Origin of the sequence: Dysosmobacter segnis, assembly GCF_014297285.1 — a bacterium.
Classification (GTDB): domain Bacteria; phylum Bacillota; class Clostridia; order Oscillospirales; family Oscillospiraceae; genus Oscillibacter; species Oscillibacter segnis.
The window spans coordinates 167289-223820 of sequence record NZ_JACOQI010000002.1; the positions used below are offsets into that span (position 1 = coordinate 167289).

The window sequence follows — 56532 nt, forward strand, 5'->3', positions numbered from 1 at the left end:
CAACCGCAGCAGAGGGCGAACCATCCCACCAGCAGAAAAAAGCCGCCGGAGACGGTACACTCAGGCGGTTTCCACATAATAGATCGGGTTCAGGTAGACCCCGTCCTTTTGCAGCTCGAAATGCAAATGCGGTCCTGTGGCCATGCCGGTCTCTCCTACCTCCCCCAGCTTCTCTCCCTTTTTTACCGCCGCGCCGGAGGACACGGAGATCCGTCCGCAGTGAGCATACAGGGTGGCGCAGCCGTTAGCGTGGGTGACTGTGCAGTATTTTCCGTAGCTGCTGCTCTCCCCTACCGCCGTAACGGTGCCATCGGCAAAGCAGGCGATGGCCGTACCGGTATCCGCCGCCAGATCCACGCCGTAGTGAAACCGCTCCGTCCCCTCCAAGGGGTGATCCCGGTAGCCGAAATTTGAGGACAGCACGCCCTTTACCGGCGTCTCGTGGTCAAAACCCAAAATCGCCTGCCGCATACTGACGTTTTCCGGCAAATCCTCGTCGGAATAGAGCACAAGGTCCATCGTCTCCAGCTCCTCCGGAGCCGGGTCCTCTCCCGCAGGCGGGATCGTGTTCAACGGCTCTGCATCCCGCCAGTTCCGCAGCTCCGTCAGTGCCGCGCCGTCCGCTGTCCGGGCGGCGGTCTGCCGGGTCTCCGCGCCCTCTGGATGGAACACGGCCCGGTACACCTCGTCCGCCGCCTCCGCCGGGGTCCCATCCTTGGTAAACAGCCCGCCCACAGCGGAAAATACCGCCTGCACATCCACGCTCCGAGTCATGGCTTCCGACAGCTTTTGGCTGACGCCCGCCATCCTTCCCGGCAGCAGCAGCTTCGCCGCCACCAGCAGCACGAAAATGCCGCCGCAGGTCACCAGACGGATGAGCCGCAAACGCTCCGCCGCCGACAGGGCGTCCGTTTTTCCGGACTGACGGCGTCCCACCTGACGCGCCACCGTTCTTTTTCTGCCAACCGATGCGGCTGTCCGCCGCCCTGACCGCCTTGCCGTCATCCTTCCTGCCCCCCATCGTTGAATTCTTTCAACTCTATGCGGGGATTTTCCGCAATATGCCTTGACATCCCGAACCGGATACCGTATAATGGTAAAGCTGTATCCGGGTGTAGCGCAGTTGGTAGCGCGCATGGTTCGGGTCCATGAGGCCGTGGGTTCGACTCCCGCCACTCGGACCAAGTAATGATAATCCGAACTACATTATCCAAGTGGGTAGTGTGTTCGGATTTATCATTTCTATTGAAAGTGTTTTATAGTAAACAAGGGCAGGAGCTTATTCCTGCCCTTGCTCTATAATGTCTGCTGTGTTATAATTTAATATATAGACAGCATGGGTATGAGTATTATCCATCAAGCCGATTTGTAATAGTTTTTTGGGGAGAACTTGAATGAAAAAAAGGGCAATTTTTCTTATTGTACTGATTATTATTTTCGGTGTAGGGATTAGTTTCTTTATGTATTTTCCTAAAAGTATTGAAAATGCACTTAATAGAATAAAATATCCCTTTGAGGTAGGAGAGATTTTAGCGTCTCAACAGATTGACGAAAATCTCACCGCTGTTATATATACGAACAAAGAAGAAAAAAGCAATCTTCAAAACGCCATTGTACGAAAGCGAGGCATCTTTTACGATGTCATTGAAACAAACGGTTCCGTGCATATCGAAAAACCAAAGCAACTTGAATCGGGTCAACTTAGAACCCAAGTATTGATTTCTTGGTATGATAAAAGTGATAAATATGTTATTATGGCAGTTGCCTACGATGAAGATGTATCTACCATTACCTATTTAAACCAAGAGTTGATACAGCTAAATGTGAATGGTTATCGCTTATTTTGGGGATACGGAATTGGCGAATATGATGAAATGCACATGTTTGACAAAAACGGAAATTGCCTAGAACAGATTAAGGAATAAACTATATAATAGAGAATCCTACATAACAGCAGGCGGGAGCATCGTTACAGATGCTCCCGCCTTTGTTATACCTTGTTCTCTTGTCCGGCCTGCTGCTTTGCTTTCCACGCGGCGTATTCCCGCTGCCCGTCCCCGTTTACGGGCGACGGAGGGTTCTTTTAAATCGGGGTTGGAGTCTGGGCGAGGAGGAGGATCACCACAACGGCGGCCGCAAAGCCCGCGGCAGCGGCCAAAACCGCGATGCCGGTCCGAAGCCGCTTTCCGGTGGCTCTGCACACCAGCCAGACACACACCATACAGGCTGCGGCTGCCAGCAGGGAGATCCCCAGCCCCTTCCACAGCCACGCAAGCTCATAGAACCATCTCATATCAACTGTCCTCCCTCTCTCCGCACAGCCTGTTTCAATTCTTCAAGGTCATGGTCATCCGGATGGGTGAGGGCGCGGTCAAAATTCCGGATCAGTCCGTCCAGATTGGGAGCCGGGTTGGGCTGCTGCTTCATTTTTTCATACCGCTCCCGGACCGCCATGGGCATTTTGCCTTGGCACATATAAGTGCCGATGATCGAATTGCTCTCGTCGATGCTCTCCTTTACCCGATCCAGCACCTTTTGAAAATACGCCTCGCTTTCGCCGAAGCCCGCCGTGCCGAACAGGAAAATCTTCTTGTTTTTCAGGCGCTTCAAAAGCGCAAGCGCCGCTTCATCCGCAGTCCCCTTATCCGTCCAGAAGCCAACATACAGCTTTTCGGATTCGACCGCACCGGCTTCGTCCGTGCCGAAATGATCGCACAGATCCGCCGGAAGGCTCTCCCGGATCGCCTCAGCCAGCAGTCTGGTATTTCCCGTTCTGCTGGAATAAATAATGGAGTAGCGTTCATCGTTCATAAGCGTATCCTCTCTTTACTTTGATTGTTGGGATGATCCGGTGCGCGTCACTGTTCCGCCAGCCACCGGCAGGCGGAGACCACCGCCAAGGTGCCGTCCGAAACCGCCGTGGTCAGCTGCCGTACCTGCTTGTGCCGACAGTCGCCTGCCGCAAAAAAGCCCGGTGCGGCCGTTTCCATCCGGTCATTGGTCAGGAGATACCCCTCTTGATCCCGTTCCGCCAGTGCCGCGGCCATTTCCGTATCGGGAACGCGGCCAAAGGCCACGAACAGCCCGCTGACCGGGAGCCGCGTCTCCCGTCCGTCGGCATTTTTCAGCAGAAGGTGTTCCAGCTCTCCGTTGTCGGCGTGGAGATCGGTGATGACCGTATCCGTCAGGATGGTAAGATTTTCCCGTTGGGCCGCCTGTTCCACCAACGTCTGCTCCGCCCGGAAGGTTTTTCTCCGGTGGATCAGTGTCACGCTGCGGCAGCGTCCGGCCAGAAACAGGGCGTCCTCAAAGGCGGTATTGCCGCCGCCGGCCACCGCCACGTCCTGCCCGTCAAAGAACGGGCCATCGCACAGGGCGCAATAGCTGACGCCGCGGCCTACCAATGCTTCTTCACCGGGCAGACCCAGCGTCCGGGGCTTTGCCCCAGCGGCATAAATCACCGCCCGGGCCGACACAGGCCCGTCCTCCGTTTCCAAAAGGAACGTGCCGCCCGTGTTTCGTTCGATCCTCTGTACCCCGCTGAAGGTCAGCTCCGCCCCGGCCGCTTCCGCCTGGGCATACATCCGGTCCCCCAGTTCCATGCCGCTGACCGCGCCAAGGCCGGGATAATTCTCCACCAGCGGCGAGAGGGTGATCTGCCCGCCGAAGCCGCTGCCCTCGAATACGGCAACGGAGCGTCCCGCCCGTGCGGCATACAGGGCGGCTGTCAGTCCGGCGGGACCGCCGCCGATCACAGCAAGCTCGATCATTGGGCATACTCCCGGAGGAACGCCTTGATCTGGGCTGCGCCCACATAGAGAGTGGGTTCCTCTCCCCAAGCCACCAGCGTGGGGGCCTGCCGCAGGCCAAGTGCCTTTGTCTCCTCCGCATACTGTGCGGCATCCTTTTCCTCATAGGGAACGCCCGCCTTTTGCAGCAGCGGCTTCACCGCCCGGCAGTTGGGGCAGGTGGCCGTGACGAAGAGCGTGTAACGGTCTGCTTTCCCCGAAACGGGCGCGGTCTCTTTCACTTCTTCCGCCGGAGCGGCTGCATGGGGCTGCGCCGCATCGCTCACCTGATAGGTTTTTCTGTCCTGATACTCCTGACTCTTGCCGTCGTTCCAGTTCTGCACCGGGCGGTAGTAGCCGGTGATGCGGCTGTAAACCTCCGTTTTCCGTCCGCAGATGGGGCAGGTGAACTGCTCCCCGGCCAGATAGCCGTGGTCTGCGCAGACGGAATAGGTGGGAGACAGCGTATAGTACGGCAGCTCGTAGTTCTCCGCGATCTTACGGACCAGCGCCGCCGCTGCCCGCCAATCGGGCAGCTTTTCGCCCAGGAAGGTGTGGAACACCGTGCCGCTGGTGTAGAGGGTCTGGAGCTTGTCCTGTACGTCCAGTGCGGCGAACACATCCTCCGTGCAGCCCACAGGCAGATGGCTGGAATTGGTGTAGTAGGGCGTCCCGCCCTCGTGGGCGGTGATGATATTGGGGTACTGTGCCTTATCGTGCTTGGCAAGGCGATAGGAGGTGGACTCGGCAGGGGTGGCCTCCAGATTGTAGAGGTCGCCATACTGCTCCTGATAATCGCTCAGCCGCTCCCGCATGTGCTTCAGCACCCGAACGGCAAAGTCCTGCGTCTCCTCATGGGTGAGGTCCTTGCGGAGCCAGTTGGCGTTCAGACCCGCCTCGTTCATGCCGACGAGGCCGATGGTGGAAAAGTGATTGTCGAAGCTGCCGAGATAGCGCTTGGTGTAGGGGTACAGCCCCTCCTCCATCAGCCGCCCGATGGTAGTGCGTTTGATCTTCAGACTGCGGGCGGCAATATCCATCATGTGATCCAGCCGGGCGAAGAAATCCGCTTCATCCTTGGCAAGATATGCAATACGGGGCAGGTTGATGGTCACGACGCCCACGGAGCCGGTGGACTCGCCGCTGCCGAAGAAGCCGCCGCTCTTTTTCCGCAGTTCCCGGAGGTCCAGGCGCAGGCGGCAGCACATGCTGCGCACGTCGCTGGGCTCCATGTCGGAGTTGATGTAGTTGGAGAAGTAGGGCGTTCCGTATTTGGCGGTCATCTCAAAGAGCAGCCGGTTGTTCTCCGTCTCGGACCAGTCAAAGTCCTTGGTGATGGAATAGGTAGGGATGGGATACTGGAAGCCGCGGCCGTTGGCGTCGCCTTCGATCATGACCTCGATGAATGCCTTGTTGATCATGTCCATCTCCGGCTGGCAGTCGCCATAGGTAAAGCTCATGGGCTTGCCGCCCACGATACAAGGCTGACCGGCCAGATCGGCGGGTACGGTCCAGTCCAGAGTGATGTTTGAGAACGGGGCCTGTGTGCCCCAGCGGCTGGGGGTGTTGACGCCATAGACAAAGCTCTCGACGCAGTGCTTGACTTCATTATAGCTGAGCTTATCCATCCGGACAAAGGGGGCAAGATAGGTATCAAAGCTGGAAAATGCCTGCGCACCCGCCCACTCGTTCTGCATAATGCCCAGGAAATTCACCATCTGGTTGCATAAAGTAGCCAAGTGCTTGGCCGGGGCGCTGGTGATCTTCCCCGCCACACCCCCCAACCCTTCCTGAATGAGCTGCTTCAGGCTCCAACCGGCGCAGTAGCCGGTGAGCATAGACAGATCATGGATATGGAGGTCCGCGTTGCGGTGGGCGCTGCCGATCTCCTCGTCATAAATCTCGCTGAGCCAGTAATTGGCTGTGATGGCGCCGGAGTTGGACAGGATCAATCCGCCCACGGAGTAGGTGACGGTGGAGTTTTCCTTTACCCGCCAGTCGGACACCCGCAGATAATCGTCCACCAGCTTTTTGTAGTCCAGAATGGTGGAGCTCATGTTCCGCAGCTTTTCCCGGTTCTTGCGGTAGAGAATGTAGGCCTTGGCCACTTCCGCATAGCCGGCCCGCTGAAGAACGGCCTCCACGCTGTCCTGAATGGTCTCCACATCGATCCGGCCATCCCGGATCTTATCGGCATAATCCGCCGTGACCTGCAAGGAAAGCAGGTCGATCACATCCGGGGCATAGGGAATATGGGTGGCGTCAAAGGCTTTCATAATGGCACTGGAGATACGGTTGAGACTGAATTCGGCAACATGGCCGTCCCGCTTGATGACTTGATACATGGTCCTCTTCTCCTTTTCTCTATTGTCCACGGATCTGTGTGCTGGGAATATCAGGCAAAACGCTGTCCCGCAGCGCTTCGATCTCTTCTTTTGTCAGGGGCTTCATGCCGCTGCCCACCAGTTCGCCGGAGTCCACAAAGGGTTGAAGGAAATAGCGCTTCGCACCCTTGAGCCAACGGCCGATCCCGGCCATCTCCTCCGGTGTGTGCAGCGGTGCGCAGACGGTGGTGCGGAACTCATAGTCCACGGCGCCCGCCATCAGCAGTGCGGCACTCCGCTTCACCGGTCCCAGAAGATCCACGCCGCCGCAGGTCTCCGCATAGCGGTCCGGGCTGTTCTTGATGTCCATGGCAGCATAGTCCAGCAGCCCCTCCTGCGCCAGCGCTTCCAGCATGTCGGGGTTGGTGCCGTTGGTGTCCAGCTTCACGGCAAAGCCCAGCGCCCGGATCTGCCGCAGCAGCGCCGGAAGGTCCTCGTACAAGGTCGGCTCCCCGCCGGTGACGCACACGCCGTCCAGCTTTCCTCGACGGGTCTCCAAAAAGGCCAGAAGCTTCTCCGTGGAAAGGCCGCCGGTCGCACGGTCCGGCAGGACCAAAGCGGGATTGTGGCAGAAGGGGCAGCGCAGATTGCAGCCGGGCAAAAACACCGTGCAAGCCACTTTGCCGGGGTAGTCCAGCAGCGTTACCTTTTGCAGTCCGCCGATCCGCATACGCATCTCTCCCTCCCGCTGATCGTCTCTTAGAATTTAAGTATATAATGGCGGGCCCGTTCTGTCAACTGCCGAAGCACAAGATATTGTGTCTATTACGAAATAATAGTACTAAATAAAATTCGTCATATACAAGCTGACCGTGATTGCACAGTCTCCAGCAAATCCAAGGAACAGCAAGCAGGCACCTGAAGCAAAAACCGGGACATCCTGTTGGATATCCCGGTTTTTGTTGATCCTTCTAAAATCATGCTTGAATTTACAAAAAAGGTACAAGCCTCAAAGCACGTTTATTTTTCACCGTCCGCTTTCGGTGTTCCCTTCTTCTGCCCTGCCAGATGCTTTTCCAGGGCGGACTGCCTGGCAAGGATGGCGTTTACTTTATCGTAGAGATCCTCGATCATAATTTCCGTTTTGAGATTCACCTTGTAATCGTTCTCGGCACGGCGGCGGTCCTTTTCCTCCTGCCGGTTCTGGCTCATCATAATGAGCGGCGCCTGAATGGCCGCCACGCAGGAGAGCACCAGATTCAGCAAAATAAAGGGAAAGGGGTCGAAGGCCTTTGCCGCCAGCAGTGTGTTGACCACCATCCAGAGGATCAGCACGCCGGTGAAGGAAAAAATGAATGCCCAACTCCCCGCAAATTTCGCGATGGCGTCCGCCGCCCGCTGACCGAGGGTGTATTTTTCCTTCTCACCCGCGGGATTTTCGGAAATTTTGCTGTCCGCCAGCAGGTTCAGCACTTCCTCGTCCGTCATGTCATGGCGGATATCCTTGAGAACTTCTCTTAAAAGCTTTCTGTTTTCTTTCATAAATATCATCCGTTTCTTTTTGAATCTTCGCCTAAATGTACGGCTTTATGCCTCATTTTTCGGGGTATGCAGAAAGAAATCCGGCCCCTTGTTCTCAAACAGAATGAGGGACACACCCAGCAGCAGGTCGGCATGGAAGGACGGGTCATCCAGAGGAATGTCGAAATCCTCCTGCAACCTGCGGATGCGGTAAAGCACCGTGTTGCGGTGGGTGTAGAGCGCGTCGCAGGTCTTTTTCAGAGAGCGGCAGCAAATCAGGTAATAGTAGAGCGTTTCGCAGTATTGCGTGTTCTTTTCCCGGTCATGGGCGGCCAAGCGGCGCAGTTCTACGGAGATCAGACCTCCGCGCCCCTCCAGATTTTTCAGCAGCAGGGGTATACGGAGCTGTGCCGCAGAGCAGACCCGCTCCCCGTGAAAACGCTCATCCCGCATCAGTTCCAGCGCCTCCCGCGCGGTGGGGTAAAGCTTGGGAAGGTCGAAAAGCTCGTCCAGCGGCTCGGAGATGAGGACCTTGAGGTGGAATTCCTCCGCCAGATCATCGAACGCCTGAGCATCCTCGTCCTCGTGCAGGAACAGGAACACATCGCCCTTGTACAGAAAGGGGTGGCTGTCCGGAAGCCGCGCCTCCAGTGCCTCCTTCAACCGGCGCTTCCCGGCGTAAACGCTGTGGTAGGCCGCCAGATCCACCAATGCGAAGGTCCGCGGGTGGAAGTCCGCAAGGTAGGTATTGGCGGCCTGAAGCTGAAAATACGCAGCAGAGGAAAAGCCGCCGTCCAGCAAATGCATGAGTATGTCCTCTGCGGTCTCAAAGGGCTTGTCCTGCCGGCTGGCCTCCACAAACAGCTGCTTGGCGAGGATACGCTCCACCAGTTCCCATGTCTGAGCGGGAATTTTTTCCAGATGTCCGTCCGTGTCCACGCAGATGAGGCAGCCAAGCTGGACCCCCGCGCTGACAAGGAGTGCAAATCGCCGGGGATACGGACTGCCCGGCAGTTGGAGAAAGTCCGCCCGCCCTTCCGAAAGGGCCGGGCTTCTGCTGATAAGCACACCGGCTTCATAGGTGATCTCGCCGCAGCTCACAACGTTTTGAAAAAGCTCATCGGAGAATCCCTGCGGCAGGCGGTATGCCGCCACATGAAAGGTATCGTCCAGCACCAGCAGCGGACAGTCCAGAATCTTGCCTGCGCTTTCCGCCAGTTGTCTGAGATCATCCTGCGCGAAGAATTCCTCCAGCAGCGTCTCAGCGCCGCAGTTTTCCCACTGTGTGTCTCCCATCGCCCTCAGCCCCTTTCCACTTGTGCTTTCAGCACAAGCATCTCTTTTTTTATTGTACTCACAGTTTCTTGTTTTTGCAAGGAAAAAAGATAAACTATACAGCAGAAAGAGGGAAAAAGGAAGCAGCCAGGGTGATGTGCAGTAACTGATGCACATTCCGAGCATGGCAGCCGATGGGTCGAAGATCGCCGCAGGCAGCGTTTGCTTGTGCAATCAGAACGTGCCGCCCTGTTTCCGCGATTCAATTTTGTAATTTCATCTCGAATGGAGGAATTATTATGGTACCCAGCATCTATGGTGAAAACATGTTTGACGATTTCTTTGACAACAGTTTCTTCGGCGGTCACAGCCCCCTGTTTGGCAAGCACGAGAGAAACCTGATGAAGACCGATATCCGCGAAACGGATGACGCCAAGGCTTACCGCTTCGCAGTGGAGCTGCCCGGCTTCCAGAAGGACGAGATCCATGTGGACGTGAAGGACGGCTATCTGACCGTCAGCGCCCAGAAGGGTCTGGACAAGGACGAAGAGGACAAGAAGGGCCGCGTTCTGCGTCAGGAGCGCTATGCCGGTGCCTGCTCCCGCAGCTTTTATGTGGGTGATGTGAAGGCCGAGGATGTGAAGGCCAAGTATGAATCCGGTGTGCTGACCGTCCTGATCCCCAAGAAGGAGCCCAAGAAGATCGTTTCCGGCACCTCTGTCATCGTTGAATAAACAGCTTCGGCGCGCTGTTGTGCGCCGGATGCGAGGCTGCTGAAGCAGCCATGCGGCTTGCCGTCTGTTCATCAACAGGCGGCAAGCCGTTTTATCTAAAATTATATCATGGAGAACCGCCGATGAAAGAAGACCGCCGCCCGCAGGAAATCTGCGCGATTTGGATCGACCACACAAACCGGATCATCTCATTCCGCAAGGAAGATGGTTTTGAGCCCCGCGCCTTTCTCTCACCAGATGAACAAATGCAGTATGCACTGGAAAAATGCTCCAACGGCTGCCGGGTCCAATGACCGGCTGTGAATTCCGCATGCGGAAGTATGCGCATTTCTGCAATGTTCCGTCCCCCCTTCTCATGAACCGCAGCAGACAGGATGATTTCATCAGAAATCATCCTGTTTTCATATCAGGGCGGCAGTCTTGAGCCGCGAAGGGTACTTCTGAGCAAGTTGATGCTTGACAAAAACAGTGGAAGATGGTGCACTATAATTGTAGGATTTTACCATGACCGAAGTCAGTCTCGTCATGATTCCGCAAAAGGAGGAGGAAATGTAATTTGAAAAAGCTGCTGATCTGTCTCGCGCTTCTCTGCATCTTTCCTCTGATTTTTTCCGCGTGCTTCTCCAAACAGAACGGCGGTTCCGACGATCCCGGTGATTTTGCCGACCACGGAGGTGCGCCTATGGAGTTCCAGCATTTTTCCCTGTCGGAAAGCGGTATGTCCGCGCAGAGCTATGTCTACGAGGGCTATAAAACGGAGACCGGTGTCCATTTAGAGCATTTTATCCGCTCGGAATACTGGGACAACACGGTTTCCGGTAATGTAAGCCGTCATTATCGAAAGTCTCCGAGGTGTGAACGGGTATGAATTTTACCCGGAGGACGGCTCGACTCTGTACGAAGAGGAAGCGTGGGAGCTGTCGGAACAGGCCCGAAGTCTTTGGCTGCGCCTCACCTTCGCCGGGGAGTATTCCGAGGGCATGAGTCCCGTCCAAATTCAGGGTCGGAAGTACCTGCCCATGTTCCCCGCTCGGGACGGCGTCTACACCATTGAACAGGTTCGAGAAAAATTCTTAGCGGTCTTTTCCAAGGAATTTACGGATAAGACCCTGAATGCCGCCATTGCGAGCAAAGATCTGCTTGAATATAACGGCAACGTCTATGCAGCGTACAGGAAAAACAGGGGCAAGACCTCCTACAACAGCTGGGCGGATCACGTCCGGGATGACGGCGCCGGGAAATTCACGGTGGTGATGGGTGTCAGCATGCCGCCGGACGGCAGCACAGTCTATGTGGAGCTGCCGACTGAAAAAACGCGGCAGGCAAGTTCGTATTTACGGATTATCCCTACTGGGATCGGTCGGAATGATGTCTGAATCTTCACCTGACTTGCGGGCAGCGTGAACATAGGCATAAAACTTTATTTATGAGCAGCGCATCACGAACATGCACAAATGCCAGTGCATGAAGTTCTCGTGCATTATTTCCGGTTGCCCCGCAGGGGGCGAGGAAATGGCACATTTCTTATTATACTATGCTTTTGCGTCGCAAAAATAAGGGAGGACGAAAACGTCCTCCCTTTTCTGCATCCACTTTGCAGATTTGCGCCTGGTACGGTGAGTTGTGCAGTTTATGCCTTCTCTCTGCGGGCCATGGCGGCGATATCGCCCACGCCGTCCAGCACGATGCTGGGGCGGTAGGCATAGGTCTTGAGGGTCTCCCGCGTGGAAACGCCGGAGAGCACCAGCACCGTGGACATACCGCTCTCCATGCCGGAGATCACGTCGGTATCCATGCGGTCGCCCACCATCACCGCCTCACCGGAGTGGCAGTTCAGCTTTTTCAGCCCTGTCCGCATCATCAGCGGATTGGGCTTGCCGCAGAAGTAGGCCTGCTTGCCCGTTGCCATCTCAATAGGTGCGATGAGGGCACGGCAGGCAGGGGCGATGCCGTTTTCAATGGGGCCGGAGACATCGGAGTTGGCACCGATGAGCTTGGCCCCCTGCATCACCAGATTTGTGGCTTTCGTGAGGGTGTCAAGCGAATAGCTGCGCCCCTCGCCTACCACCACATAGTCGGGGTTCACATCGTTCATGGTGATGCCTGCGTCATAGAGGGCGTTGAGCAGTCCTGCCTCGCCAATGGCAAACACGGAGCAGCCCGGTGCCTGCTCCCGCAGGAAGGCGGCGGTGGCCAGTGCGCTGGTATAGAAGTGCTCCTCCGGCACATCAAGGCCCATGCGGGCCAGCTTCTGGTTCAGCTCCCGGGGCGTATAGCCGCTGTTGTTGGTAAGAAAGAGATATTCCTTGTCCTCATCATGCAGCCACTGAATGAACTCCGCCACCCCCGGCAGAATGCGGTTGCCGTGGTAGATGACGCCGTCCATATCGCAGATGAAGCCTTTTTTCTCGTTAAAATTGATGGGAGTCTCCATGTTGTTCCTCCTGCCCTTCTTGTTAATATTCCATCTTCTTTTACTGTATCATGCAAGGAATCGGATTTCCATCAAGAAACGGTAAATTTTTCGGCATGATTCTGTTTACCGCACAATGCCTGCGGCCTTACCGCCGCAGCAGCTTCAAAAGCTGGATGACCACCATGGAGCCGAAGGCCAGTCCTACGATGGCCCCCACCATCCCAATGGACAGGGGAGCCACGGCGAACAGCGGTTCCAGCGCGGGAACCAGCAGCACCAGTCCCAGCAGCAGAGCGCCGATGGCAAAGGCACCCAACAGGGCACGGTTGTTCCAGAAGTGCCGGGTCAGCAGCACCGGATGCTGGGATTTGCAGCTAAAGCCGTGGAACAGGCGGCTCAGGCACAGGGTAGAGAAGGCCATGGTCTGCCCAGCAGCGGCACCGCCGGCGTTCAGTCCCAGATAGAAGGCCGTGACGGTGGCGGCGGCGATCACCAGTCCTTCAACACCCACACTGAACAGGAAGGTTTTGGTCAAGATGCCTTCGTTCCGGGGCCGGGGCTTTTCCGACATGACCTCATCGGTATGAGGCTCCAGCCCCAGCGCAATAGCGGGCAGAGAATCCGTCAGCAGGTTGATGAACAGCAGGTGCACTGCCGCGAAGGGCACGGGCAGTCCCATCAGGGAGGCGTAGAGCACCGTCAGAATGCCCGCCGTATTGCCGGAGAGCAGGAACTGAATGGCCCGCTTGATGTTGGCGTATACGTTCCGGCCGTTCTTCACGGCTTTCACGATGGTGGCGAAGTTATCGTCCGCCAGCACCATACCGGCAGCATCCTTGGCCACCTCCGTTCCCGTGATGCCCATGGCAACGCCGATGTCCGCCTGCTTGAGAGCGGGGGCGTCATTGACGCCGTCGCCGGTCATGGCTACCAGATTGCCCCGCTGCTGCCACGCCCGGACGATGCGGATCTTATGCTCCGGGGACACACGGGCGTAGACACTGACCTTTGGCACGAAGTCCTGCAATTCCTCGTCGCTCATGCTGTCGATGACCGCGCCCTCCACGGCCTCCGTGCCGTCCCGCAAAATGCCGATCTCGCGGGCGATGGCCGCCGCCGTGATCTTATGGTCGCCGGTGATCATAATGGGGCGGATACCGGCACGGATGCACTCCGCCACCGCCGCCTTGGATTCCTCACGGGGCGGGTCCATCATGGCGATGAGACCGAGGAAGGTCAGGCCGTTTTCATCCGCCAGAGTGATGGCCGTACTGTCCACACTGCGGCAGGCGAAGGCCAGCACCCGCAGGCCCTCGTTGGAAAACTGTTCGTTGACCTGTTCGATCCTCGCCCGTTCCTCCGGCGTCACCACGCAGCGGTCCAGCAGCACGTCCGTCGCGCCCTTGGTGACCAGCATCAGGCCACCCGCCAGCTTGTGGACCGTGGACATCATTTTTCGGTCGGAATCGAAGGGGATCTCCGTCAGGCGGGGCCAACGGTCCCGGACAAGATCCTCGTCAAAGCCGTTGGTCTCCCCCAGCCGCACCAGTGCCGTTTCCGTGGGGTCGCCGATTTCCGTATCTCCGCTGATGACCGCATCGCTGCACAGCAAAGCCGTCCGCAGCAGCGGCTCCTGTAACGGGTCCCGGAAGTCCGCGTCCTTGGCGTCGATCACCTCGCCTCCGGTGTAGAGCTTGCGCACCGTCATACGGTTCTGGGTCAGCGTACCGGTTTTATCCGAGCAGATGACCGACACGCTGCCAAGCCCCTCCACCGCCTGCAAATGGCGGATGATGGCGTTTTCCTTGGCCATTTTCCGGGTGCCGAAGGACAGCACGATGGTCACGATAGAGCTGAGGGCCTCCGGGATAGCGGCCACCGCCAGCGCCACGGCGAAGAGGAAGGCGTTCATCACGTTTTCGTGCCGCCACAGCACGCTGACGCCAAACAGCACTGCGCAGATCACCAGAATGATGATCGACAGCTTTCTGCCGAACTGGTCCAGACTGACCTGCAGCGGCGTTTTCCGTTCCTCCGTGTTTTTCAGAAGCTGGGCGATCTTGCCCATTTCCGTGTCCATGCCGGTGGCCGTCACCAGAAAGCGGCCCCGCCCATAGGTGACGAAGCTGCCGGAGAACACCATGTTCTTCCGGTCGCCCAAGGCCGTCTCTCCACTGAGCGGCTCCGTATCCTTTTCCACCGGCAGGCTTTCGCCGGTAAGGGCACTCTCCGCGCACTTCAGACTGGCACACTCCAACAGGCGTCCGTCGGCACAGACGGAATCTCCCGCCTCCAATATGACCACATCACCGGGAACCACCTCTCGGCCGGGGATCTGTACGATCTGACCGTCCCGCAGTACCTTGGCGGTGGGGGCGGACATCTGCTTCAGGCTGTCCAGCGATGCGGAGGCCTTGACGGTCTGAACGGTGCCCAGAATTGCGTTCATGGTGATGACCGCCAGAATGACGATCATGCTCTCCACGTCCCCCATGCAGGCGGAGATGACGGCGGCCAGAATGAGAATCAACACCAGAAAATCCGCAAACTGCCCCAGAAAAATCTGCCAAACACTCTTTTGCTTGCCGGCGTGCAGTTCGTTGGCACCGTATTTCAACAAACGGAGCGCCGCATCCTCCTGTGATAGGCCGGTCTCCCGGCAATCCAGTTTCTGGAACAGCTCCACGCGGGATTGTTCCCAAATGTTCTTTTCCTGCTTCATGTACTGTGTCTCCTTTCGGCGGACGCAAAAAAGGCGAGCCCTTTTGCGTCAATGCCTTCACATTGATACAAAAGTCTCGCCATTTCAATCCGCAGCGGAGCCAAACGGCCCGTACTGACGCCAACGGATACACAAAGCTGTGCAAGCTACTCCCTTTTGAACGAAGAATACACGGTTTTCTGCCCGTTGTCAAGACGTGTTTTCGCTAAAAATCGTTAAGATTCTCTCGTGTCCGGACCCACCGAGGAGCCTGTGTCCCCTTTTCTTTTCGATTCAGCAGCTGCCGTTTTCCCTTTCAAACGCTGTCAGCCCTTCTTTTTGCGCACCTTTGGTGCTGTTGCCTGATAGCTTACATCGAGCAGCATTTTAATTTTGTCATCCGCCACACTGCCATCCAGTGCAACGGTAATCCAGCTGTCCTTCCGCATATGATAGGCTGGAAAAAAGCCGTTCTCCATCAGCAGCGAGCCTGCCAGAATGGGACCGCATTTCAAGTTGACAGCGTCTATCCGCTCCTCACCTTGCAGTCCAAGCTTGCTTTTCGGCAGATCCATAATAACCGCAAGCCATTTTTGATTGCTGCTGTGGCGGAACACCTCATAATTGGGATATTGGAGCCACGGACGGTCCGCGCTTGCCGGATAGGTTTCCAAGGTGAACGTTTCCAATTTCTTCCGGTCCATGCCTGTATTCTCTATCATTTCACTCATTAGAAGCCTCCATGAATACGTTCTTCCCCGCAAAAGCCAGCTGCTTTCTCTCTGCAATCCTACCTGATTTGAGCCATATTGTCAATTTTTGATAGGTTTCACTGCAAAAAGGCCGTTCGCATCACGGAAGGTGCAGCCGGCTTCTGGTGTGTGATCGATCCAAGTCAAATACCTGCTCGGTAATCACACCGCTGGCGCTGGATCATGGGCGTTTTGGCCGCGTCCTTACAGAACATGCCTGCCCGCTGGCAGATTCCCTGCAGGATCGGCACACAGACGCGCCCTTTTCCGTCAGCCTGTTCAGTCAAAGAAAATCAGATGCACGTCTCACGGCGTGCATCTGATTTTTGCTATCTTTTCTTGTAAACGACCAGCTCCGGGTTTTTACCGTTTTCCTCATAGGTGCAGACCAGCAGAAAATCCATATTTGCGGCAATGCCGAAGCAGCGGTCGCCGCCAAACTCACATTCCAGCTGGTTGCCGAGGTAGGTCGCCTGATCGTCAAGGAATTTGACGGTTTTTCCGTTGGGAAGGCGGTATGCAAGGTTGATATACTTGCCTACAAGCGCGTTGAGCTTTTCCACCTTGGGCATCCCGTCAATATGCAGATCGTTGAATTCATCCATCAGTGTCTGCTTATACTGCGCAAAGGCTTCCGCGCCGCCGAGATTTTCATACCGCTTCCAGTAATTGAGCTTTGGCAGCGTATTCTTCAGGTAGGCCCGCGCCTGTTCGGCGGGAAATTCCTCGCTGGCCATGTTCTGCACGCAGACCTCGATCAGATCGTCTAAATCGTGGTACATATACTCGCCGTCAGCATAGCACCACTTGCAGTACTCCTCATTGAAAAAGCCGTCTGTCTCCCTGCTGATGTCCCCGTCTGCAAGGGGCATCCCGCAGCATTGACAGATAAGCTGTCTCGGTGAGCCGAGCAGCGTATTGATGGAGACATCAAAGAGCTTTGAGAGCAGCTTCAATGTCTCAATATTCGGCGTTGTTTCTCCGTTTTCCCAGCGGGAAACCGCCTGGCGGGTCACAAACACCTTTTCCGCAAGCTCGTCCTGTGACAGTCCCATCTTTGTCCTGAGTTCCAGAATCATATCCTTTGTATCCATACGATCATCACCTCACGGTCATCATACCCCAAAGTTATCGGTATGACAAGCAACCTGCTGTTGCGGAATGCATGATGATCGAATACGCTGCCCTTGCGGGTAACGCGGCACAGCGGTACAACATGATCGTTTCCCAATTATATGCAAAAGGCTCTCTGGCAATATGCCAGAGAGCCTTTTATGCGGAGAGAGTATGGTAAGAGTAAAAACAGAAAACGGATATGTAACCTCAGTTGTTTTCCTGAGTCGCTGCTGCATTTGAACTTGTACCCATACAAGACGAGATTACATCAGAAAGCAAGGTTTGCTTTCACACCAATTTCATGTTTCGTGCTGATTCTGACCGACAATTACTGCTCAGCCAGATGCTTGTATTTGGCATAGCGCTGAGCGCAGAACTCCTCGGCCTCGGCAAACAGGACCTTGGCAGTCTCGGGGAAGGTTCTGGTCAGAGAAGCGAAACGGGTCTCGCCCATCATGAAGTCCAGCAGCTGGCCATTGGGCTCCTTGCTGGTCAGGATGAACGGATTCTTACCCTCGGCCTTCAGCTCGGGCACATAGCGCCACAGGGGCCAATAGCCGCACTCGCTGGCCAGCTTCTCCTCCAGCTGAGCCTGGCTCATGCCCTTGGAGATACCGTGGTTGATGCAGGGAGCGTAAGCGATGAGGATGGAGGGACCGTGATGTGCCTCAGCTTCCTTTAGAGCCGTGATGAGGTGCTGCTCGTTGGCACCCATAGCGACCTGAGCAACATAGACATTGCCATAAGTCATGGCGATGGCGCCCAGATCCTTCTTGCCGGTTCTCTTACCGCCGTTGGCGAACTGAGCCACGGCACCCAGCTGAGTGGCCTTGGAAGCCTGACCGCCGGTGTTGGAGTACACCTCGGTATCGACAACCAGGACGTTCACGTCAGCGCCGGAAGCCAGGACATGGTCCAGACCGCCGAAGCCGATATCGTAAGCCCAGCCGTCGCCGCCGTACATCCAGACGCTCTTCTTGGGCAGAGCATCCTTGTTGGCCTTCAGGAAGGCGATATCATCAGAGGTCTCAGCAGTGGCGTTCAGAGCAGCCACAACAGCCTCGGACAGAGCACGGGTCTTGTCGCCGTTATCGCCCTCAGCCAGCCAAGCCTCAAGAGCGCTCTTCAGAGCAGCGTCGGAGGTAGAAGCCACCACAGCCTCGGCGTGAGCAGCCATCTGACGACGCATCTGGTCGATGGACAGCTTCATGCCCAGGGCATACTCGGCGTTATCCTCGAACAGGGAGTTGGAGTTGGCAGGACCATGGCCCTTCTCATTGGCCACATAGGGGAAAGAAGGAGTGGAGGAACCCACAACGTAAGCGCAACCGGTAGCGGAGGTAACGAACATCCGGTCACCGAACAGCTGAGACATAAGCTTCATGTAAGGAGCCTCGCCGCAGCCGGCGCAGGCGCCGCTGAACTCGTACAGAGGACGCTCGAACTGAGAACCGCGGACGGTGAACTTGTCCATGGGGTTGGTCTTGGTGGACAGGGTCAGGGCATGCTCCCAGTTCTCCTGCTCGGGCATCTGGGTATCCAGCAGCTCCATGACCAGAGCCTTCTCCTTGGCGGGGCAGACATTGGCGCAGGCGCCGCAGCCCTGGCAGTCCAGAGGATCGACCTGCATACGGAAGGTCAGGCCCTCGAAGCCCTTGCCCTTGGCTTCCTTGGTGACGAAGGCGGCAGGCTTTGCAGCCTCTTCCTCCGCGTTCAGCAGGAAGGGACGGATAGCAGCATGAGGGCAGACCAGAGCGCACTTGTTGCAGCCAATGCAGTTCTCGGGAATCCACTGAGGAACCTTCACAGCGATGCCGCGCTTCTCATACTTAGAAGTCTCAGAGGGGGTAACACCATCAGCGTAGGGCATGAACTCGCTCACGGGGATGGCATCGCCGGCCTGCTTGTTGACGGGGATCTGGATCTCACGGATGTAGTGAGGCAGGCTTGCATCGGGAGCCTTGGTGTCGTCAGCCAGGGTCTTCCAGGACTCGGGAACGTTGATCTTCACGGCGGCGTCAACACCTCTGTCAACGGCGGCACTGTTCATGTCAACGATCTTCTGGCCCTTCTTGGAGTAGGACTTGACGATAGCGGCCTTCATGTACTTCACGGCGTCCTCAATGGGGATAATGCCGGAGAGCTTGAAGAAGGCAGCCTGCAGCACGGTGTTGGTGCGGTTGCCCAGGCCCAGCTCCATAGCGATAGCGGTAGCGTCGATGGTGTAGAAGTTGATCTCACGCTCGGCGATCTGACGCTTCACGCGGTTGGGCAGGTGCTCCTCCAGCTCAGCGCCGGTCCAGCTGGTGTTCAGCAGGAAGGTGCCGTGAGGCTTGATCTCGGAAACGATATCGAAGTCCTTGATGTAAGAGGTCTTGTGGCAGGCCACAAAGTCAGCCATGGTGACATAGTAGGTGCTGTGGATGGGCTCATGGCCAAAGCGCAGGTGGGACTTGGTAACGCCGCCGGACTTCTTGGAGTCATACTCGAAGTAAGCCTGAGCGTACTGATCGGTGTGGTCACCGATGATCTTGATGGAGTTCTTGTTGGCGCCAACGGTACCGTCGGAGCCCAGGCCCCAGAACTTGCAGGAGATGATGGACTTGCCGGCGGTGACGATGTTCTCGCCAACGGGCAGGGACAGATGCGTAACGTCATCGTTGATGCCGACGGTGAAGTGGTTCTTCTTCTCACCCTTCATGTTGTCGAACACGGCCTTCATCTGGGCAGGAGTGGTATCCTTGGAACCCAGGCCATAACGGCCGCACAGAGCCTCGATGTTGGTACGCTTGCCTTCCCACAGGGCGTCGCACACGTCCAGATACAGAGGCTCGCCGGGAGCGCCGGGCTCCTTGGTGCGGTCCAGAACGGTCAGGCACTTGCAGGTAGCGGGGATCTTCTCCAGCAGACGCTCCATGGAGAAGGGACGGAACAGGTGGACCTGAATGAAGCCGACCTTCTCGCCGCGCTCCACCAGATAATCAACAACCTCCAGCAGGGTCTCGCAGACGGAGCCCATAGCCACCACAACGCGCTCAGCATCGGGAGCACCGTAGTAGTTGAACAACTGATAGTTGCGGCCAGTGACCTCGTTGATCTTGCCCATGTACTCCTCGACAATGGCGGGCAGCGCATCATAGGCGCTGTTGCAGGCCTCGCGGGACTGGAAGAAGGTATCGGGATTCTGCAGAGTGTTGCGCAGAGTGGGATGCTCGGTGCTCAGGGCATGATCCTTGAAGCGCTGAACAGCGTCCCAATCCAGCATCTTGCCCAGATCCTCATAGTCCAGAACCTCGATCTTCTGGATCTCGTGAGAGGTCCGGAAGCCATCGAAGAAATGCTGGAAGGGGATAGAGCCCTTGATGGCAGACAGATGGGCAACGGCGCCCAAGTCCATGCTCTCCTGCACGCTGGCGGAAGCCAGCTGTGCCCAACCGGTCTGGCGGCAGGCCATGACGTCGGAGTGGTCGCCGAAGATGGACAGAGAGTGGGTGGCCACGGTACGGGCAGAGACGTGCATAACGCCGGGCAGCTGAGAGCCGGCGATACGGTACATGGGCGGGATCATCAGCAGCAGGCCCTGAGAAGCAGTGTAGGTGCTGGTCAGGGAGCCGGTCTCCAGAGAGCCGTGCATTGCGCCGGCCGCGCCGGACTCCGCCTGCATCTCGACCAGCTTTACGGGCTGGCCAAACAGGTTCTTCTTGCCATTGGTAGCCCATGCATCCACATGGTCAGCCATGGGGCTGGAAGGAGTGATGGGGTAAATGGTAGCTACCTCGGTAAACGCATAAGATACGTATGCGGCAGCCTCATTACCGTCCATCGTCTTAAACACTTTGTTTTTTGCCATGAACGTAATTCCTCCTATTATTCTTCCCTGTATTTAACGCGAAGACTCTCCGCCCTTTGAGGTGGCCCCCTAATCGGGCGGATCAGCCTACTGAGCAAGCTGTATCTTAGAAACTGCTCCTCCGTTCCTACTGAGGGGCAGGCCATATTAATACAGCTACGTTCTTGATATGATTATAACTCTACACATTGCAAGTTTGCAAGTCCAAAAATGTTTCAAATGACGTAAGCGCTTTGTCGATAGCAAAGCATTTACGTTATTTTTACTTAATGCATGCCGCATCCCCTGTCCCGGTCTCCTATCCTGTTCTGGCAAATATACGGCCCTCCTACCGCTGTAAATACTGTAAATACAGTATAATAGGCTGTCGAAGCAAAAAAGTTCCACATAAAGTTCGTCGAATGGCCTATAACTTTTTTCAATAGTTTGCTATGAAATAATGGTATATGCTGTTTTTGCGGTAAAACGCCACAGTCTCTCATGTATCTGCCCACTGCGACACCAACCCCGTGTCAACGGGTGTGCTTTCTTTTGCATACAGGCGAAATGCTCAAACAGCTGTGGCATTCCGGAGCGGCCCGTATAACCTTTCGGTCACTATAAAGTTGAACCTTGCATTTTCGCATTTTCTCCATTGTCTGCCGCACAACTAAATCGTCACCGCCGTCACACTCCATTTAAGATTTCCGCACTGCGCAGGTCATGTGCCGCTTTTCAAAGCAGTCCTGATAGCGCAGGCTGTCACCCATAGAGTTTGACCCCTTCCCTGTTCAGCTTGCGGGCAAAGCTCTGGCTATCTGCCGCGCTGCGTTCCACTCCTCCGGCGTATACACGTTGAGAAAGTCACCGCGCGTTGGTGCTTGACAAAAGCTTCCAAAGCCCATATACTATGGGCATGGTGATCATATGACTGACGGAAGTGGATGTTACCACATGGAGTATGATCGTGAAACCAGCCGACCGTCTGGGCAGAAAAAGCTCAGATCGGTGCGGCTTTTTCTTTTTATACGGATCATTTGATCTGTTGAAAAGGAGGTTTTTCTATTTGATCGAGGGATACATCCATTCCATTGAATCAATGGGTCTTGTGGACGGCCCCGGTATTCGCACGGTGGTATTCTTTCAGGGCTGCCGCCTGCGCTGCCGCTACTGCCACAACCCCGACACCTGGGCCATGCGCAGCGGAAAAGAGCAGATCTTCACGCCTGAACAGCTGGTGAACAAGCTTCTCCGCTTCAAGCCGTATTTCGGCGATAACGGCGGCGTCACCTTTTCCGGCGGCGAGCCGCTCCTGCAAAAGGACTTTTTATGTGAGGTCCTGCGCCTGTGCAAACACGCGGGCATCCACACCTGCATTGACACCGCAGGCTGCGGCAGCGGCGGCTACGAGGAGATTCTGGCCCATACCGACCTCGTTTTGCTGGACATCAAGCACTTCTCGCTGGACGGCTACCACAGCATCACGGGACAGTCTCCGCAGGAGTTTTTACAATTCCTCTCCGCCGTGCAAAAGGCCGGTACGCCTCTTTGGATCCGTCACGTGGTGGTCCCCGGACTCACGGATTCCGACGCCCATCTGGAAGGGCTGCGCGCGTATCTGCATACGATCCACAACATTCAGCGGGTGGAGCTGCTGCCCTACCACACGCTGGGTGCGAACAAGTATCATGCACTGGGTATCCCGTATTCCTTAGAGGACGTACCCGCCCTTCCGCCGGAAGCCTTGGCTGACTGGCAGCAGCGATTTGACCGTGAATTCCATATTTAAATAAAATAGACAGGAGCGTATAAAACTATGCCTATTGATGTAAACTGCAGCGCCTGGAAGGGCTTTCGTACCGGCGAGTGGCGTCATCTCGTCAACGTGCGTAATTTCATTCAGAAGAACTACACCCCCTACGCCGGTGACGAGAGCTTTCTGGCCCCAACGTCCGAACGCACTCAGAAGGTTTGGGACAAGTCCCACGCCTTGATTTTAGAGGAGCTGCGCAAGGGGATCTTAGATGTGGAAACCGATGCCATCTCCGGCATCAATAACTTCGCTCCCGGCTATATTGACCGGGACAATGAGGTGATCATCGGCCTGCAGACCGACGCTCCCCTGAAGCGCATCGTAAACCTGTACGGCGGTATGCGCATGGCCGAATCCGCTCTGGAGCAGTACGGCTACACGCTGAACCCCGAAATTGAAAAGCATTTCAGAACCTACCGCAAGACCCACAACGACGGTGTGTTCGACGCCTATCCCCACCGCACCCGAGTGGCCCGTACTGTGGGCCTGCTCACCGGCCTGCCCGACGCTTACGGCCGTGGCCGCATCGTGGGCGACTACCGCCGTGTCCCCCTGTACGGCACTGATTTTCTGATTGAAGAGAAGAAAAAGGATCTGGACGCTCTGGACGGCGCTATGACCGACGAGCGTATCCGCCTGCGGGAAGAAGTGCAGATGCAGATCCGCGCTCTGCAGGAGATGGCCCTGATGGCCAAGGGCTACGGCTGTGACATCACCAGGCCCGCCGAGACCGCCCATGACGCTGTGCAGAGCCTGTACATGGCCTATCTCGCCGGTGTAAAGGAAAACAACGGCGCTGCCACCAGCCTGGGCCGCACCGCTACCTTCCTGGATATTTACATCCAGCGGGATCTGGACAACGGCACGCTGGACGAAGCCGGCGCGCAGGAGCTGATCGACCAGTTCATCATCAAGCTGCGGCTGGTGCGCCATCTGCGTACTCCGGAATACAATGAGCTGTTCGGCGGTGATCCCACCTGGATCACCGAGTCTCTGGGCGGCATGGGCATCGACGGCCGCACTTTGGTGACCCGCAACACTTTCCGCTACCTTCACACCCTCACCAATCTGGGCACCGCCCCTGAGCCCAACCTGACCGTTCTGTGGAGCCAGAACCTCCCCGACGCCTTCAAGCGCTACTGCGCCAGAATGAGCATCGACACCGACTCCATCCAGTACGAAAATGATGACATTATGCGCCCCATGTACGGCGACGACTACTGCATCGCCTGCTGCGTATCCGCTATGGCGGTAGGCAAGCAGATGCAGTTCTTCGGTGCCCGTGCCAACCTGGCCAAGAGCCTGCTGTACGCCATCAACGGCGGCGTGGATGAGAAAAAGGGCCTGCTGGTCATCCCCGAGATTCAGAAGGACGATGACGAGGTGCTGGACTATCCCAAGGTGCTGGCGAACTACAAGAAGGTGCTCTCCTACGTTGCCGAGCTGTATGTGGACACCATCAATATCATCCACTTTATGCATGACAAATACGCCTATGAATCCAGCCAGATGGCCCTCCACGATACGCTGGTGGAGCGGCTGGCCGCTTTCGGCGTGGCGGGTCTTTCCATCGCCGCCGACTCTCTCTCCGCCATCAAGTTTGCCAAGGTGAAGCCCGTCCGCAATGAAAACGGCATTGCGGTGGATTTCGTCACCGAGGGTGACTTCCCCAAGTACGGCAATGACGATGACCGGGTGGACGATATCGCTGTGGAAATTGTTTCCTACTTCTCTGCTGAGCTGAAAAAGCACGCGCTGTACCGGGATGCCATTCACACGCTGTCCGCCCTGACCATCACCAGCAACGTGATGTACGGCAAAAAGACCGGCTCCACCCCTGACGGCCGCAAGGCGGGCGAGCCCTTCGCCCCCGGCGCCAACCCCATGCACGGCCGGGATGAGAGCGGCGCGCTGGCCAGCCTGAACTCTGTAGCCAAGATCCCCTACCGGGCCGTGTGCCAGGACGGTGTTTCCAACACCTTCTCCATTGTGCCCAACGCACTGGGCAAGACCGCCGAGGAACGCCGCAGCAATCTGGTACAGATCCTGGACGGCTATTTCGTCCAGGGCGCGCACCATCTGAACGTGAACGTGATGAACCGCGAAATTCTGCTGGATGCTATGGAGCATCCAGAGAAGTACCCCACGCTGACTATCCGTGTGTCCGGCTACGCCGTGAACTTCAACCGCCTGAGCCGCGAGCAGCAGCTGGAGGTGGTCAAGCGCACCTTCCACGAATCCATGTAAGCACCTGCGTATTCCCGAATGTTTACAGCCCGCTGTTTTCAAACAGCGGGCTGTGTTTTATCTTTTTGTTTTATTTGAGTACTGCGCAGCTTTTCTGACTGGTTTCTGAAGCAAAATAGCCAAAACCCCCGGCGGCTGTTTCAACAGCCGCCGGGGTCTCTTTTACGATTGCAGTCTCCTTATTCCACGCCCCGGAATCGGGCCAGGAACTCCTTCGTCTCCCGCTGTTGGGGGTCGCCAAAGACCTGTGCCGGCGTACCCTGTTCGCAGATCACGCCCTGGTGCATGAACACCACCTGTGAGCTGACATCCCGGGCAAAGGCCATCTCGTGAGTCACCACCAGCATGGTCATACCCTCCTGGGCCAGCGCCTGCATGACGTTCAGCACCTCGCCCACCATTTCCGGGTCCAGAGCGGAGGTGGGTTCATCGAACAGCAGCACCTCCGGGTCCATGGCCAGTGCCCGGGCGATGGCCACCCGCTGCTTCTGACCGCCGGAGATCTGCCGGGGCTTGGCGTTGATATAGGGGGCCATACCCACCTTTTCCAGATATTTCAGTGCCTGCTGCCGGGCCTCCTCCTTGCTGCGCTTGAGGACCTTCATCTGTCCCACCATGCAGTTTTTGAGGACCGACATATTGTTGAACAGGTTGAAGGACTGGAACACCATGCCCACATGGGAGCGGTACTCCGGGGCATTGACGCCCCGGCCCGCCACGTCGGTGCCATGGTAGAGGATCTGACCGCTACTGGGGGTCTCCAGCAGGTTGACACACCGCAGCAGCGTGGACTTGCCGGAGCCGGAAGCGCCGATGATGGAAATAACGTCGCCCCTCTTGACAGTAAAGTCAATATCCCGCAAAACCTCATGGGTGCCGAAGGACTTGCCGAGGTGGCGGATCTCTAAAATATTCTCGCTCATATCAGCGTCCTCCTCTCGTGCTGCCGTTGCGGTTTTTCAGGCCGATGCGGATGCGGTTTCTCTTTTCCTCGCCGGTGTATTCCCGGTTGACCTCGTCAAAGGGTGTTCCCCGGTCGGGATGGCTGTAAGTGCCAGCCGCCATCACCAGCTGATCTCCCTGGGCCAGCTCGTAGCTGTCAGAGCCGTCCATGAGCTTTTCCACCAGCCGCAGGATCAGGGATGCGATCAGCGTCAGGGTCAGGTAGCCGATCATTTCAATGGTAGCAGAGGGGAAGTACATATTGTTGACGCCCACGATGTAGCGGTGCTGGGCGAAGAACTCCGTAAAGCCGATGATAAACATAACGGAGGTGTCCTTCACGTTGATGATGTAGTTGTTGCCGATCTGGGGCATGATGTTCCGCAGGGCCTGGGGCATGATGACGTTCACCATGGTCTGGAAATGGGTCATGCCAATGGCCTTGGCCCCCTCGGTCTGGCCGGGGTCAATGGAAATGATGCCGCCCCGAACGGATTCCGCCATGTACGCGCCGGTATTGATGGCCACGATCAGAAGCGCGGCGGCGAAAATATTGTCGAACCGGAGGGCGTTATTGGAAAAGTAGGGCAGGCCGTAGTAAATGAACACGGATTGCAGCACCATGGGGGTTCCCCGGAACACCTCTACATAAATGCGGATGATGATCCGCAGCAGCTTCAGCAGGAACCGCTTGGGCAGAGGGTCCTTCTTCGTATAAGGAATGGTATTCAGCACACCGCACAGCAGTCCGATGAAGCAGCCGATCAGTGTGGCGAGGAAGGCCAGCTTCAGTGTATTCCAGATACCGGCCCAGTACATCACCTTGTACTTGCTCCACAGCAGGACCATATCCTGTCCCAGCTTCACAAACTTATCCATGGTCAGTCTCCAATCATCTGTAATAATCAGCGAGGCCCCGCGCCGGGGCGTTTCTTGGGATCACCGGGGGGCCGGAGCCCCCCGGCGGATCACTCAGATCTCAGGCTGAATGGAAATAGCCTGATCCATCAGGGCGTTGAACTGCTCCTCATTCAGAGCGGAGAGGACGGTGTCGATGGCGTCGGCCAGCTGGGTGTTGCCCTTCTGGACAGAGATGCCGATGTTCACGTTCTCGGCCCGCTCTTCTTCAGTAGCAAACTGGAAGTCGCCGTCGGTGCCGGAGAAGTTCAGGATCACCAGATTGTCGTCCTTGGCGACGGCGGCCAGAGCGGTGGGCATATCGGTGCAGACATAGTCCACAGCGCCGGTCTGGAGCTGCATGATCATTGCGGGGGCACTGTCGGCAGGAGCCAGCAGGTTGGTATTCTCGATCTGGGGCAGGCAGGAATCATACCAGATGGTGCCGGACTGGGAGGTGCAGGTGCCGCCGGCCAGATCAGCGATAGAGGCTGCGTTGGCGTACTGGCTGTCCTTGGTGGTCAGGACCACGATGGTAGCGTAGTAGTAGGGGCCTGCCATATCCACTTCATTCATGCGGTCGGCGGTCATGGACTGACCGGCAATGTTGGCGTCCATGGTGCCGGACTGCACGGCGGGGCACAGGGAATCCCACGCGGAGGACACGATCTCAAGCTCCCAACCATAGGTCTCACAGATGCGCTGGGCGATCATTACATCGTAGCCGTTGGCGTAAGCGCCGGGAACGTTGGAAATGGGCACCGCGCCGTTGGAATCGTCCATCTGGGTCCAGTTGTAGGGCGCGTAGGCGCACTCCATGCCAACGGTGAGCACACCGTCCTCCAGGCCCGGAATGGCGCTGGTGTCCGTGCCGGTCAGATCCTCCACAGGGGGGATCTCCACGGTGGGAGCGGCGGGGGTGGTCTCCGCAGGGGTGCTGTCATTGTTGGAGGAACTGCTGCTGTCGCCGCCGCAGGCGGTGAGGGCCAGAGCCATGGTCAGGACCAGAATTGCGCTCATCCATCTTCTTCTCATACTGTCTCCTTCTTGTCCGGCGTTTTTCTTCCCCGCCGGCGAGGAATGATGAAAAAAATGAACCGCTTTGCCAAGCGGTTCATGGAATATACGGAAAATCTGTCCCTTGAAAATAGGACGTCTCCGAACAGCCAATGATAGCGCTTCACAAAAAATTCTTGTGACAGTCCGGCAGATCTTCTCTGCCGACCCAGCATCCGGACAACAGGCATTGTCCTGACACTTCGGCGGTGGCCCCTTTCCCACTCCACGGCTGCTCTGGCCTTGTGGAGAGTACTGATGGATACCGCGCCTCTATCAAGCGATTCAATTTTGACTGCATCTTAGCACCGCTTTTCGCCATTGTCAACCATTTTTCCAAATTTTTAGTATCTTTAGCAGGTGTTGGCAAAAAACGGATGCTTTACAGGCTGATTTATGGTATGCTTTCACAATAAGCCTTGTCATTAACGTTGCTTATGTTGGGAGTCCAGACCGCTCTTGTCTTTTCTGCTCAAGTCCCGTATAATGAACAGCGTAACAATATTCCTGTGCCGAATTGCGGCGAAAGGAGCCAACCATGAATGTCATCGTTATCGGCGGCGGGGCCTCCGGCCTCATGGCCGCCATCACCGCCGCCAAGGGCGGCCATAGCGTCACGCTGCTGGAGCGGCAAGCCCGTGTTGGCCGCAAGCTGCTCTCCACCGGCAACGGCCGCTGCAACCTCACCAATCTGAACATGGGCCTTCCCTACTATCACGGACAGGACGCCGCTTTCATCCGCCCCGCCTTTGAAGCGCTGAGTCTGGATGCCACGCTGGATTTCTTTCACGGTCTGGGCCTGCTGACAACGGCGGAGGACAATGGCCGGGTCTATCCCTACTCCGATCAGGCAGGCAGCGTGGTGGACGTGCTGCGCTTCGCCGCCGACGCCGCCGGGGTCATGACCCGCGCCGGGTTCGAGGTGACGGGCCTGAAGAAAACAAAACGGGGGTTCACCGTCCTCTCCGCCGAGGAAACCCTCCCGGCGGACCGGGTCATCGTCTGCTGCGGCGGCATGGCCGGCGGTAAGCTGGGCGGGACCCGCAGCGGCTATGAGCTGCTGCAATCCTTGGGCCACAGCGTCACCAAGCTGTATCCCGCACTGGTGCAGATCAAGACGGACAACACCTTTGTCAAGGCTTTGAAGGGCGTCCGGGCCAATGCTGACCTCCGGCTCTGTCGGAATCGGGACGCCGTGTCTGCCAGCCGGGGTGAGGTTCAGTTTACCGACTTCGGTGTCAGCGGCCCCGCCGTGTTCGAGCTGTCCCGGGCCGCCGCCACGGAAAAAGGGCCTCTGACACTTCATATCGATTTGCTGCCCCAGCTTTCCACACCGGAAATCGAGGAGCTGCTCCGCAGGCGGCTTAGTTCCATGCCGGAGCTGACCACGGAAAACCTGTTGGCCGGGGTGCTCCACAACCGTCTGGGCCGCACGGTCCTGCGGTATGCAGGCTACGGGCTGACGGACCCGGTGGCATCCCTGTCTCCCGCCGATCTGCGGAAGATCGCGGGAGCCGCCAAGGACTTCGCTCTGCCGGTGGTCAGCGTACTGGGCTTTGACGGGGCGCAGGTCACAGCCGGCGGTATCCGTACCGCCGAGTTTGACCCCAAAACCCTCCAAAGCCGCCTGGTGCCGGGACTATACGCCGCCGGTGAGGTGCTGGACATCGACGGTGACTGCGGCGGCTACAATCTGCAATGGGCCTGGTCCAGCGGCTATCTGGCCGGCCTGCTGAAAAGCGGAACATAGTAATAGTAAAAAATCAAGGGAACGGAATAACCGTTCCCTTGATTCATCGTGTCGAAAAATCTTTTCTCCCCGCTGAATTCATTTTCAGTACTTTATAAAAGTTCTGAAAATGTATTATTTCAACAACGCAGGACACCCTTCTTGGGTTTCCCGCGCACACTCTTCCTTACCGTTGTGGAAAATCTATCTTCCTATCGATAGATTCAATCAATTCAGAACCAATCAGAACCAGTTCAATGAGAAGAAATCGTTCACCTGTCCCGCCAGCACCAGCAGCATACCGATGGGCGTGATATACTTGATGCAGATCCGATAGAAGGTGTCGATCCTGCCGGTATAGCCGATATGGAGCTCGTCCAGAACCGTCTGAGGACGGATCTCCCAGCCCACCATAATGCTCATCATCAAAGCCCCGATGGGCATGGCCAGGCCCTCAGACAGCATATCCACAAAGTCCAGCATGGAATCGTTCCAGCCGGCGGTCGCAGGCCAGGGGAACACACCGGTGGTACCCAGACCGTCGATCCCTACCAGCACCGAAACTGCGAAGATGGCAAGACAGACCAGAAACGCCACCTTGGGGCGGTTTCCCTTTCTGCCTTTCTGCTCCGCCCGGTCCAGGAAATAGGTGATGTCCACTTCGATCAGGGCGATGGCGGAGGAAATGGCGGCAATCAGCACCAGCAGATAGAAAATCACGCCGAACAGCGCGCCGGCGGTGCCCATGGCCCGGAACACATCCTGTAAGGTGACAAACAGCAGGTTCGGGCCGCCCAGCTTGATCTGGTCCAGCGGCGTTCCGCTGGCGATGCCGTTGGCTACGGCGGCGGGGATCACAGCGATACCGGCCATAGTAGCCACCAGCGTATCCGCAAACACAATGATGGCGGAATTTTTCACCAGATCCTCTTTCTGGTTCAGGTAGGAGCCGTAGGTGATCATGGCGCCCATCGCCAGAGACAGGGAGAAGAACATCTGCCCGCCGGCGCTGGCAAACACGGACAGCAGGCTGGGCGTCTCCGCCACAAATCCGGCCTCCACAGCGTATCCCGGCACGAACATGAACTTCAGGCCCTCCATAGCGCCGGGCAGGGTCAGGGAGCGGATGATGATGACCACCAGCATGACAAACAGCGTGGGCATGCCTACGTTATTGAACTTTTCAATGCCGCCGGAAATACCGCTCCGGTTGATAAGATAGCACAGAGCCAGAAACAGGGCGGCAAACAGCACCGCTCCGGCAGGATTGGACAGCATGGCGGCAAACAGTTCCCCGCCGGTGGCCAGCGATTCGCTGCCGAAGGCAAAGTTGCTGAGGTTCAGGGCCATATATTCGATACAGTAACCGCCCAGCACCGCGTAAAAGCCCATCACCGCAAAGGGAGAGAACAGCGCCAGCCAGCCGATCCACCGGAATTTCTTCGTCAGGGCGTGATAGGTGCCCATAGCGCCCTGCCCGGTCTTGCGGCCCATGGCAAGCTCCGAGGCCATGACGATAAAGCCCACGAAAATTGCCAGCAGTGCATAGACCGCCAGATACGCGAAGCCGCCGGACTTACCCATTTTGTAGGGGAAGCCCCAGATATTACCCAAGCCAACCGCAGAGCCGATGGCCGCCATCAGGAAGCCCAGATTGCTGGCCCAACTGGCACGTTTTGTCTCCATAAACGATTCCTCTCTTCTTCAGTATGCAAAACATATTACTTATACCCTCTTTTTTTCCGTCCGTCAAGACGCTGATTGCACGAAAGCGCAGATCGCCGACAAAAAAGTCTCCCATTTTTTCAGAAATCAGGTTCCTATTGCCTGCCCCGCCGAAAACGTATATAATAACAGGCAAGAAATCAAACACAGACAAGGAGTGCTTTATGAAGCAGGAATTTATCCGGGTGGGCCGCATCGTCAACGCCCACGGCATCCGGGGCGAGGTGCGGGTGCAGCCCCGCCGGGTCTCCCCCGCGCTGCTGACCCGCTGCAAAACCTTTTATATCGACGGTCAGCCCGTCGCCCCCACGGCGAATCACGTCCACAAGGAGCTGGTGCTGCTGAAGCTCCCCGGCGTGGACGATATGAACGCCGCCCTGACCTATAAAAATAAAGACCTGTTCCTCCGCCGGGCCGACATCGTTCTCCCGGAGGGAGAGTATTTTGACGATGAACTGCTGGGGCTGGAGGTCTATGACTGTGACACCGGCGCCCTGCTGGGAACTCTGACGGCGGTGGACGAGTACCCCGCCAGCAAGGTCTACACCGTCAAGGGTGAGCGGGAGATCCTGATCCCCGCCGTGAAGGACGCCTTTATCCGCTCCGTTGATTTGGACGGGGGACGGATGGAGGTCAAGGTCTGGGAGGGGCTGTAAATGGACATGCAGATCGACATTTTGACCCTGTTCCCGGAATCCGTGGACGCCATGCTGAACGTCAGCATCTTAGGCCGGGCGCAGGAGCGGGGCTATATCGCCATCCGCACCCATCAGATCCGTGCCTACACCACCAACAAGCAGATGCAGGTGGACGATTACCCCTACGGCGGAGGCCGTGGGGCCGTGATGCAGGCAGACCCCCTGTTCCGCTGCTGGGAGCACGTTGTCAACACCTACGGCCCCGGCCGGACCATCTTCATGTCCCCCTGCGGTCGGACCTTCACCCAGTCCGTCGCCAGAGAACTGAAGGCCCAATATGACCACCTGATTTTAGTCTGCGGCCACTACGAGGGCATCGACCAGCGGTTCATCGACGCGTGTGTGGACGAGGAACTGTCCATGGGCGATTTCGTCCTCACCGGCGGAGAGATCCCCGCCATGGCGGTAGCGGACGCCGTGTGCCGCATGGTGCCCGGTGTGCTGCCGGACGCCGAGTGCTTTGAGGAGGAATCCCACTGGGACGGACTGCTGGAATATCCCCAGTATTCCCGGCCCGCCGTGTGGCATGACCGGGCCGTACCGGAGATTCTGCTCTCCGGAGACCACGCCAAGGTTGCCGCGTGGCGAAAAAAGGAGAGCTACAAGCGCACCATGACCCGCCGCCCGGACCTGTTTGCGAATTTTGACGAATCGAAGCTCACCACCAAGGTGGAGCGGAAAATTCTGGCGCAGGCCAAGGAGGAATTTGCTGCGGAACAAGCTGAAACTTCCACGGAACCGGAGGAATAAACCCTCCCCATCAGAAAGGAGGCCCCCATGAAAAAGCGCGTCATTCTGATTCTCTGCGTGCTTGCGGTTCTGCTGACAGCCGTCATCTGTCTGCCCTTTGCCCGGAAGATCGATACCACCGTCACTGCCACGGAATACCGGTTCAATGATCCGGCATACGCCGTGGAGCACACGGTCGTGATCCACGGTCATGACACCCGGAACCTGCTGGGCTACGGCGTTTTTGAGGGCACCTTTGCCGTCAGCGGCTTTGAAAGCGGTCAGGAGGGGTGGACGTTCCGTGTCTCCTTTTCCGACAAGAAGTCCCTCGGCACCGCACTCAGCCGGCGTCCCAGCGGGGAAACCTGCACCCGGGATCTCTTTCATCTGCGGGCTGACCGGGACTGGTCAGACTTTGCGGGGCTGATCATGGAGGTCTCCGACACGGCAGACCATGCCTCCATCGGAACCTTCGACCCTGACACGGGACGGTTTCTGGTCAGCGGTCCCGCCGACCGGGAGGCCGCCGTCGCTAAAGCGGCGGCGCTGTTCCGAAAGGACCCCGACTGGTACGGCGTGTTTCAAAGACAACCCGACTGACATAACCGAGGCCGGACGCTTGTGCGTCCGGCCTCGGCTCAGCGTGTCGAAAAAGTCTTTTCTCCCCGCTGAGCCAGTTTTCAGAACTTTATAAAAGTTCTGAAAACTAAGGATTTCAATGGCGCAGGACACCCTTCTTGGGTTTCCCGCGCACACTCTTCCTTTCCGTTGCGGAGAATCTACCTCTTTATCGACAGCCTCAACCGAGGCCGGACGCTTGTGCGTCCGGCCTCGGCTCCTGTATATTCAGTTGCTTCTGGAGCACTTCTCCGCGTCGATGGCCAGCACCAGCATCAGCGCCCGGAGGGCGTCGGCGGGGTTTACCACGTCGATGACATAGGTATCCGTCCAGTGGAACAGCTCCTTGGTGACGGTGGCCACCAGCGCCCCGCAAGGCTCCGTTACCTGATAGTCCCATTCCATGAAGCTGCCCTGAACCTGCCAGCCGTTGCAGTCAATGTCGAATTTCGGGGTAAAAAAAGTAAATGCCTTTTGGATACTGCCGATATATTCATCATTTTCGTACAGCTCGAATTTGGGCAGCAGCGTCAGCACCCGCTCCTTCACCGTGCCGATGTGGTTCCCGGCGGCGTCAAGAATGTGAAGGCAATGGCCCCACGAGAGTTTGCCCTCCACGGTGTAGACCGTCTCCCCCGCCTCGTTATAAATGTCATAGCTGTCGAACCACGAGAAAAACCGCTGCTTGAAAAGTAGCTTCATAGGCCCTCCCTGTCAAAAGACGATGCCGCCGTCACGGTCGCGGTGAAAATCTCTGGAAAAATAGGCGGTCATGGCTTTTACCAGATGGTCCGTATCCGCCGCCCCCGCCGTCTCGCAGACGCTGTGCATAGCCAGCTGAGGCAGGCCGATGTCCACGGTGGGGACGGAGAGATGGGCTGTGGAGATATTGCCCAGGGTGGAGCCGCCGGGGAGATCCGCCCGGTTGCTGTATCGCTGGACCGGCACCCCCGCCTCCTGACAGATAGCCTGAAACACCGCCCCGGATACGGCGTCCGTGGTGTAGCGCTGGTTGGCGTTGTACTTGATGACGATGCCGCCGCCCAGTACCGGGAACTCCCCCTTGTCGGCGTACTCCGGGTGGGCGGGGTGGATGGCGTGGGCGTTGTCCGCCGACACCATGAAGCTGTTGGCGACGGCTGCCTTCCACGCTTCGCTGTCAAGGCCGCAGCCGTGGGCGATCCGCTCCAGCACATCGGTCAGGAAGGTGGAATCCGCCCCCTGACGGGTGTTGCTGCCCACCTCTTCGTTGTTGAACACCGCCAGCACCGGCAGGCTCCCGCCGGGCTTTGCCGCCAGAAAGCCCTCCAGACAGCCGAACACGCATTGAAGGTCGTCCAGCCGGGGGGAAACGATAAATTCCCCGTTCAGGCCGGTCTGCACCGCTTTTGTTCTGGGATAGAGGAACAGTTCCGTGGAGAGCAGATGCTCCTCCCGCACCCCAGCCGCTTCGGCGATGAGCTTTCGGAAGGTCCCCGGCTCCTTTCCGCAGCCCAGCAGGGGCAACAGGTCCACCGCCGGGTTCAACTCCGCTCCCTTGTTCACGCTCCGGTCCATGTGGATCGCCACGCCGGGGATCACCAGCAGATCCCGGTCAATGTTCACCAGACGGCTCACAAGGCGGTCTCCCTGCCGGATCATCACCCGGCCCGCCACAGACAAGGGCCGATCCAGCCAGCCACGCCACACACCGCCGCCGTAAGGCTCCACGCTGAGCCGCAGGGTATTGCCGGCGGAAGCCGCTTCTGCGGTCTCCCGCACCTTGAAGGTGGGAGAATCGCTGTGGGACGCCGCCATCAAAAAGCCGTGAAGCGGCCCCTCAGGCACCCGGAACGCCACCAGAGCGGAGTCACCCCGCTCCACAATATATAGTGTCCCCTTTTCCAGCTTCCACTGCTCAGATTCCCGCAGCTCCACCGCTCCCGCCGCCGTCAAGGCCGCTTTGGCGTTGGCCGCCGCATGGTAGCAGGTGGGGCTTTCGTCTAAAAAGCGAAACAGCTTTTGCACCGTATCCACGTAGTTTTCCTCCTATCCGATCCTGATTTTTTATTATTATACGCTCTTTTGTCCCCGAGGTAAAGATAGGTGCCAAAGTTTTCTTGCGCTTTTTATGACATATTACAAATCTGTTTTCAGCCCTTGAAACGCAAGATATTGTATGTTATGATTCTTTTGCTACAAAAATATTGAGGGCGCCCTGTGCGCCCTTTCAAAATGTAATGGAGGAAGATCAGCATGACAGTCATTAAGCGGAACGGCTCGGAGGTAACCTTTGATATCACCAAGATCATTGCGGCCATCACCAAGGCCAATGAAAGCGTGGACGAGTCCATCCGGATGACCCCCATGCAGATCCAGCGGATTGCGGAAAGTGTAGAGTTCTCCTGCCTGAAGATGAACCGCTCCCCCTCCGTGGAGGAAATACAAGATTTAGTGGAGTACCAGATCATGGCCCACGGCGCCTTTGAGGTGGCCAAAAACTATGTGACCTACCGCTACACCCGCTCTCTGGTCCGCCGCTCCAACACCACCGACGAGAAGATTCTCTCCCTGATCGAGTGCTGCAACGAGGAGGCCAAGCAGGAAAACGCCAACAAGAACCCGGTGGTGAATTCCACCCAGCGGGACTACATGGCCGGCGAGGTGAGCCGTGACATCACGGAGCGCATCCTGCTGCCTCAGGAGATCGTGGAGGCCCACCGGGAGGGCATCATCCACTTCCATGACGCTGATTATTACGCCCAGCACATGCACAACTGCGATCTGGTGAACCTGGAGGATATGCTGCAAAACGGCACCGTCATCACCGGCACCCTCATCGAGCGGCCTCACAGCTTCGCCACTGCCTGCAATATCGCCACCCAGATCGTGGCGCAGGTGGCCTCTAACCAGTACGGCGGCCAGTCTATCTCCCTGACCCATCTGGCCCCCTTTGTGGAGGTCAGCCGTCAGAAGATCCGTAAGATCGTGGAGGCGGAAATGGCCTCCATCGGCGCGGACCCCGGTGCGGAAAAGATCACGGAGCTGGTGGAGACCCGTTTGCGGGAGGAGATCCGCCGCGGTGTTCAGACCATTCAGTATCAGGTGGTAACGCTGCTGACCACCAATGGACAGGCTCCCTTCATCACCGTGTTCATGTATCTGGGCGAGGCTGAAAACGAGCGAGAAAAGAAAGATCTGGCCATGATCATCGAGGAGATGCTGCTCCAGCGGTATCAGGGCGTGAAGAATGAGGACGGCGTTTGGGTCACCCCTGCCTTCCCCAAGCTGATCTACGTACTGGAGGAGGACAACATCACCGAGGATGCCCCCTACTGGTATCTCACAGAGCTGGCCGCCAAATGCACCGCCCGCCGCATGGTGCCGGACTACATCTCCGAGAAGAAGATGCGGGAGCTGAAGGGCGACGTCTATACCTGCATGGGCTGCCGCTCCTTCCTGACGCCGGACCGCTTCACCGACGCGGGTATCGGCAACATTGCCAACGCCAAGAATTACCAGCCCGGCAAGCACAAGTACTACGGCCGCTTCAATCAGGGCGTGGTCACCATCAACCTGCCGGACGTGGCACTGTCCTCCGGCGGCAATCTGGACAAGTTCTGGAAGATTTTTGAGGATCGTCTGGAGCTGTGCCACCGGGCCCTTCAGTGCCGCCATGAGCGGCTCAAGGGCACCACCTCCGACGCCGCCCCCATTTTGTGGCAGTACGGTGCGCTGGCCCGGCTGAAAAAGGGCGAAACCATCGACAAGCTGCTCTACAACGGCTATTCCACCATTTCTCTGGGCTACGCGGGCCTGTATGAATGCGTGAAGTACATGACCGGCAAGAGCCACACCGACCCCAGTGCCACCCCCTTCGCCCTATCCATCATGCAGAAGATGAACGACAAGTGCGCCGAGTGGAAGAAAGCCGAAAACATCGACTATTCTCTGTACGGCACGCCGCTGGAATCCACCACTTACAAATTTGCCAAGTGTCTCCAGCGCCGGTTCGGCATCATCCCCGGCATCACTGACAAGGGCTACATCACCAACAGCTACCATGTCCACGTCACGGAGGAGATCAACGCCTTTGACAAGCTGAAATTCGAGGCCCAGTTCCAGCACCTCTCCCCCGGCGGCGCCATCAGCTATGTGGAGGTGCCGGACATGCAGAACAACATCCCCGCCGTGCTGGAGGTGATGAAGTTCATCTACAACAACATCATTTACGCCGAACTCAACACCAAGAGCGACTACTGCCAAGTCTGCGGCTGGGACGGTGAGATCCAGATCGTGGAGGAAAACGGCAAGCTCATCTGGAAGTGCCCCAAGTGCGGCAACACGGATCAGGACAAGATGAATGTGGCCCGCCGCACCTGCGGCTATATCGGCACCCAGTTCTGGAATCAGGGCCGGACGCAGGAGATCCGGGACCGGGTCCTGCATCTGTAAAAAAAATCACTCCGAAGCAACAGGCCTCCTCTGCCAAGATGAGGCCTGTTTTTCTTTGGTAAGACGGCAGCAGCCGCCCCGATGGGAATTTCCGTCAGGGCGGCTGTCTGTTTATTCATGGACCCGCAGCTCCAATACGTCCGGCCGGGCGTAGTGGCCCACGCCGTCAAACTCCATGCGGCTGGCGATGGCCTGCTGCATATCCAGATCGGCGTAGATGATGTCCTCCTTGTCCCACACCGGCTGCGTTACATAGTGGCCGTAGGGGTCCACCACGCAGCTTCCGCCCCGGCAGGGGATGTCGCTCAGCTGTTCGATCTCCTGCGGGCAGTGGAGATCCTTGGGGTACATCTCCTTGGTGAACACCATGTCGGCGTTGATGAAGAAGCAGTGGCCCTCAATGGCAATGTGCTTGATGGTGTCCTGCCATTCGGGGTTATCGTTGGTGTTGGGGGAAATGTAGAGGGTAATGCCCTTCTGGTACAGGGCCACCCGAGCCAGAGGCATATAGCTCTCCCAGCAGATCAGATTGCCCATAGGTCCCCAGGGGGTATCGGTGATGGGGAAATAGTCCTTGTTGGCGTCACCGTACACCAGACGCTCCGCTCCGGTGGGCTTCAGCTTGCGGTGCACGTTCAGCAGCTCGCCTTCGGGAGAGAACACGATGTTGGAGTTATACAGCGTGGCGCTGTCCTCTCCCCGCTCGGACACGCCGATGCTGACATAGGCGTGAGCCTCCTTCGCCGCCTGTCCCAGCAGCTCCGTCTCAGGGCCGGGGACGCAGAGGGAGTTGTCATAGTACCGTTTCCAGTCCAGACGGCCTACCTTGTCCCGGCTGCCCACGGTGTAGCCGAAGGTCATGCCATAGGGGTAGCAGGGGATGATCAGTTCCGGGAACACGATCAGCTCCGCGCCGTTTTTCCCGGCTTCCCGGATCAGTTCCACCATTTTTTCCGTACCGGCTTTTTTGTCAAACATCACCGGGGCGCACTGCACCACAGCCACCCGGCAGGTATCTTTCAGATCTTTCATAAATGCTCCTCCTGACTGGACCGGCGCTTCTGCGCCGCGTTACAGCTTCATGATAGCAAATCCCTTCGCCCATGGCAATACGGAAAAAACGATCATTCCTTCCAGATAAAAATGGGGACCGGGGGATCGTTCCGCCGGTTGGCCCAATCGCAGCGGAGGACGGAAAATTTCCGGTCATCCAGCGTTTCCAGCCATGTCATCACGGCATCCCGCTCCCCGTAGCCGTTGGCGCCGCCGTAATACAGGGCAATGGCGATGACGCCGCCGGGCTTCAGCAGCCGCAGAGCCGCCTCCAACGCCGCTACGGAGGTATCCGACCGGGTAAAGATAGACGGGTCCCCGCCGGGAAGCCGTCCGAAGTTAAACACCACACAGTCCACCGTTTCCGCCACCGCGTAGCGCTCCATATTGGCGTGGCTGTCCCGGATCACCTCCGCCGTCAGGCCCTCCGCCGCCAGCAGGGCCTTGGTCTGCGCCACCGCCGCCTCCTGAATGTCAAAGGCCAGCACCCGGCCCGTTTCTCCTGTCAGGCGGCACAGCAGGGCCGTATCCCGGCCCTTTCCCGCCGTGGCGTCGATGCAGAAGTCTCCGGGCTTCACGGTCCGGCGCAGGAATTCGTGGACCATAGACAGTGTGTTCAGTTGCATAGATCAGTTCCTCCGTATAGAAAAGGGACCCTCATCGAGGGTCCCTTTGATGGATCGAATATAGCTTAGCCCTTGACGATGGAAGCGGTGTCCATAGCGATCATGAGCTCCTCATTGGTGGGGATCAGCAGGACCTTCACCTTGGAGTCAGCGGCGGAGATGACGGCTTCCTTGCCGCGGACATTGTTGGCCTCGGCGTCCATCTTCACGCCCATGAACTCCAGACCGGAGGCGATGTCCAGACGCTGAGAAGCACTGTTCTCGCCCACGCCAGCGGTGAAGATGATGGCGTCCACGCCGCCCATAGCGGCAGCATAAGCGCCGATGAGCTTCTTCACGCCATAATTGAACATATCCACGGCCAGACCGGCGCGCTCGTTGCCGTCCTTGTGGGCATTCTCCAGATCACGGAAGTCGGAGGACACACCGGACACACCCTGAACGCCGGACTTCTTATTGAGGATATCCAGCATGGTGTCGATGTTCATGTCATACTTATTCATCAGGTACTGCAGGATACCGGCGTCCAGATCGCCGGCGCGGGTGCCCATGGGCAGACCGGCCAGGGGGGTGAAGCCCATGGAGGTATCCACGCTCTTGCCGCCGTCCACGGCGGTGACGGAGGAACCGTTGCCCAAGTGGCAGGAGATCAGCTTCAGCTCCTCAGGCTTCTTGCCCAGCATAGCGGCAGCGCGCTGAGAGACATACTTATGAGAGGTGCCGTGGAAGCCGTAGCGACGGACCTTGTCATTCTCATAGTACTCATAAGGCAGAGCATACATATAGGCCTTGGCGGGCATGGTCTGATGGAAAGCGGTATCGAACACGGCCACCTGAGGCACGTCCTTGCCCATAACGGCGGTGCAGGCGTTGATGCCGGTGATATTGGCAGGGTTGTGGAGAGGAGCCAGGGGGATGCAGTCCTCCAGAGCCTTCATGACCTCATCGGTGATGAGAACAGACTTGTTGAAGGCCTCGCCGCCGTGCACCACGCGGTGACCCACAGCGTCGATCTCCTTCATGGAGCCGATCACGCCGTTGTCCTTGTCCACCAGAGCGTTCAGCACAGCCTGAATGGCCTCGGAATGGGTGGGCATAGCCACATCCACGGCGTCCAGGACCTGCTTGCCCTCGATCTGGGGCTTGTAGGTGAACTTGCCGTCGATGCCGATGCGCTCGCACAGGCCCTTGGCCAGCAGAACGCCGGTCTCGGGGTTCAGCAGCTGATACTTCAAAGAGGAACTGCCCGCGTTGATAACCAGAATATTCATCGTTGGATCTCCTTCTTCTTTTGGGAAAGCCTTGCCAGCTTTCCATATTTAAGCTACAATGTAAATATAATGTTTGCACTTGCGCAAACTCTCTTTTTCATTATAACAAATCCTCCACAAGATACAACCTACATTTTTACCGAATTGACATTATTTTGTAACCGCTTTGAGGTGACAAATGTGAAAACCGCTGGTATCATAACAGAATATAATCCCCTGCACTATGGTCACCTCGCCCTGATACAGGCCGTCCGGCAGCAATTTGGCGAAGACATCGCCATTATTTGCGCCATGAGCGGCGATTTTGTCCAGCGGGGTGACTTTGCGTTGGTACGCCGTCACGCCCGGGCGGAAGCCGCCGTCCGGAGCGGGGCGGATCTGGTATTGGAGCTACCCCTCCCCTGGGCCGTCAGCTCTGCCGAGGGATTCGCCCAAGGCGGCGTCGAGGTTCTCACCGCCACGGGGCTGCTGGACGTGCTGGCTTTCGGCAGCGAATGCGGAGACAGCGCCGCTCTTCTGCGAACCGCAAGGGCGCTGGAGGGCAATGCCTTTCAGTCGGCTCTGCAAGCAGAACTGACCAAGGGGGACAGCTTTGCCGCCGCCCGCCAGCGGGCCGTGGCCGCCTTGCTTTCCCCATCGGATGCCGCCCTGCTGTCCTCCCCCAACAACACCCTTGGGATCGAATACGGCCGGGCACTGCTGCGTGTGGGCGCGGCTCCTGCGCTGTTTACGATCCCCCGGACCGGTGCGGCCCATGACGCCGCCCCGGAGAACGCCGGGGGCTATTCCGCCTCCGCCATTCGGCACCTGCTGGCAGAAGGACGCCGAGCCGATGCCCTGTCCCGGATGGTCCCGACCATGAGGGCCGTTTACGAGGCGGAGGAATCTGCGGGCCGCGCGCCGGTATTCGCCGCCGCCTGTGAGCGGGCAATTCTGGCCCGGCTCCGGTCCATGACTCCGGCTGAATTCGATACGTTGGACACCGGACACGAGGGCGTCGGCCAGCGGCTGTACAACGCCAGCCGGAACGCCGCCACCCTCGACGCCGTTTTAGACAACGCCAAAACCAAGCGCTACGCTTACGCCCGGCTGCGGCGGATGGTCCTCTGGGCCTATCTGGGCCTGACCCCCGCCAAGCTGCCCGCCTCCGTCCCTTACCTGCGAGTCCTGGCCGCTAATGAGATCGGTCGCGCGCTGCTGGGCCGGATGCGGAAAACCGCCCGCCTTCCGGTCATTACGAAGCCCGCCGCCATCCGGTCCCTCTTCCCTGACGCTCAGCGTCTCTTTGAGACCGAGAGCCGGGCCGCCGACCTGTACGCTCTGGCGTATCCAGAACTGACAGAAGCCTGCGGCTCCCTCTGGCGGCAGAATCCCGTCATGCCCTGACTCATTTCCTGAAAGGAGTTCCTCACATGAAAAAGTATCTCTCTCTGATTCTGGCCCTATGCCTGCCGGCGCTGCTGGGCGGCTGCGGCGCTGTTCCGCTCCCCATGCCGGAATCCCCGACGCCGCCTCCCGCTGCGGATACAGAGGAAATTACTTATGAAGTGTCCACCGACCCCTATGAACAAACGGTGACAGCGGAGGACGGCACCACTTTGATGGTTATTGATTTCCAAATCCCTCATTTGCAGGCCTACGCCAACGGTGCGCTGATCGAAGATCCTTCCACCCCTGCGCAGGAGCAGGCCATGGACCGGGTCCATACCTTTAACGAAAATTTCGACCAGTGGCGGGAATCAAATTCCTCAGAGGAAAACATTTCCTTTGTGAAGGATCTGTATCGGGATATGCCTGAGATGTTTTCCGAGGACCATATGGCTCCTCTTTCAGAGGAACTGACTTACACCTGCTACCGCACCGGCACCCTCATCAGCATTGCCGCCGATTATTACAGCTATCTGGGCGGTGCGCACCCCAACACCGTGTATTTCGCATGGAACTATGATCTGGACAGCGGCATGTTCCTCACCATCTCGGAGCTGGCTGCCGATCCCCAGACCTTCACGCTGGCAGTGGCGGATATGATCGAGGTACAGGCGGAGGAACAGATCGCATCGACACCGGAGCTGGAGGGGCAGTCCCTCTCCGATGTCTATTGGGATAATTACCGGGAGACTTTGGAGAAATGGAGCAGCGACTACGCCGCCTCCTTTGACGCGGACGGTCTGACGGTGATCTTCTCCGCCTACGAGCTGGCCTCTTACGCCAACGGCCCGCAGGAGTTCCATTTCCCCTACGCCGCACTGGACAGCTATTGGAGCGACAGCGGTCGGGCGGTGCTGGGCCTGGACTGATATTTTCGCAGCCGTAAAACAGTCCTTACAACTCAATTTGCAAAAAGGGCAGTCCCAATCGGGACTGCCCTCAGCGTGTCGAAAAAGTCTTTTCTCCCCGCTGAGCAAGTTTTCAGAACTTCATAAAAGTTCTGAAAACTTAGGATTTTAATGGCGCGGGACACCCCTCTTGGGTTTCCCGCGCACACCCTTCCTTACCGTCGCGGAGAATTTACTACTTTATCGACAGTCTCAGGGCAGTCCCAATCGGGACTGCCCTTTCATTTTGACTTTTGACAGAAACGCAAATCTTAGTACAGCTTCGCGCCGGCGGGGATCCGGTCATCCACCATCAGGAGATTCAGGCCCTCGTGACCGTCCTCCTCATGAACAGCGGAGATCAGCATACCCTCGGAATCAATGCCCATCATCTTTCTGGGAGGCAGGTTCACGATGGCGATGGCCGTCTTGCCGACCAGCTCTTCCGGCTCATAATATTCATGGATACCGCTCAAAATCACGCGATCCGTGCGCTCGCCGTCATTCAAAGTGAACTTCAGCAGCTTCTTGGACTTCTTCACCGCTTCGCAGGCCAGGATCTTCACGGCACGGAAATCGCTCTTGGAGAAGGTGTCAAAATCCACCATATCCTTGAAGATGGGTTCGATCTTCACGTTGGAGAAGTCGATCTTCTCCTGCACGGGAGCCGCGGCAGGCACGGAAATGGCCTTTTCAGCCTTCTTGTCGGTATCCAGCGGCTTCATGGTCGGGAACAATTCACGGTATGCTCTATCTTGTCTTATCAGGCTTTATTACCTCGCATTTTACATGAAATCCAAAACTTTTTGCCCATTTTGCTTTTATCTTGTTTTATCTTGTGATAGTCAAATGGGGTAAAATTTGGGGTAACGCCTTGAAACCCCAGATAGGCTTCGTGGTTTGTACATACCTTATATATTATACACACCAATACCACCCATGTCAAATAGAGACTATTGGCGAAAAAAAGAGGGGTACATTTCTGTACCCCTCTTCATTCATACAAGGAACCCACCGTTTTTCTCATGGTCTTGGTATACCCGCTTGATGTTGGCAATAGCCATGACCGCTCGGTTGTTCTTATATCCGGGGTGTGTTTCACAGAATCTCTCATACTCGTCGATGTCAAGGAGCATATCATTAAAACACTCATGTGTAAAGTCCTCGCCCCTCATAAGCTCAATGTTGAACCGCAGAATACGCTGGCGGTGCATACTCGCATCTCGCTCATCACCGTCCTGAATATGTTTTTCGAGCTTGTCCTGTGTCTCACGTTGTTCCTTTTTGATGTCGGCGATCTCATTCAACACCTCACCGTTGATTGCTCTGCCAATCTTCTTTGACAACCATGACCAAGGATTTACCTTGATCGGGGCAATCTGAACAAAGGTCATAAGCAAAAGGAGCGTTCCGCCGCTCCATCCCAAGATCTCTCCCATGTTCATGTCATGTCCCTCCAAAGTGCTTATCGCACCGTATTGGAGGTGCCGTTGACAATCTTGCTCATATCGCACAGACTGTCAATCAGATCGGAAATCTTGTCCATATCGAGATCATAATTTACAGTATCGGCAGAAGCCTTAACCATAGCCATGACCCATTCCTTCCGATCTGCACCCTTCTCGAACATCGTCTCGGCGCGTTCCATGTAACTGGTAACGAGCTTAACAACTTCCGGCCAGTTTTTGTCCTGGATCGTTTTCCGCACATACTTCACCAGCTGGATTACCAGCGGGATAGTTGCGGCAAGACCAGACAACACCGATACAATCAGTCGTACCCATTCAGAATCCATAGCACTCTATCCTCCTTTTTTCATATTGCAGGGCTTTCTTTGCTGCCCTCTATGCCATCCTCACAAAAATTGTGTGCTTTAGCAGTTGCGAATTTAATTCCTTCTCCATCAGCACCAGAGTTTTCTACCTCGCTCTTGTGTACAATTTTACTGAGCACAATGCTGCAGGCAGTTCCTATCGGAGCAAAAGCCGCCGTATAGCAAGCCAGCGCTCCGGTATACCCATATACGATACTCAGTCGAGCAAGGTAAAAGCCGCCAGCCAGTCCAGCGGCAAGGAAAATCATGATACATACAGCAAGCCAGTTAGTAAACCCAAGGCGTGGCCTCTTCGATTTCGGCTTGCTTTTCTTCTTACCACGCTCGATTGAGATGGTCATTTTACGCCTTACCCATCATCTGAGTCCAACGATAAAGAACGGTGACGAACTGCTCGCGGGTCAAAATGTCGCCCCACATACAATTCGGCTCGCCGTTGACGGTTGTACCATTACCGGCGATCAGACCATTCTTCGTTGCCCACTCGCGTGCTTCTGCGCTGTATGCGCTTGCGTCATTGTCCTGGAGTTCCTTACGCATTTCACCCCAGAGTTCTTTGAAGCGTGCTACATCCATGTCATCATCCTCCGTTTCGCCATTGAGAATTTCCTGAACTTCCTTCCGCAGAGCATCCATGCTCTTGCAATGCTTCGGCCACCACTGTCCCACGTCGCCATGGTTGGAGCCATAGCCGGCACGATATGACTCTGCATGATCGCTGATCCCAGAAATCGGATATCCGAATTTCTTGACCATATAGACATTCCATGCCACGACCATTTTCCACATCCGGTCAAAATAGCGCTGGTTTTTCGCCACGTCGTATCCGACCATCGTGCCGCCAGCATAGGTGTGGCCTGCGGGTTCGCAAATCTCCCACTGCACCTTCGTGTTATTCCATGAACCCTTACTACCGGAGCCGCATCCCCACGGGCGACCATTCCATTGCAAGGTGAGAACGATTCGCCCTTCACCCTTATGGAAGTCACCAAGGAGAGCATTAACACCCCAGCCCGCACTGGACTTGTTCATCGCGTTGAAAAACACATCGACAGAAGGTTGGGCACAGCCAACAGAATGGTTTACGCAGCCGGCAGGTCTAATCGTTCTTCCGCTGGTATAAGCTCCGTTATCCGTCGCAGGGCGGATCTCCAGATGGCTTTCAACGTACTGGATACATTCTTGAACTGTCATCATTTCAAACCACCTCCACGTATTCTCTGCCCCAGTAAGGCTCGCCGCCGTCCTCTGATGTCTTCAGCACAGCGTACCAAGCCTTACCGCCGTCTTTACGGAAACGCGGATCGAGTGTCTTAGAGCAGAACCCGAAGCCACCCTCATCCTCTGCCCCGTCGCCCCGACACATTTCACGATTACATTCCGTGTTTTTTCTGGGATCGCACTCATAGAACAGGACTTTCTCTCCTGTCGCGCCATCCACCAGGTACCCACCACGGGATACAATGTTGTTGATATCGACCATTGAAGTTCACCTCTTTATTTCCGAACGGTCAGATATTTTCGTTACTAACCGTAGATACTTTTCATGCCGGCGACCCCATGATTTGAGCAAGACGGTAGAGCACCGTCACGAACTGTTCACGGGTAACAAGGTCTTGCCACATATAGTTAGGTTCACCATTGATGACAGTCCCGTTGCCGGTAATCAAACCCATATCCAACGCCCACTGCCGCGCCTCAGCGCTCCACTGGCCGCAGTCGTTGTCCTGCAGTTCAGCTCTCATTTCCTGAAAGAGTTTTCTGAACTGTTTCAAATCAGAGTCGGACGCAGGAGCAGTCTGTGAGGCAAACTGGTCATAGTACCGCTGCCCATACTCAGCACGCTTCTTCTGAACATCCTTACTCTGGTTTGCTGGCTTCTCAAAGTTCAGCAGCACAGCATTGGAAGCCTCCAATACAGAGGTTGCCGCCCGCAACATCGCCAGCACGCCGGGGTAGCTCTCGGACAGCTCTTTCCAAAGAAAACCCAGCTGCATAGCGAGATCGCCGATAGACTTTCCAGACGACTTAGCAAAATCCAGCAGGGCTTGCTTCCGAGTCCAAAACGTCCACTGAGCAAGGCCAAAACCAGCCTTGTCCTGCACGAAATTTGTGTAGGTACCGTTATCCACAGCAGCTACATAAGCATTGTCATTCATGCCAAGGACGTTTTCATAACTGTTCTGCAAATTCCGAGGATTAAGGCCGCTTTCGGCAAACAAGTTGCCCATCAACCCAGCGATCCCATACTCATTCAATCCCTTCTTTTGAAGGTAGTCATGAATTGTCAGTTCGTTCATCTCGCACCTCCTTACAGATCAGAAAGCGCGGCTTGCTTCTGCCCGACGATTTCACCGTTCATGCAATACTTGCCGATTTCGTCCTCATCGTCGATATCCTTGTAGATATCCACCATTTCCAAGCTCTCCCATCCAATGATGGTCTTGATCACAGAATCGGGCAGGTTTGCCTTGGCAAGTGAAGTCGTAAAGAAGTGCCGGAGACTATGCCAATACACAGGGATACCCAGAATATTGGAGAAGGTCTCCGCCCAGCTGTTCAGTGTAGAGATAGGCACCGTCTTCGTAGGATCGTCCCTGTCAGGGAACAGCCACTCACTTTCGATACCCAGATCTGCCCGCTTCGCCATCCACGCATCGAAGTAGGGCTTGAAAGGCTTTGCCAGCACATAGCAGGTAAGCATTTTTCCATTGACGCCCTTGCCCTTCGTTCTGACTTTCTCAGGCGTTTTGTAAAACGTGCCATAGATGATGTTCTCGTCGTCGAAGTACGACACTTTGAATCGCGTCAGCTCAGACTTGCGCCGTCCAGAATACCGCGCCAAAGCGAAGCAGCAGGCTTTCTCGTACTGCCCGCGCTCCATCAGATAGTCCAAGAGTTGATCTGCCTGTTCGTCGGTCAGCACCGTCTTCTCTCTGGTCGGCTCATTTACCGGATTCTCGATCTTGCGGACGATTGACCGGAAGTTGGGAAGCTCGTCATCCAAGATTGCTTCGATGTAGTTGCTCAAAGATGACAACGTACTCTTCAGCCGGCGCACACGGGCGGGAGAGTTCTCATTGTTCCGCAACAGCCAGTTTTGATACGAGATGATGTCACGCTTGCTAATCTCCGGGAAATACTTGTTGTCCGCATTTTGGAGTACCCACACGAAGAAAATATACAAATCGCTCGTATATGCCTTAACGGTGGAATCCGCCTTGCCGATACTCCGCAGGTATTCCAGAAAATCGTTCATCAGCCGAATGTTCTTCGGGTTGATCTGGGCGATCAATTCCGGGCTGGTGATCTTGTTTTGTCTCGTCTTCCGTCCCATAACTCTCACCTCCTTTTTCGTATGAAGAAAGAGCCGTACCTAAAAAAGGTGCGGCTCTTAAAAAATGGTTAGCAAATAGCTGTTTTATTCTGTTATGTGTAGCGGGGCTTCTCTCCACCCTCTACCGCATACCTCATCCAGTCCAGTATGACAATGCCCACAACGGATAGGACAATCCACAGCAAAGTAAACTGCGGGCAGATTTGTCCCAGGATATTCCCGGCCAAGTGCGAATAATCCCACACTCCCAAACCAAGCCACACATTCAAAACAAGTCCGGTAACGAACTCTAACGCTGTAATCGCGGCAGCACAGATACACGCCTGCCCTACCAGCGGCATTCCCCAGGGAAGCTCTGCTCCGAAGCGTTCCAGGGGGACGGCCAGAATAATCGCCAACGCAAACATCGTCCAACTGATCGTTTCTGGCCTGCCCTGAGAAGTCTTCCAGATGACCTCACCGAAGAAATACACACCGCCAGTCCAAAACCAGAGCAGAACAGAAAGCACCCACTTTCCAATTCGTTTCCGTTCCATGCTTATCTTACTCCCATTCCCCGGCAATTTCTTTCAGCCGGTTTTGTTCCCGCAGTGCCTCTTCCTCTTTGACCTCAGCGCCGAACTGTGCCAACATAAAGGCTTGCGCCTTAATGATCTCGGCCTGACGAATGCAGATGTCGGTTAGTTCCGCAATCAGCTCAACACTGCTCATGCGACACCGCCCAGCTTTTGCATGATAGCTTCCATCTGAGCCTGGGCTACTGCCATCTTCTCAGACAAAGCTGCAGCATAGGGTTCGGGCAGATCCATACCGTACTGCACAGCAGCGATCTCCTCAGCGTCCGCCATGGCATTGACATAGCTCTTGAGAGCATTGTGATATGCCGTCTGACTGGTAATCAGCGTCTGAGCCGCTACGTAAATCTGAGCGATTTCCGTAGCAGAATACACCGTGCAGGTTCCATCATCGGCCTGATAGGGGTACTCAGTACCACCCAGCTCAACCACACGGAACAGGTTGTTGATATTGCTCTGATCCTCCAGTTTCAGATTGAAGTGGTCACGGCGATCCCCGATAGGTACGTCTACGCCGGCTACGATGACCGCGTTGCAAGCCTTGGAAATTTCCAAGAGTTTCGCTGCACGTACAGTTTCCAAGGCATTGTCACTGCCAAGGATTTCCACTGCATCTTCGGTCGTGATCCAACCATTCGCAACGGCCTTCAAAAGGCCACCCGCTGAAATGGAGGGTTCGATTCCACGCAGGCCATTTTCATACATTTCTCTCAGTTTGTCCTTCATTTCTCAGCCCTCCAAAATCGTCCGAATCAGACCCTCGATGGTAGTCTGATGGCTTTTGAGTTCTTGCCCACCGTCGATCTCTGAGACAACGACAGTACCGGCACCCTCAATGTCTTCGTGCCCAACCAGATTATAGGCTACACTCTTGAATGCCACACCAATAGCATCTTCACGGGTGGCCGGAGTAAAACATCCGTTATCACCATAACGAATGTAGTTGACAGAATCAGTAATGCCCAATTCTGTCCCGTCAATTTTGATAATCCGATACATTACTTGACCTCCTTTGCACCAATCAACTTGGCGATATGTTTCAGATCTTCGATTTCAGCATTATAGAAATCGTGATTCCAAAGCCAGAAATCATCACGATCACTGCACTTGTACTGCTGGCAGCGGGGATCATCCCAAATCTTATCCCATCTATCCTGATGTGCCTCATCATGCTTTGCAAGCGTAGACTTGATGGTTTGAATGAGTTTTCCACGCAGAAGCCCTTGTCCATCGTCGTTTTGCGCAAAGAACTCATATGCGCAATCACTGAACACGGCACATACCGGTTTCCCGTTGTGCAGCAAAACATTTCCACCTACTTCCAGCTTCGTGCCGTATGGGATATTTACTTCGCCGCTAATAGTCTTGAATTTTGCTCTTTTTACTGTGATATAGCTATTGTGGTTCACCGTGATATACCTCCAAATAAGAAAACACCCGAAGACTTGCTTCGAGTGCAATCTGTTAGTTATTTTTTACGCGGACTTCTTTAGTTGTTCTTGCTCTCTATACCGACTAAACATGGCATAGTGCAGCCGTCTCAACCGTAACAACCTGCCGTGATCGTCAAAATTCCTGTAGTACGCAGTCTGGCATTCCATGTATTGATCTATCTCGAAAAGTGTTTTCCTACCGGCAAGATATTCCCTATGGAACATTTTCAACTTACGCCTTGCACGCTTCACACCATCACGGCTACCGTTGATCTTGATTGCTCCGGTTTCCGTCAATGTGAAACGAGCTTTACAAAACCTAAACGGCTTTGTAAGCGGAATGATTTTACACTTTTTCTTATTCACCCTAATACCGAAAGACTCAAACTTTTTAACAATATCTCTCGCTATCTGTTTCAGTTCTTCAATATCATGGTAAATAACATAGTAGTCATCCATGTAGTGACCCGCACAGTGAAGACCAAGTTGACACTTGATATAGTTGTCAATCGCACTTGGGAGAGACACCATCTCCTGCTGGCTTGGTTCCACACCCAAAGGCATACCTCTACCAGGCGCATTGCCATAAGGCGCATAGTCAATGATCGCGTCTGCCACTGCTCGGATCTGCGGATCAAACATTACTTGCTGATGCCGACGATAGATGATATCTCTATTAGCATTCGGAAAGAAGCTCTTCAAGTCAAGAAGGAATATACCTCCTTCTCTTCCATAGCGTCGGTAATGCCATGCAAGCTGCTGTGTTAGCCTGCGGAAATGCCAATGTAGTCCTTTACCTCTCTGACTTGCTCCATTGTCGCAAATCATACTCGGATGATAAAGGGGAATGAGGACTTCATTTGTGAAAACCTTATGAATCTGCCGATCGTCGATGTGCGGGGCATCAATCGGTCGCACTTTTCCACGCTCAGAAATGGTGAAATGTGCGCACTTCTTTTGTTTCCACTTACCATCCAAAACTTCACGCCGTCTCTTGGCTGTTCCAGAAAATAAGTGAAGCTCAAAGTTTTGCGTACTCTGTTTCCAACGGACACCCGTACAACATTTTCTCCCATAGAAGAACATATCGTGATAGTTGAAAACATCTTGAAGTGTACCGACTTCTTTGCTTCGTTTCAGTCTGTTTGCTTGTCGCTTTGATTTCCTGCGATGATATCTTGCCTCTCGGCGTTCTTCGCTTGTCATAAAAAGTATTCGCCCTCCGCATAGTTGTCTTGTAGGTGCGCGTCTAAACTACTTTGACCCGACACATGAAACGAGGATAGCGCAAGTACCCCGCCATGCAAGCAGCGTCCGTGTAAGGTCGTCAAAGGGCAGTTTTAGGGATTTTCACCCAGGGAAGTATCTCTCCTTTTGCGAGGGTCGTCTTTCACCTATCGGTTACTCCATGTGACCCCGCATCGCAAAATCCGGGCGCGAGCGCAGCCGCATTCCTTGCATTGTTATTGTTGGCGCTGCCATCAGTGTTCACATTGCAGAAATTGTTATTGTTGTTGTAATTAGCAGAGCGGAGCCACCACCACGCCGCCAAAGGCGGCGAAAACACCAAGGACACGTTTTCAGAAATACACCCAATAAAGATTTAGCTCTTTTTGATTTGCCCTAACGATTTCAGAGTCCCTTTGATCAACTCATCTTCGTTGTCAATCATTTCCCCAAGACTTGCAGCCATTCTGTCTAACTTTTCCGTTGCCTCCTTCGGAGATACTGAATTTCCCTTAGAAGTTGTAAAACATCCCTCGGGGTTCTTCATTATCACGAGATAGCAATGCGTAAGTCTGACATCCAGTGCTTTTAAGGAAGCTCTTGCTTCCAGCAAATGCGCTTTGCGTAACTCAATTCTCTGATCGTCTGATGGGAAAATACTGTTCGCTTTCTCAGCATGATCCACTACTTCTCCAGCCAACTTAGCCACAGGTTCGGCCAAAAGTCTGGAATACCGTGCAGACATCCTTGTGAGAAAATTCAGCGTTTCTACATAGATTTGGTTAGCAGTATTGACATACTCAGCCTTACTCGTAGTCCGCCTTGCTTTCAATACAGACATTCTTTTACCTCTCTGGTGAATGGTCTTTTGCCCTATTCATCTGACTTAGTTTGATTAGCAGTAATCGCTCCCTCCGCTTTTTCGACTTCTTCCAGATGTTTCAAAAGCACAAACTCGATGTAGTTTGTCATGGAGCGATGCTGTTTTGTCGCCAGCGCACCAATCTTATCAAACACCTCATCAGATAGACGCAGCGTGAAAACACGTTTGTTTGATGCCATACTCAACCTCCCACTTACCTGCACATAAATATTTTAGTGCTATTTTCAGCTTTTGTATGCAGTATTTAGACTGTTAAGTGATAGCATTTTATAGGGCATTTTTCTAAAAATCGCGTCGGCGGCGCAAAGCGCCGCCTCCGCTTTTGTTTTTTTGTCTCCGTATCTGTTACCTTATCTGTCCTATCGGGAAACCCGCCCATTTTCATGGGCGGGATATGGATTGGGATACTCTGCGGAGGATTAGACAGCAAAGCCGGGCGCGAGCGCAGCCGCATACCTTGCACTGTTATTGTTGGCGCTGCCATCAGTGTACACACCGCAGAAAGTGTAAGAGTTGTTGTAATAAGCAGAGCGGAGCCACCACCACGCCGTAGAGCCGGTAGCGTTGTGTCTATACATGACCCTGCTGTTACCGGAAGAGTAATAGGCGTACTGCTTCTGGTAGTTCTGCTCATACTGGTTAGCATAATAACGAGTGCCCTGTACCTCGAACTCAGCCAGCAGGAACAGATAGTCGGTGAATGCCTTGACATTCGCAGCCACATTGGAGCTGTTGCCAACGGCATCGGCGTATTTGGTAACGCCCTTCATAACCGCTCTCAGGTCAGCAGGAAGCGCAGCCATCAGCGTATTCGCAACAGGGTTTGTAGCACAAGTGGCACTTGCGTTATAACCAACTCTGGATGTAGTTACAGTAGAACCGTAGCCAGAAGGAGGCACATCGGTACTACCCAAAACATCGTAACGCAGGTCACAACCAGCCCAGCCACCATAGTTATAGTTGCCCCAATGGTTCATATTGAAATACTTTGTACCATTGGTATAATAGCTATTGTAGCCACTGTCAATCAGGCCAATCAACCTACTACTGATCTTACCAATCTGGAAGTGAATCCTGTTGCTGCCCTCGACAGAGCTGTTGTGGTCAAAGCCCAAAATAAAAACATCAACAGACAGGTTGGAAAGAGAAAGCGTTCCAACTGTACCGTTGATGGTAATGGTCTTTGTTGCGCCGACTGACCAGTATGTGCTTGCCAAACCAGCCGCAGCGATCTTGCTGATATCTTCCCAAGAGCAGTCGTTCAATGCAGTTCCGACAGCAGGAAGGAACTCCGCAGACACCGCGACCGTCTTACTGCCAGGGGCAGTATGGTTTGTACCAGCGGCTACACTGATAGTGATTTTCGCCGTACCAGTCTTATCGTTCACGCTTTGGATAGTCACCACGTTCCCGCTGACAGAAACCGTAGCAACACTGGCGTCACTGGTTTGTGCGGAAATTGCGCCGTCGCCGGCGCGGGTAACGGTGACTGTCTTGCTTTTGGCCGAACTATTCAGAACTACGCTCGTCGCACTCAGACTCAAAGAGCCTGCTGCCTTACTGATAGCCCAGCGTACCGTCTTAGCAGATGTGCTGCCGTCAGACCAGCAATAATCGTCCTTGGGAGTGAAGGCGGCGTTGTAGCTTCCGGCATTGATGCCGCTTGTAACTCCACCCAATGTCATTTTGGAGCTATCATAGTTGCTCCATGACGGGCTTTGAGTATTGCCCGTATATGTCAGGCTACCTCTCTGACTGGGAACCGTAGAGATTGCAAGTCGATTAGGTACGCCGGTGACACGATTGGCAGTGCTCGTGTTTACTGCTCCGTCTGTAGAAGTCGGGAAGAACGACACATAATAGGTCACTCCGTTTTGCAGACCGGTAACAATCAGCGGGCTACTGGCATACTGATTGCGAGTCGTTACCACCAGCCGATATGCAGCATCCACGTCGTCGGGATCAGTAGCATAACCGCCCGCCTTAACTACTACAGTAGTCTTCGCCCAGGTCGCCAGCGTTACGCCGTCATTCACCATGGTAGCCGAAGGATCAGTCCATTTCAGCGCCAGCTTGCCGTTACCAGCGGCAATAGCACTCATGCTGGACACATTGCCAACTGCCACGGGAGTGGGTGTCTTGTTGAACTCGTCGTCTGCGCTGTCCGTATAGGAACCTTGCGTAGTGTAGGGGAAGAACTTATAGTAGTAGGTTACGCCGTCTGTCAGGCCGGAATCGCAGAAATATTTATTTTGATACGCATTGCGAGTCTTGCTATCCAAGACTACCGTACCATCACGACGGCTTACGGGGGCACTACCTGCCTTACGCACCAGCAGAGTACCGCCCCATGCTGCCAGTGTGGAGCCGGCCACAACCAGATCGTCAGGGTCAGTCCACTTCACATAAACCTTGCCGGCAGCGGCCAAGGTCTGAATATCTGTCACAGCGGCCAGGGTCAGACCGCCTGTTCCGCCTCCACCACCAGAGGGGAAATTGCCAAGAATAGGCATATTGAATCCTCCTTTTCTTTTATCCCAGGAGAGTGATTACCACAGGGATATCAATATCGGGCATTTCACCGTCTGCTGAGATAATGAGCTTTCCATCAGACTGCCCGGTTACGCAGAGTTTGGCATCTCGTGCCATCTCACGTTGCTCAAAAGTTGCGCTATGAGCGACCGAGATATTACCGTTTTGCGCAGCACCAAGATCAGTGACGGCCAGTTCTTGCGTAAACGGAGCATCTACCCCTACCCATGAGCTGGCGATCAGCGTACATTCAATACTCACGCTCTTGTCGCCTTTCTCCGCCAAAATCTCGTCAACCTTAATGAAGTTGGAGTTAGATGCACCGTTGATTGCTTCACGCCAGTCCTTAAATTTTGTCGAAGAATCGTCTTCCAGGATAAGCCCATAGTTCGTCGTTGTTTGGCTCACAGCTCATCCCTCCTTAACCGAACAGAATAACCGTGATCGGGATATCACACGTAGGTTTGTCTCCACCAATGGCGACAGTAAAGGAACCGTCCTGCTGCCCACAAACATAAAGGCTGGCGGTTTCTGCCGCCTCTCTTTCCTCCATGGACACACTCTGAGACAAACCCACGATGCCGTTTTGATCTGCCGTCAGTCCAGAAATCTCAATATTTTGTTTATTGTCTGACCAAGACGCAACAGACAGCACCTTGTCAACCGACGTACTTCCACCACCGGAATATTTGACCCATGAGCTGTTGTTATATCTCCAAAGAGCGCCAGATCCCTTCACGAAGTAGAACTTCTCGAACGGTGAGGTCAGCGCAAGACGTTGTGACTCTGTGTCCAGGACGATGATATCCGTCAACTGAACACGTGTTCCGTCAGAATCGTAAAAGATGTCACCTGAATCAGTTACGATAAGGAATTGCTTGTCCTTGATCGGAACCGTAGATGTATTCCGCGCTTTACTGGCAACCGTCTGATTTACGTTGAATAGGGACAATTTGTACACCTCCTTTAATTGAAAAAGGAGGGGCGGCATCTAAGCCGCTCCCTCCTCGGTCAGTTTACCGGATTCCCTGATCAGAACGTACCGACAGTCAGAGCTGCAACAACAGCGTCCAGGTTAGCCTTGTCGCCCTCGGCGATCTTGTCCAGCTCGGTCTTGTTGGCGTGCTCGTGAGCCTTTGCAGCCGCAGCATCCCACTTAGCCTTGTCGCCCTCAACGATCTTATCCAGTTCGGTCTTGTTGGCGTGGCTGTGCTTCTTGGCAACAGCGTCCTTCAGATTCTCGTTGGTCTGATCGTAGGTGTCGAGCAGGGCCTTGTTAGCGTGGGTGTGGGTATCCTTCTCCAGAGCAGCGATGCGGCCAATAGCAGCAGTCAGGTCAGCAGCCTTGGCATAGTCACCGATATTCAGAGCGGCGATAGCGCCGTCAGTATACTCCTTGATGTAGGCAACCACAGTGTCGCTGACAGCCCCCTCGGGCAGAGTGCCAACCAGGTTCTTCAGGGCGGTGATAGCCTGATTCATCGCAGAGGCGTCATCGGGGTGAGACTGAATCCAAGCGGCGATCTCGGCCAGAGTATTCAGAGACTCCTTGGCGCTCTCGGGGATCAGCTGGGCAGCCAGCTCCTCATTGGCAATGGTACGGGCAGACTTACCGGCATCAGCACCAATCAGAGTGGTCAGCTTGCCATTGGCGGTATCCAGATCGGTCTGTTCAGCCTTGCCGTTGATCTTGGCCTTCAGGGTAGCCTCCAGCTCGGTCTCGCTCACCTCGTCCTTCTTTGCCAGAGCGCCCAGACCATCAACAATGCCGGCAACCTCTGCGACCTTCGCATCGGTGTAGTCCTTCACAGCCTTGCTGGTAGGCACAGTGCTGTCATCAGCGTTCTTGCCGATAGCGGTAGCATAACCCTTGATCACAACGACCCAAGCGGAGCTATTGTAGACCTCGCCAACACCGGTATCGGTATTGACATAGATCACGCCCTCGGCAGGAGTGGTAGGCTTACCCTCAGCGCTGGTATAGAGACGGACGCCCTCACCGTACTTCTTGTCACCGAAATACAGCTCGCGGGTGTCGTCGGTCAGGTAGAAGCTACCAGCGTCGCGGACGGCAGGCAGGTTAACCTTATTACCATGGTACA

General features: G+C 55.6%; 57 protein-coding genes, 1 tRNA gene, 1 pseudogene and 2 riboswitches (2 of these 61 running past the window's edge). Of the genes and pseudogenes, 15 read left to right on the forward strand and 44 right to left on the reverse strand.

Annotated features, from left to right (window positions below):
• Positions 1–77 carry the 5' end (the start) of a zinc metalloprotease gene (locus tag H8Z83_RS03060; protein WP_187013701.1) on the reverse strand. Its footprint begins 496 nt before the window's first position, so 77 of the gene's 573 nt are visible here — the first part of the coding sequence; its start codon is at positions 75–77; the stop codon falls past the left edge of the window.
• Positions 61–1005, reverse strand: a complete 945-nt coding sequence (locus H8Z83_RS03065) for a M23 family metallopeptidase (protein ID WP_187013702.1) — start codon at positions 1003–1005, stop codon at positions 61–63. The genes H8Z83_RS03060 and H8Z83_RS03065 overlap by 17 nt, the downstream gene beginning before the upstream one ends.
• Before the next feature lie 103 nt (positions 1006–1108).
• On the opposite strand from H8Z83_RS03065, the gene H8Z83_RS03070 reads away from it, so the two are divergent.
• Positions 1109–1184, forward strand: a tRNA-Pro gene (locus H8Z83_RS03070).
• 210 nt (positions 1185–1394) lie between these two features.
• Complete coding sequence (locus H8Z83_RS03075; RefSeq protein WP_187013703.1) at positions 1395–1925, forward strand: hypothetical protein; 531 nt, start codon at positions 1395–1397, stop codon at positions 1923–1925.
• A 158-nt stretch (positions 1926–2083) separates the two neighbouring features.
• On the opposite strand, the gene H8Z83_RS03080 is transcribed toward H8Z83_RS03075, so the two are convergent.
• The 7 genes from H8Z83_RS03080 to H8Z83_RS03110 form a co-directional block, all read right to left on the reverse strand.
• Positions 2084–2293: a hypothetical protein gene (locus tag H8Z83_RS03080; RefSeq protein WP_187013704.1), complete on the reverse strand. Its 210-nt coding sequence runs from the start codon at positions 2291–2293 to the stop codon at positions 2084–2086.
• Entirely contained in the window at positions 2290–2811 is a 522-nt protein-coding gene (gene bilS / locus H8Z83_RS03085) for a flavodoxin family protein BilS (RefSeq protein WP_187013705.1), read from the reverse strand. The genes H8Z83_RS03080 and bilS overlap by 4 nt, the downstream gene beginning before the upstream one ends.
• A gap of 47 nt (positions 2812–2858) precedes the next feature.
• The gene (locus tag H8Z83_RS03090; protein ID WP_187013706.1) at positions 2859–3770 is read right to left on the reverse strand and encodes an NAD(P)/FAD-dependent oxidoreductase; all 912 of its coding nucleotides are present in this window, start codon (positions 3768–3770) and stop codon (positions 2859–2861) included.
• The gene (locus tag H8Z83_RS03095; RefSeq protein ID WP_187013707.1) at positions 3767–6133 is read right to left on the reverse strand and encodes a ribonucleoside triphosphate reductase; all 2367 of its coding nucleotides are present in this window, start codon (positions 6131–6133) and stop codon (positions 3767–3769) included. The genes H8Z83_RS03090 and H8Z83_RS03095 overlap by 4 nt, the downstream gene beginning before the upstream one ends.
• Before the next feature lie 19 nt (positions 6134–6152).
• Positions 6153–6848, reverse strand: coding sequence for an anaerobic ribonucleoside-triphosphate reductase activating protein (locus tag H8Z83_RS03100; protein ID WP_337416060.1), 696 nt, complete (start codon positions 6846–6848; stop codon positions 6153–6155).
• A gap of 284 nt (positions 6849–7132) precedes the next feature.
• Positions 7133–7663 (reverse strand): DUF1003 domain-containing protein, encoded by a 531-nt coding sequence (locus H8Z83_RS03105; protein WP_418481296.1) that lies wholly within the window; start codon positions 7661–7663, stop codon positions 7133–7135.
• Positions 7664–7699: 36 nt separating this feature from the next.
• Positions 7700–8929 carry a PucR family transcriptional regulator gene (locus H8Z83_RS03110; protein ID WP_187013709.1) on the reverse strand — a complete coding sequence of 410 codons (1230 nt, stop codon included), beginning with the start codon at positions 8927–8929 and terminating at the stop codon, positions 7700–7702.
• A 278-nt stretch (positions 8930–9207) separates the two neighbouring features.
• Here H8Z83_RS03110 and H8Z83_RS03115 point away from each other — a divergent pair, with 278 nt between their 5' ends.
• The 4 genes from H8Z83_RS03115 to H8Z83_RS03130 all read left to right on the forward strand — a co-directional run bounded on the left by H8Z83_RS03115 (position 9208) and on the right by H8Z83_RS03130 (position 11018).
• Complete coding sequence (locus H8Z83_RS03115) at positions 9208–9642, forward strand: Hsp20/alpha crystallin family protein (protein WP_187013710.1); 435 nt, start codon at positions 9208–9210, stop codon at positions 9640–9642.
• 50 nt (positions 9643–9692) lie between these two features.
• Positions 9693–9935 (forward strand): hypothetical protein, encoded by a 243-nt coding sequence (locus H8Z83_RS03120; protein ID WP_187013711.1) that lies wholly within the window; start codon positions 9693–9695, stop codon positions 9933–9935.
• A 263-nt stretch (positions 9936–10198) separates the two neighbouring features.
• Positions 10199–10510, forward strand: coding sequence for a hypothetical protein (locus H8Z83_RS03125; protein WP_187013712.1), 312 nt, complete (start codon positions 10199–10201; stop codon positions 10508–10510).
• Positions 10497–11018, forward strand: coding sequence for a hypothetical protein (locus H8Z83_RS03130; RefSeq protein ID WP_187013713.1), 522 nt, complete (start codon positions 10497–10499; stop codon positions 11016–11018). The genes H8Z83_RS03125 and H8Z83_RS03130 overlap by 14 nt, the downstream gene beginning before the upstream one ends.
• 254 nt (positions 11019–11272) lie before the next feature.
• Here the strand turns inward: H8Z83_RS03130 and H8Z83_RS03135 are convergent, their stop codons facing one another.
• The 5 genes from H8Z83_RS03135 to nifJ form a co-directional block, all read right to left on the reverse strand.
• On the reverse strand, positions 11273–12076 hold the full coding sequence (locus tag H8Z83_RS03135; protein ID WP_243184709.1) for an HAD-IIA family hydrolase: 804 nt from the start codon (positions 12074–12076) through the stop codon (positions 11273–11275).
• A gap of 127 nt (positions 12077–12203) precedes the next feature.
• Positions 12204–14780 (reverse strand): cation-translocating P-type ATPase, encoded by a 2577-nt coding sequence (locus H8Z83_RS03140; protein ID WP_187013714.1) that lies wholly within the window; start codon positions 14778–14780, stop codon positions 12204–12206.
• A gap of 305 nt (positions 14781–15085) precedes the next feature.
• Positions 15086–15490, reverse strand: coding sequence for an MmcQ/YjbR family DNA-binding protein (locus H8Z83_RS03145; protein ID WP_243184710.1), 405 nt, complete (start codon positions 15488–15490; stop codon positions 15086–15088).
• A 350-nt stretch (positions 15491–15840) separates the two neighbouring features.
• The gene (locus H8Z83_RS03150; RefSeq protein ID WP_187013715.1) at positions 15841–16605 is read right to left on the reverse strand and encodes a zinc ribbon domain-containing protein; all 765 of its coding nucleotides are present in this window, start codon (positions 16603–16605) and stop codon (positions 15841–15843) included.
• A gap of 350 nt (positions 16606–16955) precedes the next feature.
• A complete protein-coding gene (gene nifJ / locus H8Z83_RS03155) occupies positions 16956–20477 on the reverse strand; it encodes a pyruvate:ferredoxin (flavodoxin) oxidoreductase (RefSeq protein WP_187013716.1) in 3522 nt (1173 codons plus the stop codon).
• Between the two features lie 896 nt (positions 20478–21373).
• Positions 21374–21454: riboswitch (ZMP/ZTP riboswitch) on the forward strand.
• Positions 21455–21522: 68 nt separating this feature from the next.
• On the opposite strand from nifJ, the gene pflA reads away from it, so the two are divergent.
• Together pflA and pflB are read left to right on the forward strand one after the other, a co-directional pair.
• On the forward strand, positions 21523–22245 hold the full coding sequence (pflA, locus tag H8Z83_RS03160; protein WP_187013717.1) for a pyruvate formate-lyase-activating protein: 723 nt from the start codon (positions 21523–21525) through the stop codon (positions 22243–22245).
• A gap of 27 nt (positions 22246–22272) precedes the next feature.
• Entirely contained in the window at positions 22273–24516 is a 2244-nt protein-coding gene (gene pflB, locus H8Z83_RS03165; protein ID WP_187013718.1) for a formate C-acetyltransferase, read from the forward strand.
• A 179-nt stretch (positions 24517–24695) separates the two neighbouring features.
• Here the strand turns inward: pflB and H8Z83_RS03170 are convergent, their stop codons facing one another.
• From H8Z83_RS03170 to H8Z83_RS03180, 3 genes are all read right to left on the reverse strand, one after another.
• Positions 24696–25439 (reverse strand): amino acid ABC transporter ATP-binding protein, encoded by a 744-nt coding sequence (locus H8Z83_RS03170; protein WP_187013719.1) that lies wholly within the window; start codon positions 25437–25439, stop codon positions 24696–24698.
• Position 25440: 1 nt separating this feature from the next.
• Positions 25441–26337 (reverse strand): amino acid ABC transporter permease, encoded by an 897-nt coding sequence (locus tag H8Z83_RS03175; RefSeq protein WP_187013720.1) that lies wholly within the window; start codon positions 26335–26337, stop codon positions 25441–25443.
• A 93-nt stretch (positions 26338–26430) separates the two neighbouring features.
• Positions 26431–27390, reverse strand: a complete 960-nt coding sequence (locus tag H8Z83_RS03180; protein WP_187013721.1) for a transporter substrate-binding domain-containing protein — start codon at positions 27388–27390, stop codon at positions 26431–26433.
• A gap of 130 nt (positions 27391–27520) precedes the next feature.
• A riboswitch (Lysine riboswitch) is annotated at positions 27521–27695 on the reverse strand.
• A 254-nt stretch (positions 27696–27949) separates the two neighbouring features.
• On the opposite strand from H8Z83_RS03180, the gene H8Z83_RS03185 reads away from it, so the two are divergent.
• Positions 27950–29161, forward strand: coding sequence for a BaiN/RdsA family NAD(P)/FAD-dependent oxidoreductase (locus H8Z83_RS03185; RefSeq protein ID WP_187013722.1), 1212 nt, complete (start codon positions 27950–27952; stop codon positions 29159–29161).
• A 222-nt stretch (positions 29162–29383) separates the two neighbouring features.
• On the opposite strand, the gene H8Z83_RS03190 is transcribed toward H8Z83_RS03185, so the two are convergent.
• The gene (locus H8Z83_RS03190; RefSeq protein WP_187013723.1) at positions 29384–30826 is read right to left on the reverse strand and encodes a sodium-dependent transporter; all 1443 of its coding nucleotides are present in this window, start codon (positions 30824–30826) and stop codon (positions 29384–29386) included.
• 203 nt (positions 30827–31029) lie between these two features.
• Here H8Z83_RS03190 and rimM point away from each other — a divergent pair, with 203 nt between their 5' ends.
• Genes rimM through H8Z83_RS03205 form a run of 3 tightly spaced genes read left to right on the forward strand, consistent with a single transcriptional unit; the run spans position 31030 to position 32892 of the window.
• Positions 31030–31521: a ribosome maturation factor RimM gene (gene rimM, locus H8Z83_RS03195; RefSeq protein WP_187013724.1), complete on the forward strand. Its 492-nt coding sequence runs from the start codon at positions 31030–31032 to the stop codon at positions 31519–31521.
• A 6-nt stretch (positions 31522–31527) separates the two neighbouring features.
• Positions 31528–32313, forward strand: coding sequence for a tRNA (guanosine(37)-N1)-methyltransferase TrmD (gene trmD / locus H8Z83_RS03200; protein WP_187013924.1), 786 nt, complete (start codon positions 31528–31530; stop codon positions 32311–32313).
• A 27-nt stretch (positions 32314–32340) separates the two neighbouring features.
• On the forward strand, positions 32341–32892 hold the full coding sequence (locus H8Z83_RS03205; RefSeq protein ID WP_187013725.1) for a hypothetical protein: 552 nt from the start codon (positions 32341–32343) through the stop codon (positions 32890–32892).
• A gap of 246 nt (positions 32893–33138) precedes the next feature.
• On the opposite strand, the gene H8Z83_RS03210 is transcribed toward H8Z83_RS03205, so the two are convergent.
• Positions 33139–33612 carry an LURP-one-related/scramblase family protein gene (locus H8Z83_RS03210; RefSeq protein ID WP_187013726.1) on the reverse strand — a complete coding sequence of 158 codons (474 nt, stop codon included), beginning with the start codon at positions 33610–33612 and terminating at the stop codon, positions 33139–33141.
• 12 nt (positions 33613–33624) lie between these two features.
• Complete coding sequence (locus H8Z83_RS03215; protein WP_187013727.1) at positions 33625–34926, reverse strand: M18 family aminopeptidase; 1302 nt, start codon at positions 34924–34926, stop codon at positions 33625–33627.
• Positions 34927–35145: 219 nt separating this feature from the next.
• On the opposite strand from H8Z83_RS03215, the gene nrdD reads away from it, so the two are divergent.
• Positions 35146–37344, forward strand: coding sequence for an anaerobic ribonucleoside-triphosphate reductase (gene nrdD / locus H8Z83_RS03220; RefSeq protein WP_187013728.1), 2199 nt, complete (start codon positions 35146–35148; stop codon positions 37342–37344).
• A gap of 111 nt (positions 37345–37455) precedes the next feature.
• On the opposite strand, the gene H8Z83_RS03225 is transcribed toward nrdD, so the two are convergent.
• The 3 genes from H8Z83_RS03225 to H8Z83_RS03235 form a co-directional block, all read right to left on the reverse strand.
• Entirely contained in the window at positions 37456–38376 is a 921-nt protein-coding gene (locus H8Z83_RS03225; protein ID WP_187013729.1) for a carbon-nitrogen hydrolase family protein, read from the reverse strand.
• 92 nt (positions 38377–38468) lie between these two features.
• The gene (gene mnmM / locus H8Z83_RS03230; RefSeq protein WP_187013730.1) at positions 38469–39023 is read right to left on the reverse strand and encodes a tRNA 5-(aminomethyl)-2-thiouridylate-methyltransferase MnmM; all 555 of its coding nucleotides are present in this window, start codon (positions 39021–39023) and stop codon (positions 38469–38471) included.
• Between the two features lie 65 nt (positions 39024–39088).
• Complete coding sequence (locus tag H8Z83_RS03235; protein ID WP_187013731.1) at positions 39089–40294, reverse strand: acetate/propionate family kinase; 1206 nt, start codon at positions 40292–40294, stop codon at positions 39089–39091.
• A gap of 180 nt (positions 40295–40474) precedes the next feature.
• Here H8Z83_RS03235 and H8Z83_RS03240 point away from each other — a divergent pair, with 180 nt between their 5' ends.
• Both H8Z83_RS03240 and H8Z83_RS03245 read left to right on the forward strand, forming a co-directional pair.
• Positions 40475–41680 (forward strand): nucleotidyltransferase family protein, encoded by a 1206-nt coding sequence (locus tag H8Z83_RS03240; RefSeq protein WP_187013732.1) that lies wholly within the window; start codon positions 40475–40477, stop codon positions 41678–41680.
• A 26-nt stretch (positions 41681–41706) separates the two neighbouring features.
• Complete coding sequence (locus tag H8Z83_RS03245; RefSeq protein WP_187013733.1) at positions 41707–42591, forward strand: DUF3298 and DUF4163 domain-containing protein; 885 nt, start codon at positions 41707–41709, stop codon at positions 42589–42591.
• Positions 42592–42881: 290 nt separating this feature from the next.
• On the opposite strand, the pseudogene H8Z83_RS03250 reads toward H8Z83_RS03245, so the two are convergent.
• The 21 genes and pseudogenes from H8Z83_RS03250 to H8Z83_RS03345 all read right to left on the reverse strand — a co-directional run.
• A pseudogene (locus H8Z83_RS03250) lies at positions 42882–43346 on the reverse strand (lysine--tRNA ligase); the annotation flags it as partial.
• A 261-nt stretch (positions 43347–43607) separates the two neighbouring features.
• Complete coding sequence (locus tag H8Z83_RS03255) at positions 43608–44054, reverse strand: hypothetical protein (RefSeq protein ID WP_187013735.1); 447 nt, start codon at positions 44052–44054, stop codon at positions 43608–43610.
• Between the two features lie 20 nt (positions 44055–44074).
• On the reverse strand, positions 44075–44404 hold the full coding sequence (locus H8Z83_RS03260) for a hypothetical protein (RefSeq protein WP_187013736.1): 330 nt from the start codon (positions 44402–44404) through the stop codon (positions 44075–44077).
• Between the two features lie 20 nt (positions 44405–44424).
• Positions 44425–44784, reverse strand: a complete 360-nt coding sequence (locus H8Z83_RS03265) for a hypothetical protein (RefSeq protein WP_130849604.1) — start codon at positions 44782–44784, stop codon at positions 44425–44427.
• A 1-nt stretch (position 44785) separates the two neighbouring features.
• Positions 44786–45640 (reverse strand): N-acetylmuramoyl-L-alanine amidase, encoded by an 855-nt coding sequence (locus H8Z83_RS03270; RefSeq protein ID WP_187013737.1) that lies wholly within the window; start codon positions 45638–45640, stop codon positions 44786–44788.
• A gap of 1 nt (position 45641) precedes the next feature.
• On the reverse strand, positions 45642–45926 hold the full coding sequence (locus H8Z83_RS03275) for a hypothetical protein (protein ID WP_187013738.1): 285 nt from the start codon (positions 45924–45926) through the stop codon (positions 45642–45644).
• Between the two features lie 61 nt (positions 45927–45987).
• Positions 45988–46743, reverse strand: coding sequence for a phage tail tip lysozyme (locus H8Z83_RS03280; protein WP_187013739.1), 756 nt, complete (start codon positions 46741–46743; stop codon positions 45988–45990).
• Between the two features lie 11 nt (positions 46744–46754).
• Positions 46755–47780, reverse strand: a complete 1026-nt coding sequence (locus H8Z83_RS03285) for a tyrosine-type recombinase/integrase (protein WP_130849600.1) — start codon at positions 47778–47780, stop codon at positions 46755–46757.
• A 92-nt stretch (positions 47781–47872) separates the two neighbouring features.
• Positions 47873–48316, reverse strand: coding sequence for a putative ABC transporter permease (locus H8Z83_RS03290; RefSeq protein ID WP_187013740.1), 444 nt, complete (start codon positions 48314–48316; stop codon positions 47873–47875).
• Between the two features lie 7 nt (positions 48317–48323).
• The gene (locus tag H8Z83_RS03295) at positions 48324–48491 is read right to left on the reverse strand and encodes a hypothetical protein (protein ID WP_165449851.1); all 168 of its coding nucleotides are present in this window, start codon (positions 48489–48491) and stop codon (positions 48324–48326) included.
• Positions 48488–49081, reverse strand: a complete 594-nt coding sequence (locus H8Z83_RS03300; protein ID WP_187013741.1) for a DUF4376 domain-containing protein — start codon at positions 49079–49081, stop codon at positions 48488–48490. Before H8Z83_RS03300 ends, H8Z83_RS03295 begins: the two co-directional genes overlap by 4 nt.
• Positions 49082–49084: 3 nt before the next feature.
• A complete protein-coding gene (locus tag H8Z83_RS03305; RefSeq protein ID WP_187013742.1) occupies positions 49085–49354 on the reverse strand; it encodes a hypothetical protein in 270 nt (89 codons plus the stop codon).
• Entirely contained in the window at positions 49354–49764 is a 411-nt protein-coding gene (locus H8Z83_RS03310) for an isoaspartyl peptidase (RefSeq protein ID WP_130849596.1), read from the reverse strand. Before H8Z83_RS03310 ends, H8Z83_RS03305 begins: the two co-directional genes overlap by 1 nt.
• Before the next feature lie 66 nt (positions 49765–49830).
• Positions 49831–50994 (reverse strand): reverse transcriptase domain-containing protein, encoded by a 1164-nt coding sequence (locus tag H8Z83_RS03315; protein WP_187013743.1) that lies wholly within the window; start codon positions 50992–50994, stop codon positions 49831–49833.
• A gap of 184 nt (positions 50995–51178) precedes the next feature.
• On the reverse strand, positions 51179–51364 hold the full coding sequence (locus H8Z83_RS20115) for a DUF6273 domain-containing protein (RefSeq protein ID WP_366463703.1): 186 nt from the start codon (positions 51362–51364) through the stop codon (positions 51179–51181).
• 27 nt (positions 51365–51391) lie between these two features.
• Entirely contained in the window at positions 51392–51856 is a 465-nt protein-coding gene (locus tag H8Z83_RS03320; RefSeq protein WP_187013744.1) for a hypothetical protein, read from the reverse strand.
• Between the two features lie 32 nt (positions 51857–51888).
• On the reverse strand, positions 51889–52077 hold the full coding sequence (locus H8Z83_RS03325) for an Arc family DNA-binding protein (RefSeq protein ID WP_130849594.1): 189 nt from the start codon (positions 52075–52077) through the stop codon (positions 51889–51891).
• Positions 52078–52317: 240 nt separating this feature from the next.
• A complete protein-coding gene (locus tag H8Z83_RS03330) occupies positions 52318–54411 on the reverse strand; it encodes a DUF6273 domain-containing protein (RefSeq protein ID WP_187013745.1) in 2094 nt (697 codons plus the stop codon).
• Positions 54412–54430: 19 nt separating this feature from the next.
• On the reverse strand, positions 54431–54838 hold the full coding sequence (locus H8Z83_RS03335) for a hypothetical protein (RefSeq protein ID WP_187013746.1): 408 nt from the start codon (positions 54836–54838) through the stop codon (positions 54431–54433).
• A gap of 13 nt (positions 54839–54851) precedes the next feature.
• Positions 54852–55382, reverse strand: coding sequence for a hypothetical protein (locus H8Z83_RS03340; protein WP_187013747.1), 531 nt, complete (start codon positions 55380–55382; stop codon positions 54852–54854).
• Positions 55383–55462: 80 nt separating this feature from the next.
• Positions 55463–56532: the 3' portion of a hypothetical protein gene (locus tag H8Z83_RS03345; RefSeq protein ID WP_187013748.1), read on the reverse strand. 22 nt of this gene lie beyond the right edge of the window; only the last 1070 of its 1092 coding nucleotides appear in the window; its start codon lies off the right edge, out of view; its stop codon occupies positions 55463–55465.

Excerpts from the sequence above, each read along its gene's own strand:
- trmD (WP_187013924.1), top strand. The coding sequence starts at position 31,528 with ATGCAGATCGACATTTTGACCCTGTTCCCGGAATCCGTGGACGCCATG.
- H8Z83_RS03145 (WP_243184710.1), bottom strand. The coding sequence starts at position 15,490 with ATGAGTGAAATGATAGAGAATACAGGCATGGACCGGAAGAAATTGGAA.
- H8Z83_RS03065 (WP_187013702.1), bottom strand. The coding sequence starts at position 1,005 with ATGACGGCAAGGCGGTCAGGGCGGCGGACAGCCGCATCGGTTGGCAGA.
- H8Z83_RS03080 (WP_187013704.1), bottom strand. The coding sequence starts at position 2,293 with ATGAGATGGTTCTATGAGCTTGCGTGGCTGTGGAAGGGGCTGGGGATC.
- H8Z83_RS03315 (WP_187013743.1), bottom strand. The coding sequence starts at position 50,994 with ATGACAAGCGAAGAACGCCGAGAGGCAAGATATCATCGCAGGAAATCA.
- H8Z83_RS03290 (WP_187013740.1), bottom strand. The coding sequence starts at position 48,316 with ATGGAACGGAAACGAATTGGAAAGTGGGTGCTTTCTGTTCTGCTCTGG.
- H8Z83_RS03090 (WP_187013706.1), bottom strand. The coding sequence starts at position 3,770 with ATGATCGAGCTTGCTGTGATCGGCGGCGGTCCCGCCGGACTGACAGCC.
- H8Z83_RS03275 (WP_187013738.1), bottom strand. The coding sequence starts at position 45,926 with ATGGTCGATATCAACAACATTGTATCCCGTGGTGGGTACCTGGTGGAT.
- H8Z83_RS03260 (WP_187013736.1), bottom strand. The coding sequence starts at position 44,404 with ATGGATTCTGAATGGGTACGACTGATTGTATCGGTGTTGTCTGGTCTT.
- H8Z83_RS03075 (WP_187013703.1), top strand. The coding sequence starts at position 1,395 with ATGAAAAAAAGGGCAATTTTTCTTATTGTACTGATTATTATTTTCGGT.
- H8Z83_RS03140 (WP_187013714.1), bottom strand. The coding sequence starts at position 14,780 with ATGAAGCAGGAAAAGAACATTTGGGAACAATCCCGCGTGGAGCTGTTC.
- H8Z83_RS03270 (WP_187013737.1), bottom strand. The coding sequence starts at position 45,640 with ATGATGACAGTTCAAGAATGTATCCAGTACGTTGAAAGCCATCTGGAG.
- H8Z83_RS03305 (WP_187013742.1), bottom strand. The coding sequence starts at position 49,354 with ATGTATCGGATTATCAAAATTGACGGGACAGAATTGGGCATTACTGAT.
- H8Z83_RS03100 (WP_337416060.1), bottom strand. The coding sequence starts at position 6,848 with ATGCGTATGCGGATCGGCGGACTGCAAAAGGTAACGCTGCTGGACTAC.
- H8Z83_RS03135 (WP_243184709.1), bottom strand. The coding sequence starts at position 12,076 with ATGGAGACTCCCATCAATTTTAACGAGAAAAAAGGCTTCATCTGCGAT.
- H8Z83_RS03110 (WP_187013709.1), bottom strand. The coding sequence starts at position 8,929 with ATGGGAGACACACAGTGGGAAAACTGCGGCGCTGAGACGCTGCTGGAG.
- H8Z83_RS03320 (WP_187013744.1), bottom strand. The coding sequence starts at position 51,856 with ATGTCTGTATTGAAAGCAAGGCGGACTACGAGTAAGGCTGAGTATGTC.
- H8Z83_RS03280 (WP_187013739.1), bottom strand. The coding sequence starts at position 46,743 with ATGAACGAACTGACAATTCATGACTACCTTCAAAAGAAGGGATTGAAT.
- bilS (WP_187013705.1), bottom strand. The coding sequence starts at position 2,811 with ATGAACGATGAACGCTACTCCATTATTTATTCCAGCAGAACGGGAAAT.
- H8Z83_RS03095 (WP_187013707.1), bottom strand. The coding sequence starts at position 6,133 with ATGTATCAAGTCATCAAGCGGGACGGCCATGTTGCCGAATTCAGTCTC.
- nifJ (WP_187013716.1), bottom strand. The coding sequence starts at position 20,477 with ATGGCAAAAAACAAAGTGTTTAAGACGATGGACGGTAATGAGGCTGCC.
- H8Z83_RS03255 (WP_187013735.1), bottom strand. The coding sequence starts at position 44,054 with ATGAACATGGGAGAGATCTTGGGATGGAGCGGCGGAACGCTCCTTTTG.
- H8Z83_RS03180 (WP_187013721.1), bottom strand. The coding sequence starts at position 27,390 with ATGAGAAGAAGATGGATGAGCGCAATTCTGGTCCTGACCATGGCTCTG.
- H8Z83_RS03105 (WP_418481296.1), bottom strand. The coding sequence starts at position 7,663 with ATGATATTTATGAAAGAAAACAGAAAGCTTTTAAGAGAAGTTCTCAAG.
- H8Z83_RS03235 (WP_187013731.1), bottom strand. The coding sequence starts at position 40,294 with ATGAATATTCTGGTTATCAACGCGGGCAGTTCCTCTTTGAAGTATCAG.
- H8Z83_RS03330 (WP_187013745.1), bottom strand. The coding sequence starts at position 54,411 with ATGCCTATTCTTGGCAATTTCCCCTCTGGTGGTGGAGGCGGAACAGGC.
- rimM (WP_187013724.1), top strand. The coding sequence starts at position 31,030 with ATGAAGCAGGAATTTATCCGGGTGGGCCGCATCGTCAACGCCCACGGC.
- H8Z83_RS03185 (WP_187013722.1), top strand. The coding sequence starts at position 27,950 with ATGAATGTCATCGTTATCGGCGGCGGGGCCTCCGGCCTCATGGCCGCC.
- mnmM (WP_187013730.1), bottom strand. The coding sequence starts at position 39,023 with ATGCAACTGAACACACTGTCTATGGTCCACGAATTCCTGCGCCGGACC.
- H8Z83_RS03190 (WP_187013723.1), bottom strand. The coding sequence starts at position 30,826 with ATGGAGACAAAACGTGCCAGTTGGGCCAGCAATCTGGGCTTCCTGATG.
- H8Z83_RS03150 (WP_187013715.1), bottom strand. The coding sequence starts at position 16,605 with ATGGATACAAAGGATATGATTCTGGAACTCAGGACAAAGATGGGACTG.
- nrdD (WP_187013728.1), top strand. The coding sequence starts at position 35,146 with ATGACAGTCATTAAGCGGAACGGCTCGGAGGTAACCTTTGATATCACC.
- H8Z83_RS03300 (WP_187013741.1), bottom strand. The coding sequence starts at position 49,081 with ATGAAGGACAAACTGAGAGAAATGTATGAAAATGGCCTGCGTGGAATC.
- H8Z83_RS03210 (WP_187013726.1), bottom strand. The coding sequence starts at position 33,612 with ATGAAGCTACTTTTCAAGCAGCGGTTTTTCTCGTGGTTCGACAGCTAT.
- pflB (WP_187013718.1), top strand. The coding sequence starts at position 22,273 with ATGCCTATTGATGTAAACTGCAGCGCCTGGAAGGGCTTTCGTACCGGC.
- H8Z83_RS03295 (WP_165449851.1), bottom strand. The coding sequence starts at position 48,491 with ATGAGCAGTGTTGAGCTGATTGCGGAACTAACCGACATCTGCATTCGT.
- H8Z83_RS03245 (WP_187013733.1), top strand. The coding sequence starts at position 41,707 with ATGAAAAAGTATCTCTCTCTGATTCTGGCCCTATGCCTGCCGGCGCTG.
- H8Z83_RS03325 (WP_130849594.1), bottom strand. The coding sequence starts at position 52,077 with ATGGCATCAAACAAACGTGTTTTCACGCTGCGTCTATCTGATGAGGTG.
- H8Z83_RS03120 (WP_187013711.1), top strand. The coding sequence starts at position 9,693 with ATGCGGCTTGCCGTCTGTTCATCAACAGGCGGCAAGCCGTTTTATCTA.
- H8Z83_RS03205 (WP_187013725.1), top strand. The coding sequence starts at position 32,341 with ATGAAAAAGCGCGTCATTCTGATTCTCTGCGTGCTTGCGGTTCTGCTG.
- H8Z83_RS03225 (WP_187013729.1), bottom strand. The coding sequence starts at position 38,376 with ATGAAAGATCTGAAAGATACCTGCCGGGTGGCTGTGGTGCAGTGCGCC.
- H8Z83_RS03115 (WP_187013710.1), top strand. The coding sequence starts at position 9,208 with ATGGTACCCAGCATCTATGGTGAAAACATGTTTGACGATTTCTTTGAC.
- H8Z83_RS03175 (WP_187013720.1), bottom strand. The coding sequence starts at position 26,337 with ATGGATAAGTTTGTGAAGCTGGGACAGGATATGGTCCTGCTGTGGAGC.
- H8Z83_RS03265 (WP_130849604.1), bottom strand. The coding sequence starts at position 44,784 with ATGACCATCTCAATCGAGCGTGGTAAGAAGAAAAGCAAGCCGAAATCG.
- H8Z83_RS03170 (WP_187013719.1), bottom strand. The coding sequence starts at position 25,439 with ATGAGCGAGAATATTTTAGAGATCCGCCACCTCGGCAAGTCCTTCGGC.
- H8Z83_RS03285 (WP_130849600.1), bottom strand. The coding sequence starts at position 47,780 with ATGGGACGGAAGACGAGACAAAACAAGATCACCAGCCCGGAATTGATC.